The following is a 57,671-nucleotide window of genomic DNA, read 5'->3' as shown; positions in this document are numbered from 1 at the left end:
GGATCAATCGACACCTTCTCCGAAGCCCTGACCTCATCCATCCAGGCATACAGATCCTCATGACTTCTGCCGCAACCGGCCAGCGCCAGGCAGACCAGAGTCAACAGCGCACTACGGCCCCCGCTCAAGGTTTGTCCTCGTCCTGGTATTGGTAAGTCTTGGCCATGCCCTTCATGACCAACAAATTCGAATCCTTGCCAACCGGCGTCAAGCTGAGGTCATGCAGGGTCACAATCCGCGGGAAACCGGCGACATCACTCGCGAACTCCGCCAGCTGATGATAGGTACCCGTCACCTCGATGCTGATGGGCAATTCCGCATAGAATCCGACCGGACGTGCCTCGCCGGGCTGGAACAGCTTGAACTCGAGACCGCGCCCCAGCCCGGCCTGGGTAATCTCGACCAACAGGTTTGCAATCTCGTTGCTGTCCGGCAACTGCCGGCGCATGGTCTCGAAGCTCTCCTTGAGCTGGACCAGCTGCTCGCGGTACGCGTCCAGATTGACTGCCTGTCGGTACTTGACGACAAACTGTTGCCGCAGCTGCTGCTCGGCCTGGCGCCGCGACTCGAGATCTTCCAGCGTTTTGCTGATGACGAAATAGTAGCCGGCAATCAGTATCAGCAAACCCACCAGCGCGATGGCAAACATCTTGCCCGCCGGCGGCCATTCCCCGGCCGCCCGCACATCGATGTCACGCACGTCCAGACTGCGAAGATCGAACTTGCGAAGATCATCCAGAGTCATTGCGCTGGCTCGTCCTTGGCTACGTGTTGCGGCACCCGAAGCTCGAACTGACTCGCGTGCATGCCGCGGTACTCGCCAGCGCGCGCAACAAGCAACGTCGAAGGATCGAACTGCTCGGAGTCGTCCAGTTGATGCATGTAGGTGGACACGCGTGCATTCGACTGGGCCCAACCCTGCAAGCTGAGGGTCGAATCGCGCTGCACGAAGTTGGTAAGAAATGCACCTTCCGGCGTGCTGCGCGCCAAGGCATCGAAAAGGCGTACCGACATCGGGCGCTTGACCTGCAATTCCTGGATCACGTCCATCCTTGCCTGCAGCTTTGCCTTTTGTGCCTGCAGATCCTTAATCTCACGGATTTTTATGTCCAAGAGAGCAATCTCGCCACGCAAGATGTTGTTCCTGTCTTCCTGCCGGCCAACCGCCGCCAACGCGATCAATTGCCACACCACCACCATTACGACAGCGGCAAGCGCTCCGGCCCCGAGCATCGCCAGAAATTCGTTCTGCCGGCGCTGCCTGCGCACGCGCCGCCATGGCAGCAGGTTAACGCGAGACATCGGTCGTGCTCCGCATGGCCAGACCCGCCGCGATCATCCAGGCATGACCGTGTTCGCGCAAGCGGGCAGCGTCAATGCCCGGCGCAAACTCCACCCCCAGAAACGGATTACCGACTCTGGTATCCAGCCCGAGATAGCGACCCACGATTCCAGCTGCTCCGGCCAACCCGGCACAGCCGCCGCTGAGCACGATGTGATCCAATGAAGACTGCCCGGTGGCGGAAAAAAACACCTGCAACAAACGTCCGACCTGGTTGGCCAAGGAGTCCAGAAATGGCTCGATGATGGTGCTGCGCCATTCTTCGGGGAAACTGCCTTCCAGCAGGGCCGCGCTGGCCTCGGGATAGGCCAGACCATAGCGCTCCTGGATTTGCTGCAGCAGCTGCTCGCCACCGAAGGACTGTTCACGCGTGAACAGCGTGACACCACCCTGCAAGACGTTCAGTGTCGTGGTTGAAGCACCGACATCCACCATTGCGGTAACACCGGTGCGCGCCGTGGGTGGCATCTGCGGCGCAATCAGGGGAAAGGCCGATTCCAGCGCATACGCTTCGACGTCTACGACCGCGGCAGCAAGTCCTGCTGCCGAGAGCGGCTCGAGCCGTTTGTCAACCACCTCGTTTCGGGCAACGATCAGCAGCACATCCGCCGTCTGCGGGTTGCGAGCATTTGGACCCAGGACCACGAAATCGAAATAGACATCGTCCAGTGGGTATGGAATGTACTGATCCGACTCCAAAGTGATCTGTTGTTCGATATCAGCGTCCGAGAAATCCACCGGCATGGCGATCTGGCGACTGATGATCTGCGATCCCGAAACCGCCAGGGCAACGCGACGACGTTTGCTGCCGGCCCGGGTCAACGCTTCGCCGACGGCCCGCGCAACGGCCTCTGCATCCGCCACTGACCCTTCGGCGACCGCTCCGTGCGGCAACCGAACCTGCGCGCAGGACTCCACCCGGAACCCCCTGGAGGTGCTGTCGAGGGCCAGGAGCCGCACCGCCGACGTGCTAATATCGAGCCCCAGCAACGGCGGAATTCTTTGTTTAAAGATATTGTGAATCAAGTGATTACCCGAACCTTGGGTGTCCCCCGCCCGATCGCCCCAGCGACCCCCCGCTGCCACAGCTATCGACCCTTGCGCTCAAGGCTTGAGCGTTTATATCACAGGGTGCTGAGGAAAACGCCAGCCGTTGTGCAACCGCCCGGCGCCCCGGCCCGGCGCATCACAATTCGCCTGGCCCGCCGTTTGCCAACGCAACAACCGGACCAGAAATTCAATAGGCGCCGGGCGGCATCGGCATACCCCCCGCCCGGACTGCTCCATTTAGTGTGCCGCCTGTGCCACGGAACCAGGGTGCCGGGTAACCGCCCTGGGGCTGCGTCACTCCGGCGACTTGTCGGGACCCCAGCACCATTATGAAGCGTTGGTCGCCTGTGGTCGCGGCGGCTATCGCGAACCTCGCTTTACTGCTTTCGCTGGTGGCCGTCGGCGGATACCTCCTGCTCGAACGGGAGCTGCCGGCGGTCGATCAGCTGGCCCAGTCCCGGCTTGCACAGCCGCTGCGGATTTACTCCCTGGACGGGCAACGCATTGCCGAGTTCGGCGACCAGCGGCGCGTGCCACTCGATGGCGGCGCCCTGCCCGAGCATCTGGTGCAGGCAATCCTGGCGGCAGAAGATGCCAATTTTTTCGAACATCCCGGATTTGACACCGGCGGCCTGGCAAGGGCGGCCTGGCAACTGCTGCGCACAGGAAAAATGCGCCAGGGCGGCAGCACCATCACGATGCAAGTCGCCCGCAATTTTTATCTGAGCCGGGAAAAATCGTTTCGTCGCAAAGCGCTCGAAATTCTGCTGGCGATCCGTATTGAGCAAAACTTGAGCAAGGACCAGATTCTGGGCCTTTACGTGAACAAGATATTCCTCGGCAACCGGGCCTATGGCTTCGGCGCGGCTGCCGAGCTTTATTACGGACGACCGGTCGACCAACTCGACGTGGCTGAGATGGCGCTGCTGGCAGGGCTGCCTAAGGCGCCCTCGCGTGACAACCCGCTGGTAAATCGCCAACGCGCACTCGAACGACGCGACTATGTGCTCGGACGCATGCATGCCCTGGGCTACCTGGACGCGGACGGCTACCGCCGTGCGCTGGCGCATGTGGACACGGCCGGTCACCACGGCTTCGCGCCGCAACTCGAAGCCGACCATGTCGCCGAAATGGCGCGCGCCTGGATGCTGGAACGCTATGGCGACGCCGCGTACGAGAACGGCTACCAGGTCATCACCACGATCCTCGGCACACAGCAGCGGGCCGCCAATCAGGCGCTTCGGTCGGGTTTGCGAGCCTACGACCGCCGACGCGGTTTCCGTGGGCCGATCGGCCGCCTGCCGGACACCGAACTGGGCGATCAGGCACAGCTGCAGGCCCGCCTGCGTGCCTTGCCCACGGCCGCAGATCTGCTGCCAGCCGTGCGCCTGTCGAGCGGCCAATACCTGTCGGCTGCCGGCCCCATCAATCTGGGCGACCGGAGCGCCGATCGCTTTGGCGCCCGCTGGCAGCCGCGCAGCGGCGACGTCGTTTACCTGTCGCAGGGGGCCGACGGATGGCGCCTTGCCCAGCTGCCGCAGGTGGAGGGGGCATTCGTGGCCCTGCGGCCTGGCACCGGCGCAATCACCGCCCTGGTCGGCGGTTACGACTTCAACCGCAGCCGCTTCAACCGGGTGCTACAGGCGCAGCGCCAGCCCGGATCCACGTTCAAGCCGTTCATTTATGCAGCGGCCCTGGCCACCGGCTATACGGCGGCATCGATCATCAATGACGCACCGGTGGCCTTCCCGGCCGAAACCCCCGACGGGTATTGGCGACCGGAGAACTACACCGGCCGCTTTTACGGGCCGACGCGCCTGCGTGAGGCCTTGGCGCAGTCCCGCAATCTGGTTTCCGTGCGCCTGCTGAACGCGGTCGGCGTCGATTTCACGCGCCGCTACTGCCTCAGGTTCGGTTTCGCGGCCGAGCGCTTGCCGGCCAACCTATCGCTGGCGCTTGGCACGGCCTCCGTCACGCCGCTGGAGCTTGCCGCCGGCTACGCGGTGATCGCCAACGGCGGCTTTCGCGTCGACCCCTACGTGGTCGAGCGCGTGCTGGATTCGCAGGGTCGGGTGCTGTGGCAGGCCCCGCAGGTGGTGTCCTGCGAGGCTGATTGCGCAGTCGACCCCGCAGCAACCGATGCGGTGACACACGCGCCCCGCGTGCTGCCCGCCACCGATGCCTATATCCTCAATTCCATGCTGCGGGATGTGATCGACCACGGCACCGCCGTACGCGCCAAGAGCCTGGGACGCGCCGACCTGGCCGGCAAGACCGGCACCACCAACGATGAGCGGGACGCCTGGTTTGCCGGTTTCAACAGCCACCTGCTGGCCACGGCATGGGTCGGCTTCGATCAACCGCAATCGCTTGGCAAGGGCGAAACCGGCGCCCGCGCAGCGCTCCCCATCTGGATGGATTTCATGTCGGCAATACTGCCGGAGCTCCCGGTCGGCTACCCGCCGGCACCCGCCGGCCTGGTCGCGCTGCGAATCGACCGTCACAGCGGCCAGCGAACAGTCGACAGCGGACCGGACACGCTGTTCGAGTGGTTCAGTGCCGATCGGCTGCCTGCCATCCTGGCGACCCAAACCTCGGCGCCGGACGACACGCCGACACCGGCGCAGGAATCAAATCTGTTCTAGGAATCGAAGCCACCTGGCGGCCGCCCCTTTGTGGAGCATGCGTGATATGCATGCACCAACTTGGTGAATGCTGAAGCGGTATTTTCGGTGGATAATGCCGGCCATGTGCGGATACTGGCTTGGCACATCTGCTGCTTTCCAGCCTTCGTCCTCATATTGGCCCGAAAGTCGATGTCCGACCGGACATCCGCCCGGGCTGTTTTCCCGTTCGCCTAGTCAGCAATCCGCCCTAAGGAGCGTACCTACATGTCAGCGTCTGATGTGCTCAAGAAGATCGGTGAGCAGAACGTCAAGTTCCTCGACCTTCGCTTCACCGACACGCGCGGCAAGGAGCAACACCTCACCATCCCCACCGCGCGCATCGATGGCGACTTCTTCGAGCGCGGCATGATGTTCGACGGCTCGTCCATCGCCGGCTGGAAGGGCATCAACGAATCCGACATGGTGCTCATGCCCGACACGCAGACCGCGGTCATGGACCCGTTCACCGACGAGGCCACGATCAACATCACCTGCGACGTGCTGGAACCCCACACCATGCAGGGCTACGAACGCGACCCGCGCTCCGTGGCGCGCCGCGCCGAGGCTTACCTGAAATCGACCGGCATCGCCGACACGGCGTTTTTCGGCCCGGAGCCGGAATTCTTCATTTTTGACGACGTGCGCTGGGGTGCCGGCCTGAGCGGCAGCTTCGTCGAAATCGATTCCGAGGAAGCCCACTGGCGCTCTGGCACCGCGTTTGATGTTGGCAACAAGGGCCATCGGCCGGGCGTGAAAGGTGGCTACTTTCCGGTGCCCCCGGTCGACTCCCTGCACAACATCCGCACCGCAATGGTGCTGGCGATGGAGGAGATGGGCCTGGAAGTGGAAGTGCATCACCATGAGGTCGCCACTGCCGGTCAGTGTGAAATCGGCGTCAAGTTCAACACCCTGGTGCGCAAGGCCGACGAGGTCCAGGTGCTCAAGTACGTGGTGCTGAACGTCGCCCACAACTACGGCAAAACGGCCACCTTCATGCCCAAGCCGCTGGTCGGCGACAACGGCAGCGGCATGCACGTACACCAGTCGCTGTCCAAGGGCGGTGTGAACCTGTTTGCCGGCGACAAGTACGGCGGCCTGTCGGAACTGGCGCTGTACTACATCGGCGGCATCTTCAAGCACGCCAAGGCGCTGAACGCCCTCACCAACCCGGGCACCAACAGCTACAAGCGCCTGGTGCCCGGCTTCGAGGCACCGGTGATGCTGGCCTACTCGGCCCGCAACCGCTCGGCCTCGGTGCGCATCCCGTGGGTGTCCAGCCCCAAGGCTCGGCGTATCGAGGTGCGCTTCCCGGACCCGACCGCCAACCCCTACCTCGCCTTTGCCGCCATGCTGATGGCGGGCCTCGACGGTATCAAGAACAAGATCCATCCGGGCGAGGCGATGGACAAGGATCTGTACGATTTGCCGGCCGAGGAAGCCAAGGCCATCCCGCAGGTGTGCCATTCGCTGGATATGGCGCTGGACGCGCTGGACGCGGATCGTGACTTCCTGACCGCAGGCGGCGTGTTCACCGACGACATGATCGACGGCTACATCGAGCTGAAGATGCAGGACGTCACGCGCGTGCGCATGACGACCCATCCGGTCGAGTTCGACATGTACTACAGTTGCTGACCCATCCCGTGGGGGCTTCGCGAGAAGCCCCCACGGGATATTTCAGCCGTCGGCATATCGATTGGGCGTCAGCATGATTTCTTTCCGCCCGGTAGTGTTCTGTCTCGTTGTTTTGACCCTGCCCCTGCCGGGTCTGGCGACGCGGGTTTATCAGTCGAAGGGACCGGACGGCTCGACGGTGTTCTCGGACCAGCCCAGCCCGGGCGCACGCGAGATCGATATCGACCTGCCGGCCGCCAGTGAGCCCGCGGCGACGGCAGTACCAAAGCCAGCCGCTGCCACCGCGTCGCCCACTGAGGCCGACAAGACCGAGGCTTACACCACCTTGCTGATCACCGAACCGGCCAACGATTCCGTGCACTGGTTCGCGCAAGGACCGGTGAGGGTGCAGGCACGGATCGTCCCGCCGCTTGCCGAGGGACATGTACTGGTCCCGCTGCTGGACGGCGTGGCGCAAGGCGATGGCGTCCCTGCCAGCGGCTTTGCCCTGACGGATCTCGACCCCGGCACGTACGAGCTGTCGGTCGTCATTCGCGACGCGCAGGGCAAGGACCTGAAGCAAAGCCCTGCCATCCGCTTTCATTTCAAACGCCAGTCCTTGAACCTTCCGGCCCGCAAACCACCACCCCGCAGCGGCAGCTGATACATCCTTCAGCGGCATCTGCTCTTGCCGCGATCTGCCCATGCAAATCCCCCTGGACCACGATGTCGCCAGCACCGACCACGCCGGGCGTGCGGTACTGGACAACCTGCAAACGGCCGTGCTGGTCATCGATGACCAGCAGCGCGTGGCCTACCTGAACCAGGCGGGCGAGATCTTGCTGGGCGCAAGTGCCCGCCAGTTGCGCGGCCAGCCGCTTGGGCACCTGCTGCATGATCCGGCCCTGCCCGCCCTGGTTGCGGAAACCCTCGAGCGTCAGCAACCGGTGCTGCGGCACGACCTCAATTTCGAGCTGCCCGGCAACCCCGCCAAACGCTTCAACTGCTGGCTGACGCCGCTCGACGGGCCAGATGCCAAAGGACTCATCCTTGAAATTGCAGCCACCGGCCCGCTTGGCGATACCCAGCGCGAGAGCCAGCTGCTGGCCCAGCAGGAAGCCAACCGGCTGATGCTGCGCGGCCTGGCACACGAGATCAAAAACCCGCTCGGTGGCCTGCGCGGTGCCGCTCAGCTGCTGGAGCGGGAACTGGCCGACCCAGAGCTTGCCGAGTACACGCAGATCATCATCGGCGAAGCCGATCGCCTGAAGAAACTCATCGATCGCATGCTCAGCCCAGAACTGGCACCCGAGATGGCCCGCGTCAGCGTGCACGAGGTGCTGGAACGGGTCCGCGCGCTGGTGGCCGCCGACCTGCCGCCGCAACTGAGCATCGAGTACGACTACGACCCCAGCCTGCCGGACCTGTGGGCCGACCGCGAACAGCTGATACAGGCGTTTCTGAACCTGGTCCGCAATGCCGTCCAGTCGGTGGACGAAGCCGATTGCCGCCCCGGCCGGGTAGTGCTGCGCACCCGGGTACGCCGCCGCATGACCATCGCCGGCCGGCACCACCGCCTGCTGGTACAGGTGGACGTGATCGACAACGGCCCGGGCGTGCCGGAGCACCTGCGCGAACAGATTTTCCATCCGCTGATCACCGGTCGCAGCACCGGCACCGGGCTTGGCCTGTCGATTGCTCAGTCCCTGGTCAGTCGGCACGAAGGCTGCATCAACTTCCACAGCGCGCCGGGGAACACCGTGTTTTCCGTGCTGCTGCCGATTGCCGGAGAACGCCGATGAATCGCCAGGGACGCGTATGGGTGGTCGATGACGACCGTTCGATACGCTGGGTACTGTGCCGCGCGCTGCAAAGTGCGGGCTTCCAGGCCATTGAGTTCGAAGACGCCGAACGTGCCAGCGCGGCCCTGGCCGGTGACGAGCCCGATGCGATCGTTTCCGACGTGCGCATGCCCGGTCGCAGCGGCTTCGATCTGCTGGCCGAGCTGCGCGAGCGCGCGCCCAAGGTACCGGTGATCATCACCACCGCCTACCCAGATCTGGACAGCGCGGTGTCGGCCTTCCAGGGTGGCGCCTTCGAGCACCTGCCAAAGCCGTTCGACATCGACGATGCGGTTGACCTGGTCAGCCGGGCCATCGCGCAGCGGCGCGAGAACACGACCACCGCAGAGCAGCCGCAACCGGCCGCGCCGTCTGACATGATCGGTTCCGCGCCGGCCATGCAGGAGGTGTTTCGGGCCATCGGGCGCCTGTCGCGGTCCAGCATCAACGTGCTGATCACCGGCGAGTCGGGTACTGGCAAGGAGCTGATCGCGCGCGCCCTGCACCGCCACAGCCCGCGCAGCAGCGGGCCGTTCATCGCGCTGAATATGGCCGCCATCAACCGCGAACTGCTCGAATCCGAGCTGTTCGGCCACGAGCGCGGGGCCTTCACCGGCGCCCAGGCGCTGCGCCGCGGACGCTTCGAACAGGCGCATGGCGGCACGCTGTTTCTGGACGAGATCGGCGACATGCCGGCCGAACTGCAAACCCGACTGCTGCGCGTGCTGCAGGAAGGCGAGTTCTACCGGGTCGGCGCCCACGCGCCGCTGCAGGTGGACGTGCGGGTGATCGCGGCCACCCACCAGAATCTCGAACTGCAGGTACAGGCCGGCAAGTTCCGCGAGGATCTGCTGCACCGCCTCAATGTGGTGCGCGTCCGCGTGCCGCCGCTGCGCGAACGGCGCGAGGACATCCCGGGCCTGGTGCTGCACTTCCTGACCCGCGCCGCGAAGGAATTGCAGGTCGACTGCAAGACCGTCGCCCCGCAGGTGCTGGAGCGGCTCAGCCATTTCGACTGGCCCGGCAACGTGCGCCAACTCGAAAACGTCTGCCGCTGGCTGACCGTCATGACACCCACGCAGGTGGTACGGATCGACGACCTGCCGACCGAGGTGGTCGGCGCGCCGGCGACGCTGGACGAGGATTGGCAAAGCGCGCTGCGCCGCTGGGCCGCCGGACGCCTGGCCTGCGGCGAGCGTGGCGTCATGAACGACCTGACGCCGGCCTTCGAGCGGCTGATGATCGGCGTTGCGCTCGAGCGCACCGGCGGGCGTCGCCAGGACGCGGCCCTGCTGCTCGGCTGGGGTCGCAACACGCTGACCCGCAAGATCAAGGAACTGGGGATCGCCGACGACTGACCGCCGCTCCCGCGCCTGCCGCAGCAGCTCGCCGTCCGGTCAGGCCAGCGCGGCGGCGTCCAGTTCCAGCAACACCGGCGCGTGATCCGACGGCCGCTCGGCACGGCGCAGGTCAAGCTCCACCCGGCAGGCGCGGCACGCGCCCAATAGCGGCGTACTGGCCAGAATGTGGTCGATGCGCAGCCCATGGTCGCGCCGGAATGCGGCGGCACGATAATCCCACCAGGTGAACGCCCGCAGGTCCGGATTCAGATGCCGGAACGTGTCGTGCAGACCCAGCGCCATGATCCCGGCCAGGGCTGCCCGCTCGGGGTCGCTGACCAGCACCTGACCCTGCCAGGCAACCGGATCGTGCACATCGATATCGGCCGGGGCGATGTTGAAATCGCCCATCACCAGCACCTTGGGTGACTCGCGCAGCAGCGCCTGCAGGTAGCGCCGCAAGTCCTCCAGCCAACCGAGCTTGTACGCGTACTTGTCGGAACCGACCTCACTGCCGTTTGGCACGTAAGCGCACACCACGTCCAACGCGCCGAAACGGGCGGCGACGAAGCGCTTCTGCTCGTCCTGAAGCCGCCCAGGCAGCGCCATCAGCGGGGTGCCCGGCGGCTCGCGACTGAGCAAGGCCACGCCGTTGTACGTACGCTGACCGACAAACACCGCTCGGTAGCCCGCCGCCGCCAGCTGCGCTACCGGAAACTCCTCGTCGGCGACTTTCGTTTCCTGCAGCCCGACGATGTCGGGCGCCGCCCGCTCCAGCCAGTCGAGCAATTGCGGCAGACGCACGCGCAGCGAATTGACGTTCCAGGTCGCGACTTTCAAGACACCCTGCTGGTGATTGGCGGACCCGATGGGCACCCGGTCCGAAGCGCCCGGCATTCTAGGCGGTCCCGCGAGGTATGTGTTGCCGCCGGCTGGGCGCAGTGGCCGCGTCGCGACTGGGCGGCGGCGTCAGCCCGGCAGCTTTTTCATGAGGTAATGCACCGCGCCATTGAGGCTGGCCAGGCGCGGGTAGTCCAGTTCCGGAATCGGCACGCCGAGCTGCTTGTGCACGGCGGTGACGAAGTTCAGGAAGTCCATCGAGTCGATGTCGAGCTGGTCGCGAAAGCTCTGCTCGGGGTCGATGTCGATCTCGCGCGCCTCGGGCGCGATGGCGCCCAGGATGGCGAGCAGGCGCTCGCGCAGTTCGGCTTCGGTCATAGCTCCTCCGGTTTTTGCAGCAGGCGGTCGAGCGCCGCCAGGAACAGCGCGCCGCGGTGGCCGTCGCTGACACGGTGATCGCCGGCCAGGGTGAGGGTGATGACGCGGCGCACGGCCAGCCCCTCGCCGACCACCCACGGCCGGCGCACCACGGAGCCCGCACCCACCACTGCCACCTGCGGCGGGGTGATGATGGGATACAGCGTCTCGACGCCGTTGTCGCCAAGGCTGGACAGGGTGATGGTGGGGTCGGTCAGTTCGGAGCTGCGCAGCCCGCCGGCGCGGGCGCGCTGCACCAGGTCCTTCAGCTCCGTCATCAGCGTATCCAGATCCTTGTCCGCCACGTCGTGCAGGGCGGGCGCGATCAGCCCGCGCCGGCGCAGCGCCACGGCCACGCCGACATGTGCAGCGGCTGATGGCTCGAAGCGCTCCTGGCGCCAGAAGCCGTTCAGTTCCGGCACTTCCTTGAGCGCCCGCGCCAGCGCCTTGATCAGCAGCACGGCGTACAGCAGGCGCTGTTCGGGATCGCGCTGCGCATTGACGCGCTCGACGAAGCGCAGCGCCGGCTCGAAGTCGACCGTGGTGGCCAGGTAGTAGTGCGGGATTTCGCGCTTGGAGCGGGCCATGGCGGCGGCGATGGCGCGACGCATGGCGTCGGGCTCGAACGGCGCGGCGGATGGTCGGGCGGGCGCCGCCGGCTTCGCACTGGCCGCGGCGCGCTCCAGGTCCGCCACGGTGATCGCCCCCTTGGCGCCGCTGCCGGTGACCTGCGCCAGATCGATCCCCAGTTCCAGCGCCCGCTGGCGCACCGACGGGCTGGCACGGGGCTCCCGTACCGGCTGCTTTGCAGGTGCCGCCTCGACGTCGGCCAGCGTGATGGCGCCGCCGGGGCCGCTGCCGGTGAGCGTGGCCAGGTCGATGCCCAGCGCGGCGGCGCGCTGGCGGGCTGCCGGCGAGGCACGCAGCCGTTCGCGCGGGGACGGTTCGCCGCTTGGGATGGCAGGCGCCGGGGCCGGCGCAGCCGGTGGTGCAGGAGCGGCGGCTGGTGCAGGCGGATGCATTGGTGCGGCGGCTGTGGCGGGTGGCTCTGGCGCCGTCTCGCCGTCGCTGCGCACGGTGGCCAGCACGGTGCCGACCGGCACTTCGGCGCCCGGTGGCACCACCAGCGATTCGACCACGCCGCTGTCGAAGATCTCGACGTCGATGGCGCCCTTCTGCGTCTCCACCACCGCCACGATGTCGCCGCGCCGGACCCGGTCCCCCGGCTTGATGCGCCACTCGATCAGCTTGCCGCTTTCCATGTCGCTGCCCAGCGACGGCATGACGAAATCAGCCACGCCCGAGTACCCCGCGCGCGGCGGCGACGATGCCATTCACCTGCGGCAGGGCGGCATCCTCCAGGTGCTTGGCGTACGGAATCGGCACCTCGGCGCTGCACACGCGCGCCGGCGGCGCGTCCAGGTCGTAGAAGGCCTGCTCGACGATGCGGGCGCTGATTTCCGCCGCCAGGCTGCCGCTGCGCCAGCCCTCGTCCACGATCACCGCCCGCCGCGTCCGGCGCACCGAGGCCATGATCGTGGCGTCGTCCAGCGGGCGCAGGCAGCGCAGGTCGATGACCTCCGCCTCGATGCCGTCGCCGGCCATCTGCTCGGCCGCGGTCAGCGTCTTGGGCAGGCTGCCGCCGTAGCTGATGAGCGTCACGTCCCGGCCGGGCCGGCGCACGGCGGCGCCGGTCAGCGGCACCGAATCGACCGCGTCCAGCGGGCCCTCGGCGTTGTAGAGCATGACGTGCTCGAACACGATCACCGGGTCCGGATCGGCCAGCGCGGCGGCCAGCATGTGGCGGGCATCGGTGACGGTGGCCGGGGCGACGATCTTCAACCCCGGGATGTGGGCGTACCAGCCCTCCAGGCTGTGCGAGTGCTGCGCCGCCAGTTGCCGGCCGGCGCCGGTGGCCATGCGGATCACCAACGGTACCGACACCTGGCCGCCGGACATGTGGCGCAGCGTGGCGGCGTTGTTCAGTATCTGGTCCAGTGCCAGCAGGCTGAAGTTGACGGTCATGATCTCGACGATCGGCCGCATACCGCCCAGCGCCGCGCCGATGCCGGCGCCGGTGAAGGCCGATTCCGACAGCGGCGTGTCGCGGATGCGCTCCTCGCCGAATTCCTCCAGCAGGCCCTTGCTGACGGCGTAGCAGCCGCCGTAGCGGCCGACGTCCTCGCCCATCAGGAACACCCGCGGGTCGCTCGCCAGTGCCTGGCGCAGCGCCTGGCGCATCGCCTCGCGGTAGGTCAGGGTGGCGGCGTTCATGCCGGTTGGTCCGTGTAGACGTCGCGCGTCAGCCGGTCTACCGGTTCGAGTGTGCCGGCCTCGGCAAAGGCCACCGCCGCCGCCACTTCGGCGTCCACTTCGGCCTGCAGCGCGGCGCGTGCGTCGTCCGCGAGCAGGCCAAGGTTGCGCGCCTCGCGCTCGAACAGGTCGATCGGGTCACGGGCGCGCCAGCGCTCGACCTCTGCCTTGTCGCGGTACAGCTGGCTGTCGAACATGGAGTGCGCCCGAAAGCGGAACGTGTGGCATTCGAGCAGGTACGGACCGTGGCCGCCGCGCACGTAGGCGATGGCGGTTTGCGCCGCCTCGCACACGGCGAGCAGATCCATGCCGTCCACGGCCGCCGAGGCAAGGCCGTAGCTGCGGGCCTTCAGGTGAATGTCGGTCTCGGCCTCGGAACGGGCCAGCGCCGTGCCCATGGCGTACTGGTTGTTCTCGCACACGAACAGCGCCGGCAGGCGCCACAGGGCAGCCAGGTTCAGCGACTCATGAAACTCGCCCTCGGCCGCCGCGCCCTCGCCGAAGAAGCACACGCTGACCTGCGGGCGCTGCTGCATGGCGTCGGCCAGCGCCAGTCCGACCGTCAGCGGCAGGCCGCCGGCGACGATGGCATTGCCGCCGTACAGGCGCGCGGCGGCGTCGAACAGGTGCATGGAGCCGCCGCGGCCGTGGCTGCAGCCCTCCTGCTTGCCGAACATCTCGGCCATCACGGCGCCCATGTCGACGCCGCGCACCAGCGCGTGGCCGTGTTCGCGGTAGGTGGCGACGATGGCGTCGGCCGCGTCCAGCAGCGGGATGATGCCGGCGGCGATGGCTTCCTCGCCGTTGTACAGGTGCAGGAAGCCGCGAATCCGGGTGGCGCTGTACTGCTCGGCGCAGGCGTCCTCGAAGGCACGGATGCGCAGCATGTGCCGCAGCAGGGCGTGTGCGGTATCGGCGTCCGGCAGGGCCATCAGGCGTTCTCCAGGGTCGAGGTATCGCCCTCGGGCAGGCCCAGTTCGCGCGCCTTCAGCAGCCGGCGCATGATCTTGCCGCTGCGCGTCTTGGGCAGGCTGGGCGCGAATTCGATTTCCTTGGGCGCCACCACGGCGCCCAAGCGCTTGCGGGCGTGCGCCAGCAGCGCGTCGTGCAGTGCCGCATCCGGCTCGAAGCCCGGTTTCAGGGCCACGAAGGCCTTGATGATCTCGCCGGCCACCGGATCCGGCTTGCCGATGACGCCGCATTCGGCCACCGCCGGGTGCTGCATGAACACGTCCTCGACCTCGAATGGGCCGATCAGGTGGCCGGAGGTCTTGATCACGTCGTCGGCGCGGCCGACGAACCAGTAGTAGCCGTCCGCGTCGCGGCGGGCCAGATCGCCGGACAGGTACCAGTCGCCGACGAAGCACTTGCGGTAGCGCTCTTCCTCGCCCAGATAACCGCGGAACATGGACGGCCAGCCGGCCTTCAATACCAGCTGTCCTTGCTCGCCGGGGCGCTCGACGAACTCCAGGCGGCCGTCCTTGGCGACATTGGCGATGGCCGCCTCGATGCCCGGCAGCGGCTTGCCCATGGAGCCGGGCTTGATGTCCATGGCGGCGAAGTTGGCGATCATGATGCCGCCGGTCTCGGTCTGCCACCAGTTGTCGTGAAACGGCTGGCCGAGCGCGCGCTGGCTCCAGATCACCGCTTCGGAGTTCAGCGGCTCGCCGACGCTGGCCATGAAGCGCAGCCGCGACAGGTCGAAGCGCGCCGGCAGCTCGTCGCCCAGGCGCATCAGCATGCGGATGGCGGTCGGCGCCGTGTACCAGACGTCGACCTTCTGCTCCTGCAGGATGCCGTACCAGCGCTGGGCGTCGAATTCCTCGGCATCCACCACCAGCGTGGCGCCGATCACCAGCGGCGCGATGATGCCGTACGAGGTGCCGGTCACCCAGCCGGGGTCGGCGGTGCACCAGAACACGTCACCCGGGTGCAGATCCAGCGCCAGCCGACCGGTAACGTAGTGCTGCAACACCGCCGCGTGCACGTGCACGGCGCCCTTGGGCCGGCCGGTGGTGCCGGAGGTGAAGTGCAGCAGGGCCATGTCCTCGCCGCCGGTGGGTGGAATGTCGAAGCTGTCGTCGGCATTGGCCATGAGCGTCGCAAGGCTTTGCGTGTCGCTGCCGGCGCTGGCGGCGTCGCCCACCAGCAGCACGTGTTGCAACTGCGGCAATTGATCGCGCAGGGCCGCCACCTTGCGCTGGTACAGCTGTGGCGTGGTCACCAGCACGCGGGCGCCGCCCAGCTCCAGCCGGGCGCGGATCGGCTCCGGGCCGAAAGCCGAAAACATCGGACAGAACACGGCGCCGGCCTTGAGCGCACCCAGCGCCGTCACATACAGCTGCGGGACGCGCCCCAGCAGGCTGAACACCCGCTCGCCCCTGCCCACCCCGAGCGCGGCCAGCACATTGGCGAAGCGGTTGGCTTCGGCCGCCAGCCCGGCGTAGGTGAACTCGCGCGCCACGCCGTCACGCGACAGGCAACGCAAGGCCACCTGCCCGCCACGGCCGTTTTGCACGTGCCGGTCGAGCGCCTCGAAGGCGATGTTGATGCCGCCGCCCGGCAGACCGCGCAGGGCCAGGCGCTCCACGCCCCAATTGAAGCTGGCACACGTGGCGGAGTAATCGGCCAGGTTAGGCAATGCGAGGCTGCCCCGGGCGGCCTTTCGGATCAGCGTGTCGGCCATGACGGGCTCCGGTCCGGTGCAGCGGCACACAGCAGTGTAGGAACCACGTACGCGCGGGGCACTGATCGGGGTCATGCCGGACGCCCGGTAGCCAAATGCGAAGTTCCAGGCGAACCGCCGGGCGCGACGCAAGCCGAGCGCCGCGATCGATCCTGACTTCGTCTGCTCCTCGGGGCCAGTTCAATTTCCAATATGGGAATCGAAGCCGCGTCCGTCCAATGGCTCAGGCAGATGGTTTGGCGGCCGCTTCATTTTCGGCGGCGGGGTCGGTGAGCCGCCGAATCGTCAGGGCGCAGCGCTGTTCGATCAAGGCAATGATTCGCCCGACCACCGCATTTCCGGCAAAGCGGTGTCCACTGGCGGATTGGAGTTCGTGCGCGGTGGGTGGCAGTGACTTTGCCAACTCCAGGATGCGCCGTTTGGCTTGAGCCTTGGTAAAGCCTACGCCTTCGGCGAACTGGTCCCAGTGCCGCGCCTGGACTTCGCTGAACGTCTGTTTTCTGCCGATCTTCATCGCCATCTTCGGCGTCAGTGTGGGATAGACCGCGGTCGAGAGCGCGTCGTAGAGCGGCGCCAGAACGGGTGCCTTGCCTGAATACAGCAGTGAAAAATTCTTGGCATGCGCATCATGATTGCCGATCAGCGCATTGAAGATCACGTAGTCGAGCAGACGCAGGACCTGCGGCGCACTGGGGCGCGTCGCACGGCGCACCAGATCAAAGCATTGGGCCAGATCGGGGCCACCTTCATTCTGGTATTTCATTTCAGGCACCACGCCAAGCGCCTGGCAGAAATCCTCCTGATGAAGGCGTTGCCGGCGCCCCTGGGCATCGATCATTCGGTCGTAGCGCTCAACCAACAGGAACGAGCGATCCAACACAAGGTGAACTTTTGACTTTGCCGGTTTGAGCTGCATGGCCTCAGCCAGTGCCATGCAAAATCCTTCGTTGACCACACTGTCCTCAATGGCGTGGATAGCGGGCTTCAGGATATGGGAGCTCGGCGTGCCATTGAGGGGCAATCCGATGCGTACACCATCGAAAACCACCGGCAGTTTGTCCTGGGCACCCGCCAAGGAAAGCCGCAAGCCATCCTTGCCTGCCAGCATGGGGCGACGCGGCAATTCATCCAGGATGACAACCACTTCCTCGTCGCTCAGCCATTGAATGTCTTCACCGTGGGCGGGCGCGGGCAACGCCTGTCCGGCTTCCAGGAGCGTCACGGCCCCGGCGCATTCGCCACCGATGTGATCCAACAGCGCAAAGTCGTTCCGGTCCGAAACTTGGAACTGCTGCGCAATCAGACGGCGCATCTGCCCCTCTGGGAGCAGACCGGCAAAGAAGGGGCGCGTTTTGCGATCGTCGAACGGCTCCGCTTGCAAAGGCAGCGAGGCGGACAAGGCAACGGCGTCTGGCCGCGACAGCCAGCCGGGCGCATAGCAAAAGCTCAGTCGTCCATCGACCAGCGCCAGGGTGCCGACACGATCGGCGAAAAGCCAGACTTCCAGCTCAGGCGCCATGGTCGCTGCCCTCACTTCGATCGTCGGCCGCAACGCAGGGCAATCCGCTCAACTGGATCTCCCCACCCAGGGCATCGATGACCCGCAGCACGTTTTCCAGTCGCAAGGTGGGCTTGCCAGCTTCAAGGTCGACGATGAAGCGCACACCAACCCCTGCCGCCAGGGCCAACTGGGGCTGAGTCAACCCGAGCTGCTTGCGAGCGACACGAACTGCGTCGCCGAGTTGTTGAGGTGATCGAATGGATGTCATGGCTTTTCAAGTTTCCCGTTCGGGAAATTATCAACCACAACCGGCCTCTGGGCAATCGATATTTACCGATCGGGAATGTTGCGTGTGCGTAGGCCGTGGCTTGGCAATATATTTCCCGATCGGGAAATATAAGGTGGGGCTCGCCTCCAAACAGGCACCCATTTACACCCATTCCGGGGCAAGACAGCCCGTGGTGCGGCGAATGGCGCCCTCTATCACCGCACAACATGCGGCGAATAACTTGCGCATGCGGGGATTGCGGCCCACAATCTCCGCATGAATAGCGGAGATTACAAGTACATCTGGCAGGCGAGCGACTGGCCGAACTGGCACTTCGACCTGGCAGCGCTGGCCGGCCCAATGGCCGAGGTCAGTCGCGCCCAGGGGCTCTTGATGGGCCGTCTGGCCGACGTGGGCATGGCGCTGCGCGATCAGGCCAGCCTGGCCGCGCTCACCGAGGACGTGGTCAAGACCAGCGAGATCGAGGGCGAGCAGCTCAACGTCGAATCGGTGCGTTCGAGCATCGCGCGCCGATTGGGCGTGGACATCGGCGCCCTGGCCCCGGTGGATCGGCACGTCGAGGGCGTGGTCGAGATGGTGCTCGATGCCACCACCAACTGTCATGCACCGGTGTCGCGGGAGCGGCTGTTCGGCTGGCATGCCGCGCTGTTTCCCACCGGCTACTCCGGCCTTGCCAAGATCAAGGTTGGCGCCTGGCGCGACGATGCCAGCGGCCCTATGCAGGTGGTGTCTGGCCCCATCGGCCGCCAGAAGGTGCATTTCGAGGCACCGCCGGCCGATCGCCTTGAAGCCGAAACAAGCCGATTCCTCGACTGGGTCAATGGCGTATCGAACGCCCCGCCGCTGCTCAAGGCCGGGCTTGGCCACCTGTGGTTCGTCACCTTGCACCCGTTCGACGACGGCAATGGCCGTATCGCCCGTGCCATCGGCGATCTGCTACTGGCACGCGCCGACGGCAGCCCGCAACGCTTCTACAGCCTGTCGGCGCAGATCCAGCGCGAACGCAAGGCCTACTACGACATCCTGGAGCGGACCCAAAAAAGGTCGATGGACGTCACCGAGTGGCTTGCCTGGTTCCTCGACACGCTCCATCGCGCCGTCGATCAGGCACAGCACACGCTCGACGCCGTACTGACCAAGGCGCGGTTCTGGCAGCGCTGGGCGACCACACCACTGAACGAGCGACAGGTGAAGTTGCTGAACCAGCTGCTCGACGGCTTCGAAGGCAAACTCACCAGCAGCAAGTGGGCGGCCATTGCCAAGTGCTCGCCGGACACGGCGCTGCGCGACATCAACGACCTGCTTGCGCGGGGCGTGCTGCGGAAATCGAATGCGGGCGGGCGCAGCACCAGCTATAAACTGAACGATCTGCCGGAGTAGCCGCGTCTGGGTTCACCCCGTTTTCACGGACACTTACGAGAAGGCCGATCGAGGCCATGAGGAGTGTTCATGTCGAAGCGAAGGAAGTTCAGTGCGGAGTTCAAGCGCGGTGCAGTTGAGCAGGCGAGCCAGCCGGGCGTCAGTTGTGCCCAGGTGGCCCGGGAGCTTGGGATCCGGGACACCCTGCTGACCCGCTGGAGGCGGGAGGCCCAGAGTCAGGGCAAGGTCGCCTTCGGCGGTACCGGAACGCCCCGGGACGAGGAACTGGCCCGGGTGAAGAAGGAGCGGGATTTTTTGCCAGAAGCGGCGACGTTCTTTGCCAAGGGATCATCCTGAGGTATCAGGTGATCGAACGTTGCCGCGATGAGTTTCCGGTTCGACTGATGTGCCGTTGCCTGCGGGTATCGGCCAGCGGTTACTACGACTGGAGCAAGCGCCTGCCCAGTGCCCGACAGCTCGACAACCAGCGCTTGCTCGGCCGGATCCGTGAGCTGCACGAGGACAGCCGGGGCACGCTGGGCGCGGGTCGCATGCAGGAAGATCTTGCCGAGGAAGGCGAGTCAGCGAGCCCGAACCGGGTAGCGCGCTTGATGGCGGCCGATGGCCTGCAGGGCTGGCCTCGGCCGAAGCGGCGCGGTCAGCGCAGCCAGCCGGCGCTGACGCCGCCGGGCGTGCGCAACCTGCTGGAGCGGGACTTCACTGCATTGGAGCCGCAGACCAAGTGGGTCACCGACATCACCCAGATCAAGACCCACCAGGGCAAGCTGTACCTGTGCATCGTGCTGGACCTGTTCGACCAACGGATCGTGGGGTGGTCGATGCACCACCGCCAGGACCGGCAGAGGGTGATCCGGGCCGTGCAGATGGCTGTCTGGAAGCGCCAAAACAGCCACCCAACGATCCTGCACTCCGATCGGGGCAGCCAGTTCCAAAGCGGCGACTACCAGCGTTACGTGGCGGCCAACGGGCTGGTGTGCTCGATGAGCGCGGTGGGCCACTGCGGGGACAACGCAGCATGCGAAGGCTTCTTTGGCATGCTCAACCACCGCATGACGTACCCGACGCTCGATGCCGCACGGGCTGATGTGTTCGAATACATCGAGCGGTTCCACAACCCGAGGATGCGGCGAAGGGTCGCCAGGCAGGATCAGAAGTTCTCAACCCTTTCACAACCGTCCGTGATTTCGGGGTAGAACCCGGCCCGAGTAACCAGTTCGTCGCTTTGCGCAGCACAATTTGAAGAAGGAAGAAGGAAGAAGATGGCACGCATCGAAAACCACCAATACAGCATCGGGGAAGCATTCCGGGAGTGCTTCTACATCGTTCCGGACTACCAGCGCGAGTACGTCTGGACCGACAAGGAAGTGCATCAGCTGCTGGAGGACATCGGCGAGCAGATCGATGCTGGCACGGCGCGGCAGTATTTCATCGGCACCGTTCTGGTATCACCCACCGAGCAGAAGACCCATTACGAGGTGATCGACGGCCAGCAACGCCTGACCACTTTCTTCCTGCTGTTGTGTGCGCTGAAGCATTTATTCCAGGGCGAGCCGCAGCAACGGCAGATGATTTCCGGGTTGATCTCGACCAGCTATGTGGACAGCGACGGCGAGGTGCACACCAACCTGAAGCTGGAGCCACGTTACGAAAGCGCGGGCGAAGTGATGGCCAAGCTGGTGGAACTGGACTCTGACCCGCAGGCCGTGCGCGCGGGCATTCAAGCCGCAGGTATCACGAGCTTCGGGTCGCTTGAAAATCTGGTCAACGCCTACAGCACCCTATACAGCTACTTGAAGGACAACTACGACGACGCATCCAAGCTGAAGAAATACTGGGGCTATCTGGCCAACTACGTGGTGTTCATCCAGATCTCCACCGACGTCAGCAGCGCCCTGAAGATTTTCGAGACCATCAACGAGCGTGGCGTAGGTCTGAATCCGATGGACTTGCTCAAGAACCTGCTGTTCACGCAGGTCAAGCAGGCTCAGTTCACTCAGCTCAAAGACGAGTGGAAGAAGATCACCAAGCCGCTGGAGAAGGAGAAGGAAAAGCCGCTGCGCTTCCTGCGCTACTTCCTGATGGCCAACTACATCATCAAGAACGAGCGCGGCGACGCGGTGGTACGCGAGGACGAGATCTACGACTGGTTCATCGCCAAGGACAACGCGGCGCTGTGCGACTACGCAGGCAAACCCTTCGAGTTCGTCCGCAAGGTGATCCGCAACGTCGAGCACTACCTGGCCTTTGCCAACGGGCTGGGTAATGACGGCAAGCCCAGTCTGGCAATGGACAGTCTCAAGCGGTTGGCCGGCGGCGCGTTCAGCTTGCACTACGTCTTGCTGCTGGCAGCGGCGAACTTTCCGAAGCCGTTGTTCGACCACTTCGTGGCGCAGCTGGAGAGCTTCCTCTTCTACTACATCTTCACCAAGACGCCGACCAAGGATCTGGAACGCAGCTTCTCTCAATGGGCCGACGAGCTCCGCGCGATTGCGGAGACGACTGATCCGGTGAAGCAAAAGGTTCAGCTCAACGCCTTCGTCGCCGACCGCTTCGAGAAGAATATGGAAAGCAAGTCGCAAGAACTCGCCGACGCCCTCAAGCGCTTCACGCTGTATTCAATGCAGCAGTACCGCACACGTTACTTGCTGGCACGGCTGACCCAGCACGTCGAGATGGCGTTCAGCGGCCTCAAGACCGCGGGCAGTCTGGAGCCCTTCACCAAGCTGGAGATCGAGCACATCCTGCCCGACAACCCGAAGGCGGAACTGCGTGCAACGTGGGCGGCAGAAAACCCGAATGCGGTCTACGACGACTACAAGAATCGCCTCGGCAATCTGACCTTGCTGGAAAAGCCCATCAACATCGTCGCGGGCAATGACTTCTACAAGGCTAAGCAGGCCGAGTACGGAAAGAGCGGTAACTACCTGACCCGCAGTCTGGTGGCGCTGACCGACGTCGGGCAAAACACGTCCATCTCGCGGATCAACGCCAAGCTGGAAGCCTTCCCCAACTGGAATGCGGTGTCCATCGAGAAGCGCCACGCAATGCTCATTGCCTTGGCGCAGGATGTTTGGAAGACGACGCCAATTGACGTTTGATGTGTGAGCGCAATCACCATGGCTGATACGAGACCACCCGCGCCGATGTGCGCTGACTGCAATGCCCTGGTATGTGCAGCGCGAAGCACCAAGCCTCATGCCAATCTCGAATACAAGGACGACAGAAGGGTCTCGTCGATGATGGGCGCTGCCGATGAAGTTTACTACCGCGGCAAGGTGTGCGGCCACGAATGGCTGCACGAGACCGGATCGTGTGGCATGGGTTGGGTTGCATAGCGGTGGGGATTCGCGTGGCGAAATCAACCCACAATGACGACTTGTGAAAATTATGGGCAGAGTTGATATTCAGGCTTGGTCCTCGGTCAGCGCAGAAAGTTAGAGCACCCTCCTTCTGGGCAACGGCGCGAGCATCGCCATCCACAAGGAGTATGCATATCCAACACTCCACAGCGTTGCTGACGCAAAAGGGTTGCTCGCAACCACCGCGCCAACATTCGCCAAGCTCGGGACGACCGACTTCAAGCATGTTCTGCTTGCATGCTGGCATGCCGAAAACGTCAACGTGGCCTTGGGGACACCGTCGGCCGACATCTCCGAGGAACCCCCGACAACACGCGGGAGCCGGCGCGATCGGGCAAGAAAAAACCCCAACCGCGAACGGTTGGGGTTTTTGAGATGGTGGAGGCGGCGGGAATCGAACCCGCGTCCGCAAGTCCTCTGCCGTTGGCTCTACATGCTTATCCCAGTCTATTATTTTAGCCGGCTGCTACCCGACGGGCAGGGAAAACAGCCAGCGATCCTGAAAGGTTTTAGCGGGTCGGCCCCAGGCCTGCCTTGCCGCGAGCTTGTGTGTGTCGACGCCTGAACCCCGAACGCACAAGCACATCCGGTCAGACGGCACCCTACTGGGTTTTAAGCAGCGAGTGCGTAGTTGTCGTCGTTGGCAACTAAAGTTTTGCAGAGTGATTTACGAGGTCACTGCACCTCGGCATGCACCTCAGGTTTCGCAACCCACGTCGAAGCCAGGTCGCCCCCATGTGATCGGTGTGTAAGACATAGTACGCCTGGTTGCGGTTCCCGGCCAGACAAAACATTTTCCGCGCCCAGGAAACGCGCCATCATCGCCCGGCACAGCCGGGCTCCCACAGTGCTCCGACGACATCCCCCTATCGCTTGGACGATTTCAATATCCGCCCCCGCTCGCGCTGCCAGTCGCGGTCGCGCTCGCTGTCGCGCTTGTCGTGCGCCTGCTTGCCCTTGGCCAGGCCGATTTCCACCTTGCACTTGCCGCGCTTCCAGTACATGGCCAACGCCACCAGGGTATAGCCCTTGCGCTCGACGGCGCCGATCAGCTTGTTCAGCTCCTCGCGGTGCAGCAGCAGCTTGCGGGTGCGCCGCGGCTCGGGCACGTAGTGGGTGGACACGGTGGCCAGCGGCGTGATGATGGCGCCCAGCAGGAAGGCCTCGCCGTTCTTGATGATCACGTAGCTGTCGACCAGCTGCACGCGCCCGGCGCGCAGACTCTTGACCTCCCAGCCTTCGAGTGCGATGCCGGCCTCGAAGCGGTCTTCAAGGTGGTAGTCGAAGCGCGCCTTCTTGTTGACGATGATGGTGGCGGAAGGTGCGCTGGACATGGGCGGATCGCGGACAGGAGCGGGCGGGCATTGTAGGGGATGGCCGATCGACGCCGCGCCGGGGCCGGCCGGACCGGTCCGCTATCATGCGCTGGTGGCATGGTCGCCACGCAACGAGGGTACGAGGGCGGATGGCGGCGGTTCGGGAAATACGCAAGTCGGTGGTGGTGGCGCATCGGGCCGAGGAAATGTTCGGCCTGGTGAACGATGTCGAGTCGTACCCGCAATTCCTGCCCTGGTGTGCCTCGGCGCGGGTGCTGGAGCAGGACGAAACCACCATGCTGGCCAGCCTCGACATGGCGATGGCCGGCCTGCACAAGCGCCTGACCACGCGAAATCTGCTTCAGCCGCATCGGCGCGTGGAGTTGCGCCTGGTGGAGGGGCCGTTCAGCCGCTTTCACGCCGTGTGGACCTTCGATGAACTGGGTGAAGCCGCGGCACGGCCGCAGACGCGGGTCGGCTTTCACATCGCCTACGCACTGGCCGGCCGGCTGCTGGGCATGGCGCTGGGCCCGGTGCTGGGCGTGGTAGCGGATGGGCTGGTCGATTCGTTCTGTCGCCGCGCGGATGCGCTGCATGGCCGCCGCTGAGCGGATCCGGATCGAGGTTGCCTGCCCGGACGGGGCCGACTACCGGATCATTCAAGCTGAATTGCCGGTCGGCGCCACGGCCCGCGATGCGCTTGCGGCCTTCGATCTGGCGCTGAGCGAAGGCCGGACGCTGGGCCTGTTCGGACGGGCCGTCAGCGCGGACACGCCGCTCGCCGACGGCGACCGGCTGGAGCTGTACCTGCCGCTGCAGGTGGACCCGAAAACGGCGCGACGGCAACGCGCGGCGGCCAACGCAAAAAAGCCTGACCGCAGGTGAAACTTTCCGGTGCCAGCCCCGGTCTTAACCAACGAGACCTCTGCGAGGTATCACCCGCTTCCCCTCCCTGAGCGGGTTTATCCCTTCTAACCCCGGCCACTCGTGACCGGGGTTTTTTTTGCCTGCGATCGGCGTGCGCATGTCCGACATCGAGCCTACCCACGCGCCGTGGCGGCCGTCGAAAACAATTCTGGTCGACCGTGAAACTTTCCGGTATCAGCCCCGGTCTTAACAAGCGAGACCTCTGCGAGGTATCGCCCGCTTCCCCTCCCTGAGCGGGTTTATCCCATCAAACCCGGCCACCCCTGGCCGGGTTTTTTTTGCCTGCGATTGGGCGTCGGCCCGTCTCAGAGCGCGTGCCAGTCGGCCAGCAGGATGCGCAGCGCCGCCACGAAGGCCAGCGGCTGGTCCACGAACAGGTGGTGGTAGGCCTCCGGGATGGCCGACACCGGGCCGCGACGGTCCACCAGCTGGTGCACGTACTGGCGCACTTCGGGCGGAAACAGGGCACTTTTCTCGCCGTACAGGATGCCGATGCGACAGCGCAGCTGGCGCAGCTCCTCCGCCTGTTCGCCGACCTTGATGTGGGCCAGGCCGCGGTCGTCGAACTTCCAGGTCCAGAAGCCATCGGGCGTTTCGATGATCGAATGCCGACCGATGTAGTCCAGGATGTAGGCGTTGTCGCAGGGCTGCTCCGGAATCAACCGAAAGCGCGCCAGGGCGCTGTCGAAGTCCGGGTAGTCGCGGCGCGGCTGGCGCAGCGGGTTGCGGGCGGTGCCGGGGAACTGGAAGCCCGGCGGGCGGATCGGCGAGTCGGCCATCACCAGGCCGCCTACGCGCTCTGGCTGGCTGGCGGCGGCGCGCAGGCACACCGCCCCGCCCAGGCTGTGACCGACCAGGGTCACGTCCGGGCCGAAGCCGGCGGCCTCGCACACGCCGATCGCCTCGGCGGCGAAATCGTCCAGCGAGTACTGCTCGCGCCGGCCGCTCTCGCCCATGCCGGACAGGTCCATGGCCGCCACGCGGTGATCGGCAGCCAGCCACGGCGCGATGAAGTCCCACCAGTGGCTGTGCGCACCGCCGCCATGCACCAGCAGCAGCGGCGGGCCGGACTCACCCCAGCGGCGATAGTGGATGCTGCAGCCGGCGACCGGCACCCAGTGGGCGTCGGCCGGGGTACCGACCGCCTCGCAGAACCAGTCGGGAGCGTCCGGTTGGGTCATTTTTTGTGGAACTTGCGAAACTCGGCCGGGCGCTTTTCGTTGAAGGCGCGCACGCCTTCCTTCGACTCGTCGGTCTCGTAGTACAGCGCCAGCGCCTGCAGGCCCATGGCGGCCTGCCCGCGAATGTGCTCGCTGTCGGCGTTGAAGGAGCGCTTGGCGATGGCCAGCGCGGTCGGGCTCTTGGCCATGATCTCGGCGCACCAGGCGGCGACTTCGGCGTCCAGTTCCTGGTGCGGCACCACCTTGTTGACCAGGCCCATGCGCTCGGCCTCGTCGGCCTTGTAGCGGCGGCACAGGTACCAGATTTCGCGCGCCTTCTTCTCGCCGACGGCGCGCGCCAGATAGGCGGTGCCGTAGCCCGGATCGACCGAGCCCATCTTGGGGCCGACCTGGCCGAACTGAGCCCTGTCCGAGGCGATGGTCAGGTCGCACAGCAGCGCCAGCACGTTGCCGCCGCCGATGGCGTAGCCCTGCACGCGGGCGATCACCGGCTTGGGCACGTCGCGGATGACGGTGTGCAGCTCCTCCACCGGCAGGCCGATGGTGCCGCGGCCGCCATAGCTGCCGGCGTGGGATTTCTGGTCGCCGCCGGTGCAGAACGCCTTGTCGCCGGCACCGGTCAGCACGATGACGCCGATGTCCGGGTTCCAACCGGCGCGCTGGAAGGCGTGGATGAGTTCTTCCACGGTCTGGGCGCGAAAGGCGTTGTAGACCTCCGGCCGGTTGATGGTGATGGTGGCGACGCCGTCCTGTTCGACGTAAAGAAGGTCCTGGTAGTCCACGAGCGGGTTCCTTGCAGTTGCGGTGAGTGAATGAATCAGCGGCCGGCGGCGCGCAGTTGCGTACCGGTGCCGACCAGGCGCTTGAGGATGTCCGGCGGCGCGTAACGCGACCCGACGCTGGCAGCAAGCGCCTCGCACTCGGCCACGAAGCGGTCCACGCCAATGGTGTCGACGTACGACAGCACGCCGCCGGCCCAGGCCGGATAGCCCCAGCCCAGCAGGGACGCCACGTCGGCATCGGTCGTGTTCTCGATCACGCCTTCGGCCAGACAGCGCGCGGCCTCCACGGACTGGATGTGCAGCAGGCGGCGCTTGACGCTGTCGACGTCCGGCTGCCGGGCGGCGCGCGGGAAGTGTTCGGCCAGACCCGGCCACAGCCGCCGCTGACCGTCCGCGTAGTCGTAAAAGCCCTTGCCGGCCTTCTTGCCAACCCGGCCGAGTTTTTCCACGAACAGCTCGATCACCGGCGCCGACGGCGGCGCGGTGTAGGCGGCGCCAAGGTCGGCGCGCGTCTGCAGGATGATCTTGTGCACCAGGTCCAGCGCCACCTCGTCGGCCACCGCCAGCGGGCCGAGCGGCATGCCGGTCTGGCGGCCGGCGTTTTCGATCAGCGCCGGGTTCACGCCCTCGGCCAGCAGGGCCATGCCTTCCTCGAAGTAGGTCGCAAACACCCGGCTGGTGAAAAAGCCGCGGCTGTCGTTGACCACCACCGGCGTCTTGCCGATGCGCGCCACGAAATCGAGCGCCTGCGCCAGGCAGGTTTCGGAGGTCTGGCGGCCACGGATGACCTCCACCAGCGCCATGCGGTGCACCGGCGAGAAGAAATGCAGGCCGATGAAGTTGTCCGGCCGTGGCCAGTGCTCGGCCAGACCCGAGATCGGCAGCGTGGAGGTATTGGACGCGAACAGGATGTCGGGGCCGGTCGCCTCGGCCGTGCGGCGCGTGGCCTCGGCCTTGACCTCGCGCTGTTCGAACACCGCCTCGATGACGATGTCGCAGCCGGCGAGCGCCGCGTAATCGGTGGTCGGCGTGATGCGGGTGAGCACCGCCGCGCGGCCGGCGGCGTCCAGGCGTCCGCGCTCCACTTCGCGGCCGAGGAGTTTTTCGGCGTGCGCCTTGCCGCGCTCGGCCAGTGCCGGCTCGCGGTCCAGCAGCACGGTGTCGAGCCCGGCCGTGGCGCAGGCGTGGGCGATGCCGCTGCCCATCAGACCGGCGCCCAGCACGCCGACCTTGCGGTATTCGGCCTTGGGTACGCTGGCCGGGCGGCGCTTGAGCTTGCGGGCGTCGTTCAGGGCCAGGAAGCCGCTGCGGATCAGGTTTTCCGCCTGCACCGTGGCGGCCGTCACGCCGAAATAGCGGCTCTCGATGTCCGTGCCGACCTCGATCGGCGAGGACACGCCCTCATACACGCACGACAGGATGTTGATCGGCGCTGGGTAGTTGCCGGCGGTGCGCTCGTGCACCTTGGCAATGACGACCGACAGGAATTCCTGCACGCCCGGATCGCTTGCGTTGCCGCCGGGCACCCGAAAGCCCTTGCGATCCCAGGGCTGCTCGGCCTTGCCGCCGGCCAGAATCCAGGCCTTGGCCTTGTCCAGCAACTCAGCGGCCGGCACCACGGCATGGACGATTCCGAGCTTGAGGGCCTCTGCCACCGGCAGGCGCGTGCCTTCCACCAGCAGCGGCACCGCCGCGCGCACGCCGATCAGCCGCGGCAGGCGCTGAGTGCCGCCGGCGCCCGGCAATATGCCCAGCGTGACTTCCGGCAGGCCGATGCGGGTCTTGGGGTTGTCGGCGGCGATGCGGTAGTGGCAGGCCAGCGCCAGTTCCAGTCCGCCGCCCAGCGCCGTGCCGTTGATGGCCGCGACCATCGGTTTGCCGGCCGTCTCCAGGCGCCGGAACACGCGGTTGATGGCATGGCTGCCGGCTTCGAGGCCCGCCACGCTGCGGTCGGCCAGGAAGTCATGGATGTCGGCGCCGGCGATGAAGTCGCTCTTGGCGCTGGTGACGACGATGCCCTTGACGGCCGGATCGGCCAGCGCCTTGTCCACGGCCGCCACATAGGCGGTCGTGGCGGCGTCGCTCAAGGTGTTCACCGGCGAACCGGGAACGTTCCAGGTGACGATGGCGATGCCGTCGCCGTCCACGCGGTAGTCGATCATCGCGTCCTCCTCACAGCCGTTCGATGATGGTGGCGGTGCCCATGCCGGCGCCGATGCACAGCGTCACCAGACCCGTGCCCAGATTGCGCCGTTCGAGCTCGTCGAGCACGGTGGCGATCAGGATGGCGCCGGTGGCGCCCAGCGGGTGGCCGAGTGCAATGGCGCCGCCGTTGACGTTGATCTTGTCCATCGGCACGCCGACCACGTCGGCAAAGCGCAGCACCACGGCGGCGAAGGCCTCGTTGACCTCGTACAGGTCGATGTCGGCCGGGCTCATGCCGGCGCGCTTGAGCGCCTTTTGCGTGGCCGGCGCCGGGCCGGTCAGCATGATGGTCGGCTCGCTGCCGATGGAGGCGAAGCCACGGATGCGCGCGCGCGGCTTCAGGCCCAGTCGCTGGCCGATCTCCTTGCTGCCGACCAGCACCGCCGCGGCGCCGTCGACGATGCCGGACGAGTTGCCGGCGTGGTGTACGTGCTCGATGCGTTCGAGCTGCGGGTAGCGCTGCAGCGCCACGGCGTCGAAGCCGTACTCGGCGCCGAGCTTCTCGAACGAGGCCGGCAGCTTGGCCAGGCTCTCGAGCGTGGTGCCGGGGCGGCGGTGCTCGTCGTGATCCAGCAGCATCTGCCCGTCCACCGCATACACCGGCGTCACCGAGCGGGCGAAGCGCCGTTCTTCCCAGGCCTGCGCGGCGCGCGTCTGCGACTGCACGGCAAAGCGGTCCACGTCGGCGCGCGAGTAGCCGTAGAGGCTGGCGATCAGGTCGGCCGAGATGCCCTGCGGCACGTAATGGCTGTGGAAGGCCACCTGCGGATCGGCAAACCAGGCGCCGCCGGCCGACGACATCGGAATGCGCGACATGGACTCGACACCGCCGCCGACCACCAGGTCCGACTGGCCGGCCATGACCTGCCCGGCGGCCATGTTGACCGCTTCCAGACCCGAGGCGCAGAAGCGGTTGACCTGCACGCCGGCCACCGTTTCCGCATAACCGGCGTCGATGGCCGCCACGCGGGCGATGTTCGAGCCCTGCTCGCCGACCGGGCTGACCACGCCCAGGATCACGTCGTCGATGTTGGCGGTGTCCAGCTGCAGGCGCGCGCGCAGGGCGTTCAGCACCGTGGTGGCGAGGCGGATCGGCGGCACCTGGTGCAGCGCACCGTCGGGTTTGCCGCGCCCGCGCGGCGTGCGCACGGCGTCGTAGATGAAGGCTTCCGGCATGGCAGGTCTCCTCGCGGGGCGATAGGGGTGGCGCCGAACAAATCCATTCTGGATCTTCCAGCGCCTGCCAGCGGAAAAAACCTTGTAGGTGCGCAGCTTCGCTGCGCGATCATCGCCCGGCACAGCCGGGCTCCCAGGGTTCTCCGGTGGCTCACACAACCGATGGCGGCAGACCATCGATTGCAGCAGTACCTGCCCGGGCCGGGGCAGGACTGGCGACAAATGGTCTCACGAACCGCCGCATGACCGGTCACTCGTTAAGGTCGGGCCGGCGGCGGCGCAGCTTGGCGGTGCCCTGGTGCTGCTTGCTTTCCAGGCGTCGTTCGCGCTGGGCGCGCGACGGCTTCGTCGACCGCCGCGGCTTGGGCGCCGTTGCAGCCGCATCCAGCAGCGCCGCCAACCGCGCCAGCGCATCGGCGCGGTTGCGCTCCTGGGTGCGAAAGCGCTGGGCTTCGAGAATCAGCACCCCGTCGGCCGTCAGCCGCCGCCCGGCCAGGCGCGTCAGGCGCTCGCGCACGGCATCCGGCAGCTCGGTAAAGCCGCGCGTGTTGAAGCGCAGCTGCACGGCGCTGGACACCTTGTTCACGTTCTGGCCGCCGGGACCGCTGGCGCGGATGAACTGGAATTCGAGGTCGCGCGGGTCGGGCGTGAGGTCCATTGGAAGGCTCGGTCGGCAAGGCAGGGGCCATTCTGCCTTGCCGGCGCAGTGCGTCGGCGCCGGTGATTCGGTTTAGCATCGGCGCATCAGGTCATCGCCCCGGTCCCCCAATGAATCAGCCAGAGTCACCTTCCGCCGCGACCACGCAGCCGGTTTCGGACCGCATCCGCCAGCGTCTGGAGCGCGCGCGGGTGCGTTTTCACGCCAACGACAACATCGCCGCGTACATCGAGCCGGGCGAGCTGCCGCTGCTGCAGGCCGAGGTCGAGGACAAGCTCACGCAGGTGCTGCACAGCCTGGTGATCGACACCGACAGCGACCACAACACGCGCGAGACCGCCCGCCGGGTGGCCAAGATGTACCTGAACGAGGTGTTCAGCGGCCGCTACCGGCCGGCGCCGGACGTGACCGAGTTCCCGAACGTGGAGCGCCTGAACGAGCTGATGATCGTCGGGCCGATCACCATCCGCAGCGCCTGCTCGCATCATCTTTGCCCGATCCTGGGCAAGGTGTGGATCGGCGTCATGCCGAACGAACACTCCAATTTGATCGGCCTGTCCAAGTACGTGCGCCTGGCCGACTGGCTGATGAGCCGGCCGCAGATCCAGGAAGAGGCCGTCACGCGCCTGGCCGACCTGCTGCAGGAGCGCATGCAGCCGGACGGGCTGGCCATCGTCATGGAGGCGGATCATTTCTGCATGCAGTGGCGCGGCGTCAAGGACAGCGACTCGAAGATGATCAACAGCGTCATGCGTGGGGTATTCCTGACCGACGCCAGCCTGCGGCGCGAGTTCCTGGCCCTGCTGCGCCGCAACGGCTCCTGACTGGAGGTTCGCCATGCTCGTTCGACTGCTCTACGCCAGCCGCGCCAGCGGCCCGGTGACCCAGGACACCCTGGACGGCATCCTGGCCGAATCCCGCCGCAACAACCCGGCCCTGGGCATCACCGGCATCCTGTGCCACGGTGGGGACGTCTACATGCAGGTGCTCGAGGGCGGCCGGGAGGCCGTGAACGCGCTCTACAACCGCATCGTGCGCGACGCCCGCCACGACCCGGTTACCCTGCTCCACTACCAGGAAATCACCGAGCGTCGCTTCGCCGGCTGGACCATGGGCCAGGTCAACCTGCACAAGGTCAACCCGTCGATCCTGCTCAAGTACTCCGAGAAGCCGCAGCTGGACCCGTTCGTCACGCCCGGCTGCGCGGCCATGGCGCTGCTGGAGGAACTGATGGCCACGGCACAGATCGTCGGGCGGACGGGCTGAGGAGCGGCGTCCGGTACATCGTCAGCTCCGGCGCGCGTCAGTCACTGCCCGGACCGTCGCGGAGCCCGCCGCGGTCGGCGGTCACTCCGCCGTCACAACGTACGGATGCTCGGTCTTGCCGTAACGACCGATGATGCCGGCCACATAGTGGCGCGTTTCGGCATACGGCGGCAGGCCGCCATGGCGGGCGACGGCACCCTCGCCGGCGTTGTAGCCGGCCAGGGCCAGGCGCACGTCGCCGCGGAACTGCCCCAGCAGCCAGCTCAGGTAGGCCATGCCGCCACGCAAGTTCTGTTCGGCATCCCAGGGGTCTTGCACGCCAAAGCGCCGCGCGGTGGCCGGGATCAGCTGCATGAGGCCCTGCGCGTTCTTGGGCGAGCGGGCATCGGTGCGAAAGGCCGACTCGGCGGCCACCACCTGCTTGACCAGCGCCGGATCGAGCGCGTATTGCGGCGCCAGGCGATCGATGAGTTGCTCCACCGCCTGCCGGCCGGGGCCGATCAGGGTCGGCCGACCGGCCACGGTCGGAACGATCAGCGTCGGTGCCACGTACTTGCGCGGACCGCGCCGGGCGGCGTAATTGGCCGCCGCATAGCCGGGCGTGGTCAACACCCGGTCGCTGAACACCGTGTGTCCGCCCGGCGTGCGATACATGAACAGCTCGGCGCGCGGCACCTGGCAGGCGCACAGCCCGAGCATGAGCATCCACAAGCGCCACATAAGACCTGCCGCCGCCTCCCGCTGGACGAAACCGCAACCACGCGCGACCCGGTCAAGGATAACCGTGCTGCGCCGATAATGCGGCAAACGTACTATCGTCCGGCAGTGCCATACAGTTGAGCCAACGGCCATGACCGAGCCCGTGCAGCCCGAAGCCGACGACCCGCGCGCCGTCCTGCGCCCGCAAGGCGCAGCCGAGTGCACCCTGGTGGCACAGCGCCTGATGGCAGCAGCGCGCGAGCGCGTACGCATCCTGCCGCAGCGCGCCGACCTGCGCTATCTGACCGACGACGCGGTGATCGGCGCCCTGCGCGCATTGTTGCTGCGCAACCGGCGCGCACGCCTGGAAATCCTGGTGCCGGCGGATGTGGCACGCGATGACCAGGGACGCCCCCTGTGGAACCTGGCGCAGCGCCTGACCAGCTCGGTCGCCCTGCACCGACTGGCCGACGAGGATGCCCAAGTGAGCGAAGCCTGGTTCACCGTCGACGAGCGTGGCTACCTGTACCGCCCGCAACCGGAGCGCCTGGCGGCCCAGGCGAGCCTGGAGCAACCGGCGCGGGCCAGGGACCTGAACCTGCGCTTCGCCGCCCTGTGGCTGAACAGCGAGCCGGACCCGGACCTGCGCCGGCTGAGCCTGTGAGGCGGCTGCGCGCCCTGCTGCCGCTGATTGCCGTCGCGCTGCTGCCGGCCGGCGCACCGGCCCGCCCGCAACTGGCGACGATTGCGTTGCAGCAGCGCCCGGCGGCCGAGATGGCGCAAGTGCTGCAACCCCTGCTCGGGCCGCAGGAAAGCGTCACCGGCGACGGCTACACGCTGATCCTGAACGTGGAGCCGGCGCGCCTGGAGCAGCTGCGCGCCACCGTGGCCGAGCTGGACCGCGCGCCGCGCCAGCTGCGCATCACCGTGCGCCAACAACTGTATGCCGAGGACCGCATGAACGCGGCCGGCGTCAGCGCCGAGCTTGGCGACCCGCACGCGCGGGTCATCGTCAGCCCGCCGGATGCCGGCAGCGGCGCGCAGGCGCGCTACCGCGGCATCGGCGTGTACGGCACCGATCCGCAGGGCCGCCAGTACGAATCCGGCGAGCAGACCGTGCTGGCGCAAGAAGGCCGCCCGGCGCGCATCGCGGTCGGCCTGATCGCCCCCTTCGACAGCGTCTGCGAGGACAGTTACGGCGGCCGCCGCATGTGCACCGAATACCGCGAGGTGAGCACCGGCTTCGAGGTGCTGGCCCGGCTCGGCGCCGGCGGCGTGACGCTCGATATATCGCCGCAGTCGCAGCAACTGGCCGAAGCCGGCGTGGTGGCGTTCCAGATCGCCCAGACGCAGCTGCACGGGCCGCTCGGGCAGTGGCTGGAGCTGGGCGGCGAGGTCGCCACCTCGGGCGAAGGCGAACGCGGCGTGCTAGCGTCTACGGCCCGAACCGGCCGCAGCGCGCGGCGCATCGCCATCAAAGTGGAGCTCGCCCCGTGACCCGCCGTATCCGCCCTGGCCGGCTCCTGCCGCTGTTCCTGTTGCTGCTTGGCAGCGCCGCTCAGGCCGGCGACATCTACCGCTGGACCGACGCCCAGGGCCGCACGCATTACGGCGACCGGCCGCCGGCCAGCGGCGCGGAAAAAATCGTCGAGCCACCGCCGCCCAGCGATCTGTCGCCGGACGAGGCCAAGGCCAAACTCGAAGCCATCCGCGCCGAGCGCGAAAAGGCCGCCGAGGAACGCGCCCTGGCCAAGGAAGCGCAAGCCAAGGCCGCGGCCGAGCAAAAACAGCGCGCCGCCGAGTGCGCCGCCGCGCGCCGGCAGCAGGATGCCCTGCAGGCGGCGCGGCGCATCCGCGACGCCGATGGCCACTGGTACACCGGCGAGGAGCGGCTGAAAAAAATGCAGGACCTGGAAGCCGCCATCCGCACGCATTGCGGCGGCACGCCGGCGCAATGAGTTCGCCCTGGCGGGCGCTGGCCGAGCTGGTGGGGGATCTGCTGCGCCTGCGGCGCGGGCCGCAGGATGTGCCCTACTCGCCCACCCTGCTGCTGCTGGCGCTGATTCCCTACGCGCTGCTGGGCAGCACGCTGGCGGCGTTTGCCATGCCGGCGTCGCGAGCCTTGCTTTACGGCCCCACCGAGGCCGCCCTGCTGGCCGTATTGGTGTATGTGTCGGTCGCCGTCCGCCGCCGGCCGGCCCGCTACGTGCAGACGCTGACCGCGCTGCTGCTGGTCGGGGTGGTGTTCAACGCCCTGTCGCTGCCGCTGACGGCGCTCGCCCGGCCGGAAAACGGCCTCGGCCTGCTGATTCTGGCGCTGGTGGCGTGGAGCTTTGCGGTGTCGGTGCACATCCTGCGCCTGGCGCTCGACCTCCCGGTGCCCGGCAGCGTGCTGGTCAATCTGGGTTTCTTTTTCGCCGCCTATTTCGGGCTCGGTTATCTGTTCGGACTGCTTTCCTGATGCACCTGCACATTCTTGGTATCGGCGGCACCTTCATGGGCGGCCTGGCGCAGCTGGCCAAGGCGCTGGGCCACCGCGTCAGCGGCTGCGACGCGGGCGTCTACTCGCCGATGCGCGAGCAGCTGGGCGCCGCCGGCATCGACTGGCAGGAAGGTTATGACCCCGCGCAGCTCACGCCCCGGCCGGACCTGTGCGTGATCGGCAACGCCCTGTCGCGCGGCAACCCGCTGGTCGAACACATCCTGAACACCGACCTGCCCTACATCTCCGGCCCGCAGTGGCTGGGCGAGCAGGTGCTGGCCGGCCGGCACGTGCTGGCCGTGGCCGGCACCCACGGCAAGACCACCACCGCCAGCCTGCTGGCGTGGATTCTGGACCAGGCCGGCCTCGCGCCGGGCTTTTTGATCGGCGGCGTGCCGCAGAACTTCGGCGTCTCGGCGCGCCTTGGCAGCGGGCCGTTCGTGGTCGAGGCGGACGAGTACGACACGGCGTTTTTCGACAAGCGCGCCAAGTTCCTGCACTACCGGCCGCGCACCGCGATCCTGAACAACCTCGAATTCGACCACGCGGACATCTACCCGGACCTGGCCGCCATCGAGTGGCAGTTCCACCAGCTGCTGCGCGGCGTACCGGGCAACGGGCGGCTGATCGTGAACGCCGCCGACGCCAACCTGGCGCGGCTTCTGGAGCGCGGCTGCTGGACACCGGTGACGCGCTTCGGGCCCGGCGGCGACTGGCAGGCCACGCCGCTCACACCGGACGCCAGCCGCTTCGAGCTGACGGTGGCCGGCGAGCGCATCGGCAGCGGCGAATGGTCGCTGGCCGGCGTGCACAACCTGCACAACGCGCTGGCGGCGCTGGCGGCGGCGGCCGAAGTGGGCGTGAGCCCGGCCCAGGGCCTGGCGGCGCTCGGCAGCTTCAGGAACGTGCGCCGGCGACTGGAGATCGTGGCCGAGGCCGGCGGCGTCACCGTCTACGACGATTTCGCCCATCACCCGACGGCGATTGCTGCCACGCTGGCGGCGCTGCGCGGCCGGGTTGGCGCCGCGCGCATCCTGGCGGTGGTCGACCTGCGCTCGAACTCCATGCGCTCCGGCGCCCACCGGGCCGGTCTGGCCGCGGCGCTGGCGGATGCCGATCTGGCGCTGCTGCACTGCGCGCAGCCGCTGGCCTGGGACATTGACGAGGTGCTGCGCGACCTTCCCCGCGGCGGCGGCTTTTTCCGTACCGGCGAGGCACTGGTCGATGCGCTTGCGCAGGCCGCCCGGCCGGGCGATCACGTGCTGCTGATGAGCAATGGCGCCTTCGGCGGCGTGCATGCCACACTCGCGGCGCGGCTCAAAAACTCAGCCAGCGGGGAATCCTGACGTGCCAGAACTGCAAACCTTCACCCTGCCGGTGTTTCCGCTGGGCAGCGTGCTGTACCCGGGCGGCCTGCTGCCGCTGCGCATCTTCGAGCCACGCTATCTGGGCATGGTGCGCGAGTGCCTTCGCGAGCAGCGCGGCTTTGCCGTGTGCCTGATCAGCGAGGGTCGCGAAACCGGCCAGGCGGCGCGCTTTCATCCCATCGGCACGCTGGCCCGCATCGAGGATCACGACCAGGACGCAGCCGGCATGCTGCACATCACGGTGCGCGGCGACCAACGCGTGCAGGTGCTCACGAGCACCGTGCGCCCCGACCAGCTGGTCATCGGCCAGGCCCTGCACCTGGAGGCGGAACCGGTCACCGGCATCGCCGAGCGGCACCGGCCGCTGCTGGACCTGCTGCGCCAGGCGATGGAGGAGTACGACCCCGACTTTGGCCGCGCCGAGGAACTGCTGGACGCCAGCTGGGTCGGGTTTCGGCTGGCCGAACTGCTGCCGCTGCCGCCGGCGCGGCGCCAGTGGTTACTGGAACTGACCAACCCCACGCTGCGCCTGGAAGCGCTGGCGCAGTTCATCGAGGAACTGCGCGCCGGCGACGAAATACAGCGCTGAGCGGCGCCCGACCGAGGCCGGCGGCATCACTCGACCGGCACCTGCAGCGTGCCGAGCATCAGCTCATCGACGCGTACCGGCATCGCGGCAGCCAAGCGCTCGACGTATTCGGCGCGCCGCCGGCGCTGTTCCTGCGCCCGCAGCGCGGTGACGATGTCGGCGCGCGCCTCGTCCAGCGACAGATCGCGCGCCGCCTGACGCTCGGTCAGTTTCAGGATGTGCCAGCCGTCGGCGACCGGCACCGGATCGCTGATCGCCCCCACCGCCATGGCGGTCACCGTCTCGCGGAATTCCGGACGCAGCATCGGCTCGCTCACCCAACCGACCTCGCCGCCGCGGGCGGCGCTTTCGGCGTGGCGCGAATGCTCGCGTGCCAGGTCGGCGAAGTCGGCCTTGGCCAGGCGGGCTTCCTGCGCCAGCTCACGCGCCCGACGCGCCGCGTCGGCGTCGTCCGGCCGTCCGGCCACAAAGATCTGCGACAGGCGATAGCGCGGCGCGGCCCGAAACCGCTCGCGGTTGGCCTCGTAAGTGGCGACGATCAGCTCCTGCGGCGGGTAATCGTCGGCAACGACACTCATGGCATCCAGGTGCGCCTGCACCAGCTCCAGGTCGGCCGCCTGACGCATGCGCGCCCGCACCGCCGGCTCTGCGGCCTGCGGCGAGCGCCTGGCGGTTTCCACCAGCGCCCGCCACTGCACCTCGCGCCGTATGGCATCGGCAAGCGCCTGCGGCTGTTCGGCCAGCTGTTTGCGGGTCGCCGCCGGCAGGGCCGCCAGCAGGCTCTGCGCTTCGGCCTGCGTCAGCCGGGCATCGCCAGCCTGCGCCAGGACCGCCGAGCTGCCCGTCAGGGCACGCGCCACGAATCCGGCCACCAGCAACAAGGCCACCGCACCCGCCAGCGTCGGCAGGCTTCGTCTGTCACGCGTCATGAGGAAATCCGAAAAAGCTTCACCACAAATGCCAGGCACCCTGCGTCAGCACCCAGGCCGCCAGCAGCGCATTGGTCAGCGCATGCGCCAGCACCGGGGTCCACAGGCTGCCGGTATACCGATACAGCCAGCCGTAGATCAGTCCGGCCGCGAATCCGGCCACGATGAGCTGATGCATGCTGGCGAACAGCGCCGCCTGGATCAGAAACGCCCGCCGATCCACGGCGCGCGGATCGACTGCCGCAAAGTCCGGCCGCACCAGCCAGCGCATGAGAAAACTGCGAAAGAACAGCTCCTCGGCCAGCGGCGCCACGATCACGGCGCCGGCGATGCGCGCGGCAAACTGCCACAAGGCCGTGTCCTCGGCCGCGAAGGGCGACACCTGCGGCGCGCCAAGGCTCGCCCAGTCCTGATCCAGCGCCAGCCACAGCGCCAGCACCAGCCCACCGGCGGCGACGCCCAGCGCCACACCGCGCCGGTCCGGCAGCCGATGCAGGTCGGCACAGCGCCGCCACATCACGGCGAGAACCAGCAGCGTCACGCCGGTGCGAACGGCGTACCAGTCGCGCGGGTCGACACCCGCGTACTGAGCCAGCGGCGCTACCGCCAGCAGCCCGACGAACACCGCGAACGGCAACACCCACGGCAGCAGCCGCAGCCAGGGCGGCCCCACGACCGACGCCACCGTCACTGCGCCGCTGGTGCGGCGACGCGCTGGTCGTCCAGCGCGAAACGGTAGTCCTGCACGATGTTCTCGAGCTCCACGCGCTTGAGGCCAGTGAACGGCTCGGCGGCCTTGAGCGCCGACCACACACCCTTGCGCTCGTAACGGTCCAGCAGCTCGTTGCCGATCTCGAACAGACGCAGGTTGTGCCCGACCAGTTCGTCCACGCGCGCCCGGCACTGCGCCAGATCGCCATCCAGCGCCTCGCCCCGGGCGCGTGCCTGCGCCAGCGCCGCGCTGGTGGCCGACTGTTCGTCGCGCAACCCGCCGATGGCCGTCTGCGCTTCCCCAAGACGGGCGCGCAGGGCCTCGTTCTGCGCCTGGAAGGCCGCCAGTGCCTCGCGCAGTCGAGCCGCCTCCTGCTCGGCGCCGTCCGCCTTTGCCTGCGCGGCGTCACGCTCCTGCTGGGCTTTTTCCAGATCGGCCTTCATGCGCGCGGCATCGGCCTTCAGGGCATCGCGCTCGGCCGATATCTGTTGCAGCAGCGCCTGCACCTGGGCGCCGGCCGCCCCGCTGGCCGGGCGGCGCACCGCCTCCGCCTGCGCCGGCAGGCTGGCCGCCAGCAGCAGGGTCGTCACCACCAGCCCACATCGCCGGATCATGCGCATGTCCTCCGCTGCCGGCGCGTCAGAAGCGCGTGTTCAGGTCGAGCTGCAGCACGTCGATGCCCAGCGGCGGGCCATCGATCTCGTCCGCGCTCAGGTAGCGCATCGTCAGCCAGGTGTTGCGCGCCAGGCCGTAGTCGCCGCCCAGCAGCCAGCCCTTGGCGTCGGTGCCGCCCAGATGGAAATCCGAATCGGTGAAGGCATCCAGCACCGCGTCGCGTTCCAGGTGCTTGTAGCCGCCGAACACGCGCCAGCGGCCGGCCGCCGTCACTTCCGGCCAACCGACGCTGGCCATGAACTGATAGCCGTTGATCTTGGCCTCGATGGGCCCGCCGATGCGCGCCGCGACCTCGTCCTTGTCGAAACCGACATTGCGCACGAAATCGCCGGTCAGGATCACGTGGTAGGGCGCGAAGCGCGCCAGGTCATACTGCACCGTGAGGTCGGCGAGGTTGTAGTCCGCCGCCAGCGCGAACAACTGCGACTGCGGGTCAGCGTCGTTGCGGATGTCGTACAGCGTGTTGCCCTTCTGCAGGTAGTCCGGCGCGGTGAAGTCGTACTCGACGCCGTCGAGCGCGTTGCGCCGGCCGACCACGTTGCTGAAGCTGTAGTAGGCCAGCCCCGCCTTCAGGCGCGACTGGTCGGCAAATGCAACATCGAAGCCGATCTGCCCGCCGAACAGCCACTTGTCCTTCGAGGACAGCTCCTCCTCCTGCAGCGGGAAACCGCCCGCGGTCAGGAACAGCGTGCGCGACGGGCGGCCCGCGCCGGCGAAGTCGTGGCGCAGGGTGGCCGCCGCGCCCTCGAAGCCAAGATCGGCATCCCACACCAGGTCGGTCGACAGCCAGGGATTCTCGAAACGCCCGCCGAGCGCGGTCAGCCACGGCGTGGCGCCCGGCGCCTCGTACTTCAGGAATGCCTGGTCGAGCACCGTGTCGTAACGGTTGCCATAGTTGCCGAGGCTTTGATTGGTGGAAACCGGATCGCGCGTGTTGCCGGTGCTCAGCCGAAAACCCGCCAGCAGCGAATCGGTGATGCGCGCATCCAGTCCCAGGCGCACCCGGGCGCGGAAACGGTCGCGGTCCTCGGCGGTATTCAGCAGTCCATCGACACCCGCATCGGCCAGGCCGCCGGCATCGTTGATGGCCAGGAAATCGAAATAGGCGAACTGCGCGTTGCCGTCGGCGAAGCGGTCGCTCTGTTCACGCAGGCGCAGGTCACCCTTGAACTTCAGGCGCGCCACCCAGTCCGGCAGCGCCGCCGGCACACCCCATTGCTCCTGACGGGCGCGGTCGATCACGTCCTGCGCCACCTCCTGGCGCAGTTCGTCGCGCACCTGGGCGCGAATCTCGTCCTTCACGAACTGCGGCACGTAGGTCACGCGCACCTCGCCGGGCCTGGCCGGCGGGGCCTGCTCCGCCTGCGCCGCGACGGTGCGCGCGGCGTCGGCTTCGGCCTTCTTGATCATGCCCTCGGCCGCCTCGCGACTGAGCACGCCCTGATCGACCAGCGCACCGATCAGGCCGGTGACCGTCGCGCGCAGCTTTTCAAGGTCGGCGCGCTCGTCCGCCGCCGCGACACCCGTCAAGGCCAGCAGCGCGATCCCCGTCGCCAATCGCCGTGCACGCAAGATATGCGTCGGCCGCATCGAATTCATGTGTCCTCCGGAAATTGAACCCAGCGCCGGCCGGGCATGTGCCCGGCGCAGACGGCAAATCACACCGACCCGACGCGCAGGCGCACCACGCGGCGCACACCGGGCGGCAAGGGGTCCGACAGGCGCACGCTGCCCAGGCGACTCTCCAGCAGCCGATCGACCTCGCGATCGCCCGTGCTGCTCAACAACTCCACCCGCAGCACCGACCCATCCGGCGCCATCTCGATGCGCACCGGCACCCGAAAGCGCTTGCGCCGCAGTGTCTCGTCGTTGCTCAGCGCGGCCGTCAGCACCCGATCCAGCTCACCGCGCAGCCAGGCCTCGCCATCACCGCCGCCGCTTTGCAGCAGATCCCGTCCGCCCTTGCGGGCGGCCAGACCGAAGCCATCGCCGCCGGCGCCGCCCTCGGCATCCAAACCCAACGCCTCACCCGGCGGTGGCTCGTTGGCCGCCTCCGGAACCTCTTCCGGCACCGCTTCCGGTTCCGGGATGTCCACCTCTTCCTTCACTTCCGGCGGGGGTGGTTGTTCCTTGGGCGGCGGCGGCGGAGGCGGCGGCTTGATCAGCGTCACCTCCTGCGGCCGGCGCAGATCGGGGGCCGGCGCCTGCGACAGCAGACTGCGCACGATCAGCCCCAGACCGACGATCACCGCCAGCGCCACGGCAAGCGGCACCGCCTTTCGCAGCACGGATTTCATGCCGAACGCATCATCGTGTCGCCGACGGACACGCCGACCGCAGGCGGCGCCCCGGTGGGAGCGGCGCCCGCGCCGCGAATCCTCGACTCAAACATTCGGTCCGAGGCGGGCCACCCACAGCGCCACGGCGCCCGACACGAGGACAAGCCACCAGCCACGCCTACTTGACCAGGCGCTGCGTCACCAGGCCGAGCTGGGTGATTTCCAGCCGCCCCAGCAGGTCCAGCACGTCCACCACCTGCTGGTACTGGATGCTGGCATCGGCCTTGACCACCACCGGCAGCGCCGGGTTGGCCGCCTTGTAGCCGCGCAGGGTGGTTTCCAGCTCGGCCAGCGTGACCGGATAGGTGTCCAGATAGATCGTTCCGTCGGCAGTGATCGAGATGGCCTTGGTCTGGTTCTGGCCCAGGCTCGGCGTGGCGCTGGCCTTGGGCAGGTTGACCTGGATGCCCTGCACCGCCGCCGTGGTCATGATGATGAAGATGATGAGCAGCACATACGTGAGGTCGAGCATCGGCACGATGTTGATGTCGTCGTAGGGCTTGCCTTCTTCCTGGACCTGCATGGCGGATCTCCGTTATGCCGCGTGCCGCTCGGCGATGCCCGCCACCAGCTCGTCCACGAACACGCGCAGGTCCGTGGTCGTGTCGCGGATCAGGGTGCCGAGGTAGTTGTAGCCAAACAGGGCCGGGATGGCGACCACCAGGCCGGCTACCGTCGCCACCAGGGCGGCGGCGATGCCGGGCGCGATCGAGTTGACGTTCACCTCGCCCGACGCGGCGATGGCGGCGAAGGTGATCATCACACCCACCACCGTACCGAGCAGACCCAGGAAAGGCCCGCCGGAAATGGCAATGGTCAGCAGCACCATGCCGGCGTTCAGACGCTGCTGCTCGCGCACTGCGGACGCGTCGATGCGCGTGCGCAGCGCCTCCAGGGCCTGCGGCGACAGACCCGTCGCCTGCGCACCGGCACTGCGGTGCAGGCGCCCGGTCAGCTCCTGCACGCCGGCCGCGCAAACCCGGTGCAGGGGCGAGCCGGCGAACTCGGTGCGCGCCGCCAGAGCCGTCAGATCGCCGTCGCCGATGCTGCGAAAGGCTTCCAGGAACTTGGCATTGGTCCGCCGCACGGTGCTCAGAAAGCGCGCCTTGCTGGCCATGACCACCCAGGAGATTGCCGACATCACGCTGAGCAGACCGATGATGATCCAGCCATCCAGCGTCACGTTCTGCAACACCACGCCGATGTACGAGCCATGCCCACCGGCGGCTTCGCCGGACTCGTCCTCGCCGTAACTGATCAGACTCGCCGCGGTGCCCTGCGTGAGGGCCAGCAGGCGCAGATAACCCGCGCCACGCGCCACCCGGGCGAGGCCGAACTCGTCGATGTCCATCGCCAGGCCGGCAAGGCCCGCCGCCTGCGCCAGCGGACCGGCACCGAGCACCAGGTCGCCGGCGATTGGCTTGAGCTGCACCGCCGCGCTACTCACCGGCGCGCCATCGACGTACAACGTTGCCGTGCCGGCATCCACGGTCAGCGCCAGGTGGTGCCACTCGCCGGCCGGCAGCGGCGCGGCGGCGCGCGCCTCGACCGTGCCGATCCGCGCCAGCGGCACGCCGTCGGCCAGGCTCAGCAGCAACGGCTGCTCGGCGCTGCCCATTTCCAGCACGGCGCCGCTGGCGACCGTCTCGGGCCTGATCCACAGGCTGACCGTCAGCCCCTTGGCCGGGTCGATCGCCAACGAGGCCGAACCGGGCACGCGCAGCGTCTCGGTACCGGTGAACCGCAGGCCGCCGCCGATCAGACTGGCGGCCGCCGCCTGCGCGCCCGACTCGGCCGCGTGATTGGCGTTGGCGGTGCTGTCGCGCGGCGCGCCCTGCGCCTCGCCGAAATGAAACACCAGCGCCTGTTCGGCATCGTAAGTGCCGGCCGCGTCATCACCGGCGGGCGCCGCCGCGTTGCCGTAATAAAGAAAGGCGCTGGCCGGCGCACCGGTCGCCAGCTGCGGCATGCGCACCCACAGCAGACCCATGCCGGTGACCGGGTCATAGCGTTCGATGTGGTACTTCAGCGGCGTCGTATCGTCGCCGGCCATCAGGCGCAGGTCCGCGCCGTCCGGCTTGGTGTCGGCAAAGAATCCGAAATTGCCGGCGTGCAGACGCAGCAGCACCGGCAGGTCGCTGGCCGCAAGGCCGGCTTCCTCGGCCGGCGGCTGCACCGTCAGCGGCTTTCGAAACTGCCAGTCCGGCTGCCACCAGGCATGGGCCAGCGGCGGCACCAGCAGCGCCACGGTCAGCAACAAACGGGCGTAAGAAAGACGCAACATGGGCAGACAGTCCGTGACAGGCGACCGGAAAAACAGGGGCTATCGTTCGCGGCGAGGGCGCCGCTCCCACAGCAAACGGGAAGGCCATCGTTCGCGCCGCTCCCACAGCGGCTGTGGGAAGCCCGCCCTTGGGCCGAATCGCCAGAGCCGAGACTGTGGGAGGCCCGCCCTCGGGCCGAATGAACCCGCGGCTTCATGTTCGACGCGCCCAATCCGGCGAATTCTCCGCCGGCTCTGTTACAGCGCCTTGACACGCGCCCCGCCCGGGTGACAGTCATTCTCTTCCCCTTCAAAACAGAGCACTTCCACCATCACCGTGCCCAGGGAATCGCCGGCCGCAGTGGGCGGCAGCATTTTGGTCGGATCGGCGCCGGCTTCGATGGCGGCCTTGGTGGCGGAGCTGCCGGTAGCAGCGGCACCGGCCACGCTGCCGGACACGCCGGTACTGGTCACCGGCACACCGCTCGACACACCGCCGACCTGGATGTTGTCGGCGCCGACCACGCGCGGCGCGGCGATGGTCAGGTTGCCGGCCGAGCGGATGCCGGCGTCGCCGGCGTTGACCTCGCCGTTGGGCGCGATCAGGTCCACGTCGCCCGGCACGATGTCCGGGCTCGACAGCAGCACACCGATGCCCGAGCCGCTGATCGAGCGCGAGGTATCCAACACGAACTGGTCGCCCCGCAGCACCAGCTGCGGCGGCGGTGTGGCACCGGCACTCTTGGCGCCACGGCCGGCATCGATGTTGCCGCGCGAGGACCACAGCAGGATGTCGCCGCCGCCGAGCGTGAACACGCGCGACTGGTTGACCAGGAAATCACCATCGGTAAGGGCCCGCACGCTTCCGCCGCGCACCGTGACGATGCCCAGCTCGCTGGCGCTCTTGCTGAAACCGGTCACGCTGGCCAGGCCAGCGTTCACCTGGCCGCCCGGCGCGATCAGGTCGATGCCGCCGTTCTGTTCGGTGCGAATCTGGCTGAAGAACAGGTTGATGTCGCCGCGGTACGGCGACTGCTCGCCGCCGGCACCCGGAAACAGCGCCGCGATGGCGTCGAAACCGCGCCGGTAGCGCGCCGGGTCGTCACCGCCTTCGGCCACCGCCTGACGCCCGGCGGCGCGCAATTCGCCAAACAGCACGTCGTGCAGCAAGGGTGCCTGGCGCTCGACCGGCAGTGCGGCGAAGCGGGCGAAAGCGTCCTGCGCATCGGCCGGCTCGATGCCCAGAGCCCGCAGATACACGAGCAGCGCGTCTTGGTATGGCGCCGCCAGCGCACTGGCCGGGTCCAGGTACAGGGCGGCGAACTCGCCGTACGCCGGCGACTGGCCAAGACCTGCCATCACCAGCGCCGCGGCGCCCTCATCGGGCAGGAACGGATTGTTCAGATTGCCGCGCGTGACGATGCCGCCGCCGGAGCCAAGATCCACGTCGCCGCCGGCCAGCACCTCCAGCCGACCGAGGCCGCCCAGCTCCAGGTAGTTGCTGCCGCTGCCCAGGGCACCCTGTGCACTGCGCGGCGTGTCGTAGCGAATCTGGCCGCCGGCCACCACGCGCGTCACGTCGGTGGCCACCAGGTGCTGGCCGAAAAGCCACAGGTTGGCAATGTCTTCCCCCGCCTCCAGCAGCGCCGCCTTGGGCAGCACCAGACTCACGGTGCCAGGCTGGCCGCGCAACGCGCCGCCGGCCGCCAGACGCACCGGCTCCGCGTCGCCGGCATGCAGGGGCGGATTGCCGTGGGCCAGCACGCCCGACGAGGCCGCCGACAGGCGATTGACCGGATCGGACACATTCACCGGCAACGCTACCGACGGCAGGCTCGCCGGCAACAGGTCCGACATGGCGAGCGTGCCCAGCAGGCTCAGGTCCGCTGCTGCCTGCAGAATCAGCGAGCCGGCCGGGGCCGGATACAGGACGGCATTGCCGAGCAGGTCGATCGAGCCGCCGAACGCCGCCACGGCCAGGTTCGGCGGCAACATGCCCAGCGCCCGCTGGTCACTGGACGCGATGCCGTGCTGGGGATAGCCCTGCAAGACGGCCAGGAGGTTTTGCGTGAAGCGCACATCGCCGGTCAGCGCCTGGGCATCCACACCGGCCTGCTCGCCGTAGGTGAAGAAATAGTTCCTCCTGGTGCTGGACACACCGCTGGTATTGGCACTGACCTGGGTCAGCACGGTGGGATTGGCCACCGCGTCCAGCGCCACCTCACCGCCGGCGGTCAGCGCCAGACGCGCGTCACCGAGCAAGGCCAACGCGTTGATCGCCTGCCCGCCCGACGTACGCGCGGAGGCAATGTCGCCCCCGGCGCGCACCCGGCCGGAACCGGCGCCCAGGAACAGCAACGCGCTGCCGATGTCGCCACCGGCGCGCAGGTCCAGATCGCCGCCGCCCTGCAACACCAGCTGAGCGGCATCCTGCGCGCTGCCGGCCGCCGACGGCAGACGCGCGTTGGTCGGCAGCGACACGCCCAGGTTGCGCACATCGCCGCCGGCGCGGATGTCCACGTCGCCGCCGCCGAGCGCGCCGACACCCTGCTTGAAGTCGCCATAGCGCAGCCACCAGGCGGTGCGGTTGGCCGCCGCTATCGCGCTGCCGTCGGCATTCACGCGGCCCTGCCGGAACAGCCAGGCGGTCGGCAACTGGCGGGCAGGTGCCGCGTCGATATCGCGCCCGACGGCGATACGCAGGTCGCCGCCGGCGGTCGGGAACTGCGCCAGCACGCCGCCGATGGTCGGTGCCGTGAAGTCGTCAACCACCGGACCCACCTGACCGGCGGTGTAGATCACCGAGCTGTCGGCGTTCAGCTTCAGATTGCGGGCGGCGGCCAGCGCGATAGCACCGGTGCCGGTGCGCACCATCTTGTTGGCGGCAAGGCTAATGTCGCCGATGTCGTCGCCGGACGGCCGAACTGCCAGCGGGTCGGCAGCGCCCAGGTCCGCCCCGGCGACCAGCCGGTACGACCACGACTCGCCGGCCTGCAGCACGCCGGCCGTCGTCGCCGTGCTGAAGCCGTCGGACAGCGAACCGTTCAGCAGCACGTTACCGGCCGCACGCAAGGTCAGCACACCCGGCTCGCCGCCGGCACGCAGCGGCTGCAGCTGCCAGTCGCTGGCCAGGGTCAGGTTGCCGTTGCTGCGCACCTCCACGCCCGGGCGCAGGTGGAACAGCGGATTGCCGCTCTGGCCCAGGCGGCTGGCGATGCTCGCCGCGCCGGCCATGAAGGCGGCGTTGTCAGCGGACAGGGTGGCCAGACTCAGCGCGCCGGCACCACCGGTGGTGTTCAGCATGCCGATGCCCTCGTAGCGGCGCACCGCTTCCACCACCACCTCGCGGGCGCCGAAAATGGCGCTGCCGAGGCTGCCGATTGCCACGTCGGTCGTCCCGACCCGCGGCGCGCGCAGCAGCACCTGGCCACCCTGCGCGGCATGCGCCCCGGCACCAGCCGACACGTCGATCACCGAACCTGCCGCCAGATCGAGCCGGCTGTCGCTGCCCAGTTCCACCTGCCCGCCGCGACCGGCGCTGCCCGCGCCCGCCGCGTCGGTGGCGAAGGCGTCGATGACCGCGCTGTCGGCCAGCACCAGGCTGTCATGTGCGTACAGCACCACCCGGCCGCCCTTGCCACCGCGCGCATCGAGATGGCCGGCCACGGTCAGGCCGCCGCCGTCCACGGCCAGGCCGAAGCGCTGCGTGGTGACGGTATCGCCGGCGCCGACCAGCACGTCGCCGGTGCGCACCCGCAGCTGCCGCTCAGCGCTGAAGCCGCCGTTTTCCAGCACCTGATTCAGTGCCGAAAAATCGCTCAAGCTGGCGACGTCCAGGCTCACCTCGCCGCCCTGCCCGCGTCGACCGGCGCCGTCCGCCGCGGCGCTGGCGAGCAGCTCGCCAGTCAGCGTCACCGTGCCGGTCGGAGCGGACAACTCCAGTCGACCGGCATCGGCGCCGTCGCGGCCGCGCAGGTCGACCTGCGCGCCGGCCAGCACCGTCACGTCGCCGGCATCGGCGCGCAGCACGACGCTGCCGGCCGGGCTGGCCCGCCCGCTGGAACCGAAGGCCTGCCACACCGAGGCCGCATCCAGCACGCTGCCGGCCTGCAAGCTCACATCGCCGGCGGTGGCCGCCAGCGTGACCTGTCCCGACGGCAGCCGCAGCCGCCCGCCGTGCTGCACGCTGGCGCCGGTGAGGCCGAGCCGCGCACCGACGCCACCGGTCGGCGCGTCGGTCGGCGCCGTCAGCGCAGCCGTGGTCAACGCGCCGGTGGCCGTCACGCCGTGGTCGGCGGCACCGGCCGCGGTCATCACGCCCGCAGTAATGGCCAGATCGCCGGCCACGTCGAGCCGGCCGCGGCCGGTGAACTCGAGACGCTCGTTGGCGACCAGTTCCAGACGCTGCACGCCGGACACCTGCGTGCCGACCACCGTGCCATCGCCGGCCCGGCCACCGTCGGCCAGGATCAGCTGGTCGGCCAGCAGGCGCAGCGTGCCGTTCGACGCGACCGCTACATCACCGCTGCCGGCGCTGGGGTTGCCCAGCGTGAGGCGGCGCGCCTGCAGTTGCGCCAGTTCGCCAGCACCCAGAAAACCACGCAGGCTGCCGGTTTCCAGCGTCAGGCTTGCCAGCCCGGAGCCGCCCAGGTTCACCGCGCCGTAGACATCGAGCGTGCTGTAACTGCGCAGGGCGAGCGCGCCGGCACCGGCCAAGCCGGCCAGGCGGGCTGCATCCAGCAGCAGCCCCGGCGTGCCGACGGGCGCGGCGCCCAGACTCAGGCTACCGGCGGCGACCGCCAGCTCGCCACCGGCCGCCAGCCGCAGGTCACCGCCGAGCGTGGTGTTACGCGTGGCGTCCAGTTCTATCGAGCCGTTCGCCGCCAGCAACGCGCCGGCTTCGATGACCAGGTCGCCTCGATCACGGTCCACGTTGACACGTACAGTGCGCGCCGTCGGCTGAGCGGCCAGGCGCAGCAGGGCACCGTCGCCATCGCCGTCGGCGCCGATTTCGAGCGCACGTGCCGGCGCTGTGCCGGCCCCGGCCTGCAGCTGGCTGCCGCTGCGCACGGTCACCTGCTGCCGGGCGGCGACGATCATATCCGGCGCACTCAACACCGCCCCGCCGGTATCGACCACCACGTCCTGCGCCACCACGGTCAGCGCATCGACGGCGCCGCCCTGTCGGCGCGTGCCGCCCAGCAGCAGGCTGGACACACCCAGCGACGAGAGGTGCCCGGCATCCAGCGTCACGTAATCGGCGCCCGGTGCCAGCGCGCCGCCGCCGAGCACGGCCAGGCGCGGCGCGGCGATGTCCAGCGCGCCCCCGCGACCACCGGCCGCGGCGGCCGTGAGCAGATTGCCGGCCAGGATCAAGTCCTCACGGGCGGCGATGGACACGCGACCGGCATCGGCCACCTGCCCGCCCCCGCTCTGGGCAAAGAACTCACTGGCACGCAACGGCGCATATTCGGCGCGGCGGGCCAGCACGGCCCCCGACTGCACGTTATAGATGCCGCTGCGCGGAGCCGCCAGCGGGCCGCTGGCGAGCGCGCGGGCCTCGCGCCCGGCCACCAGATAGTCGCCCAATGGCAGGCCAAGCTGGAACGTGTCCGACACATCCGCCACGGCGGTGGTCGGCGTGACCAGGAACGCCCCCGGCAGCAGCGCGTAACGGGCCGGCAGCTTGCTGTAGAAACCGGCCTCAAGACCCGGTACGCCGCCCAGCCACACCAGCTCGCCCGGCGCGAACTGGCCCTCGCCGGCGATCTGGTGATCGAACGGCGCCGTGCCGGCACCAAGACCCGGCAGCACGGCAAAGCCGCCAGCCACGTTGGCAGGCGCCAGGACGTCGCGCGAGCCACCCGGCCCGGGCAGGAACTCGTGCGCCAGCAGGTCGCCGCCGCCACGCACGTCGAGCCGGGCGCCGGCGGCGATGTCGACGGTGCTGCCGTCAAGGCTGATGGCCTTGTCCGGTAGCGTGTCGAACAGCAGCAGATTGGCATCGCCGGCCAGGGCATAGGCCCAGTCGCGGCCGCTCAGCTCGGTGCGCCCGAACGGCACCAGCAAGCCGGCGCCGGACACGCTGCTGAGGCTGCCATCGCGCAGGTGAATGTCATCACCGACCAGGGACAGCGTGCCGAATGGCGCCCGCAGCGTGCCCGCCTGATCGATGCGCGGCGCCGCCAGCGTCAGTTCGCCGGCCGCGGACAGCGGCAGCGTGGCCGATCCCGGCGCTGCTGCGATCGAAATCTGCCGGTCGGCCTCGATGCGGAAGCGGCTGAGCGTGGTCGGATAAACCTGCGCCGCCCGCACCGACACCTCGCCCGCACCGTGCAGGCGGCCGTTCAGCTCCCGGCTGCTGGAGCCGGCCAGCACACCGCGCAGGCGCAGGTCGCCGGCACTGTCCAGACGCAGCGTGTCGATGCCCTGCAGGGCGACCTCGCCGGCCAGGTCGATCAGGTCGGCGCGCAGTTCGAGGCCGGCATCGCCGGACGCGGCTGCCCGCGGCGCCTGCAGGCTGCCAGGATTCGCCACCTGGATGGACTGGCCGGCCAGCAAAACCTGCGTGCCGGCGGCGGCACCCAACTCCGGCGCCGACAGCGTCAGCCGACCGGACAGGCGCAGGTCCAGATCGGTGGTGAAGTCGATGCGGTCGCGGCTGGCCAGCGCGAGGTCGGCAAAGCCGCCGGCCACCACCTGCGCCGCGCCCAGGTGCAGCACGCCGTTGTCCGGAACATCCTCGCCAGGAGCGAGCCCGGCCGGCAGTTCCGGCACGGCGCTGCCCAGTTCCAGGCGCACCGGGCCGGTGGGGAAGCCGGGGTTGCTGACCGGCGGACGCTCCAGTACCACCGTCAGGCTGCCGCCCGCCGCGCCGGGCGCAGCGGCGCCGCGCAGCTGGCCGGCCAGGATGCCGCCCTCGCGGGCGGTGATGGTGATCCGGCCGCCGCCGCTGGCGATGACCGTCGGCACCACGGCCGCGTCATCGGCCGCCGTCGAGCCGGGCACCTTGACGTCACGCGTGCGATCGGCAAGCTGGATGTCCAGCACGGCGCTGGTGCCGGACACGTCGATCAGCGAACCGGCCTCGGCGATCACATATCCCTTGCCGGCGTCCAGGCTGACGCTGCCGCCCGGCAGGACCCGGCCACGGCGCAGGCCCTGGGCATCCGGCAGCAGCTCGGCGTAGCCGGTGGCGCGCAGCGCCGCGGCGGCGCCGAGCCAGATGGATTGGCCGAACACATAGGCGTCGTCCGGACCGCCACCGGGCTGGGTGGACAGTGCGATGCTGCCGGCCGGCGCGTTGATCTGCCCCAGCACCGTCAACTGCCGGCCGGCGCTCAGAGCAACCGCCGCGCCGGGGTCGGCGTCGATCACGCTGCCGGCGCCCAGACGCAGGTCGCCAAACGCGAGGCTGCCGGCCGAAAGGGTCAGGCTCGCCGCCGGGCGCTGCGGCAGGTCTTCCAGCAGCGGCCTGGTCAGGCCCGCCAGGGACTGCCCGCTGGGCAAGAGGGCCAGTTCGCCAAACGGGCGCAAGGTCTGTGTACGCGGCGCGATGCGCGTACCGTCGGCCACATCCAGGCCGTCCTGACCGTTTACCTGGTAGGCGCCGAAGCCACCGCGCTGGAAAAATTCCGGCAGCAGGTGCAACACGCGCCGTTCGCCCGGCGCCGCGCCGCCGATCTGCACCCTGGAGGCCGACACCTGCAGCCGCCCGCCACCGGCCAGTCCGTAACCCAGCAACTCGCCGTCCAGGAGCATGCTGCTGGTCTGCGGATCGTTATCACTCAGGTCGAAGCGGCCCACCGACAGCGTGATGTTGCCGCCACGGCCGCCGCGCAGCGCGCCGTCGCGGTTCAGTTCGCCGCCGCCGCTCACGTCCACCACACTGCCGGCGTGCAGGCGCAGATCGGCGACCGAATCGAGCGTGACGGAGCCGGCGTCGGCGGCCAGCAGGTCGGCCGGCGCGCCCAGTCGATCGTTGCTCCATAGCCCGGCCGCCGACAGGCGCACGTTGCCTGCCACCTCCAGCGCGTGATCGGCGGCGGTCAAGTCGGTGGAAGCGGCAGTGCGCCGCGTCCGCAAGCTGATCGTGCCGGCCGGCACGCTGATGTCGGCCGCCACCTGCAGGCTGCGGCCGGTCAGGCGCAGTGACCCGCCGGGCGCCAGCGACACCGGCGCGGCCACCTCGATGCTGCCGTTCACGTAGGCTTCGAGCGTGCCGAAACCGCCCGCCGCCAGACGCTGCGGATCCAGTACCAGCCGCTGCGCGGCGCCGGCTGGCAGCGGCATCAGGGCCTCAGGCAAACCGAAGGTGAAGCCGTCATCCAGCGCCGGTGGCGCGGCCAGCAGCGCCAGGTCCGGCAACATGAAATCGGGGCTCGCGCCGCCGGCGGCGGCATTGCCCAGAATCAGCCGGCCTGCGGCCGGCCGCTCGGCCATGGCCCGCTGGTGCGGCCCCAGCATCACCTGGCCGCGCAGCTCGCCGTCCAGCACCGCGCGATGCGCCAGCACGCTGATCGACCCGGCCGGCCGGCCCTGCGCATAGGCCGCCTCGTAGCGACCGGACAGCGTGTTGAACTCGCGTATCACGCCCCATTTGGGGTCGGTCACCGCGTAGCGGCCGGCGATCGCCAGGTAGCGCCGATCCGGGCTGGCAACGCTGATGTCGTAGAGGCGGCCATCCTCGCCCACCAGCAGCGTGGTGCTGATGAAGCCGCCCTGCCAGGTCACCGAGCCGCCGGACACGTCCAGCACCGCGCCGCTGCGCACGATCACGTCGCCCTCGGAACGCAGCGTGATGTCACCGCCGGAGGTGCTGCGCTCGGCTATGCCGCGTTCGATGCCGCCCACTGCGCCGGACACGTCGGCCAGCGGCGTGCCCTCGCGCGCATCGACGAACACGGTCTTGTTGCGCAGCATGCCGTCGCGCTGCAGGGGCGAGTCCTTCAGTTCGTCGCCGCGCAGCTCGACGCCGACCACGTTGCGCTCCACCGGCACCGGCACCTCGCGCAGGCCGGACACGTCCACCCGCGCACCGGGGTCGATCTGGATGCGCACGTCCTCGCGCACCGCGCCATCGGCCACGAACTGCGCGCCGCGCTGGGCGCTGATGCTCACGTTGCCGCCCGGCGCCAGCACCTGCGCGCCGCCTTGCAGATGCACGCTGCGGCCGGTCAGTTCGATGCTGGACGCAGCGAACGGTGCATCGTCGCGCGCAGTGGCCGAGTCGTCGACAGGGGTGACGGCGGTGACGCTGCCACTGCCCAGCGTGAGCGCACCGCCATTGTTGGCCACCAGCGTGTCGCCGCTGGCCGTTGCACCGTCGCGCGCCAACAGGCGCACCGAGCCGTTCAGTCCCACAGCGCTGGTCGCGCTGGCCTCGCCGTCCTGACGCACCGTGGAACCGACCAACGTCACATTGCCGCGCTCGGCGTGCACGCGCGCGCCCAGAGCGTTGACCACGCTGCCGCCGCCAGCAGAGGCGTGCGGGTCCACCTCCACCAGGAAACCGCGCAGTTGCGAGGACTGCGGCAGCGCCAGATACACCTTGTCGCCGCCGGCCAGTACCGCCTGCCCCTGTGGCGTGCTGATGCTGCCGGCGTTGCGCACCCGCGGCGCCAGCAGCATCACCCGGCCACCGTTGGCGGCGCTGATCTGCGCACCAGGCTCGACCGCCACCTCGCTGCTGGCGAAGGCCTCAGCGTCACCGCCGAAGGAAAACGCCGCCTGACCGACCGGCACACTGAGCAGGCCGGCATTGAAAGCGTCCTGGGAAATACCCAGCGCCGACGCCACCAGCCCGCCAACGTTCACCCGCGCGCCCTGGTCGAACAGGATGCCGTTGGCGTTGATCAGGTACACCTCGCCGTTGGCGGTCAGCTGGCCCTGGATGACCGACGGGTTGGCGTCGTGGATGCGATTGAGCGCCGCCGCGGTGGCATTGGGCTGATCGAAGCGCACCTTGGCATCGGCCGAGACATTGAACGACTGCCAGTCCAGCACCGCCCGCTGCGACTGCTGGGTGATGGTCAGGTTGGCGCCGCTGACCGCGCGGCTGGCCGCGCCGCTGGCCACCCAGGCGGCGGCCGGCACCGGCAGCGTGCCGGCCGGCAGCGCTGGCGCCGCCCACAGCAGGCTGTGCTGCAGGGTGCCGACAATCGCCAGTGCGGTGGCCAGCAGCCGCCGTGGAGCCGGATATTCACTCTGGGATGGGGTCGTCCGAAGCTTCGGCCCTGTGGGAGGCCCGCCCTCGGGCCGAATGGTTGCCTGAAGATTCGCGGCGAGGGCGCCGCTCCCACAGCAGATGTGGGAGGCCCGCCCCCGGGCCGAATCGCCACCCTGTGGGAGGCCCGCCCCCGGGCCGAATGATTGGCTGGAAGATTCGCTACTCTGAGGGAGGCCCGCCCCCGGGCCGAATGGGTCGCCACGACGATTCGCGGCGAGGGCGCCGCTCCCACAGGGGGCACTGCTCCCACAGGAAGTTTTCTTTGTGGGAGGCCCGCCCTCGGGCCGAATCCGCGACTTCGATATGCGCTCAGTCATGGCCCACCTCAGAACGCGTAGTCAACGGCAAACAGCCAGCGCCAGTCGCCGGCCTGCGTGGTGGAGGCATCGGTCAGCGGCAGGGCGAAATCCACCGCCGTGCTCAGCTGCTTGCGCACTGTCAGGCGCAGTCCGGCGCCGACGCTGGCCAGTTGCAGACGGGCGTCCTGTCCGGGCAGCGCGTCCACCAGCCACAGGCGGGCGCCCTCGACGAAACTCAGGGCGATCAGCTCATCCACCCCCGGCACCCCCCCGACCGGTCTGGACAGCACGATGCCGCCGCGCACGCCGCGGTCGCCCAGTTCCTCGGCCTCCACGTAACCGCGCACCGTGTCGGCACCGCCGGCGGCGTACTGTTCGTTGCTGATCAGCGGCGCGTCGACGAGCTGGCCGTCGACACTCAGGTTCAGGCCAAAGCCGCCCGGCAGGCGCCGCTGCCGCTCGATGCCGGCGTTCAGGTAAACGAAATTCGGCTTGGCGTTGTAGCGCTTTTCGGCAAATTCGGCCTCGTCGTTGCCCAGCAGGCCGCGCGGCGCGAAATGCAGCCCCAGGTTGCCCTGCCAGAAACCAGGCTCGTCGCGGCGGGTGGCGCTGTACTCGGCCGACAGCGGCGTGTAGCTGATCGGCGTCTTGAGCGCATCGGCGCCCAGCAGATTCAGCGTCTCGTCGAACTTCTTGTAATCCACGCCCAGCGTCAGCGTGTGCCAGAAACTGGCGTCCCCGCCCAGCGGCAGCACCCAGCGGGCGCCGAAAATGTCGCCGTTGCCGATCACGCCGACGCCACCCAGCGCCGCCACGTCGCTTTCCGAATGCACCCCGTACAGCGCCAGCACGCGCCGGTCCCCGCCGAAGGGCAGCCTGTAGGTGGCCGCGAACACGGTGGCATCTTTCGGGTTCTGCGGCGCGGTGATCCAGGTCAGGCCGACCCCGTGCTCGCGCTGCCACAGGTTGTCGTAGCGCAGGCTGACGGTGCTGCGCAGGCGCTCGGTGTTGGCCGAGTAGCGGTCGTTCAGCGACAAGGTGCCGTGCAGCGGCGATTGGTCCTTGACCTTGAGCTCAACCTCCACCTCGTCCTCGCGCCGGCCCTCGCGCAGCACCTGGAAGAACTCGCGGTCCGGATTGCCGCGCAGACGGTCCAGCTGCTGCTGCACGGTCGGGAAATGCGGCACCGTGCCTTCGGCCAGCGCCGGCACGGCGGCCTTCATGCGTTCCGGCGAAAAATAGCGCGCGCCGCTGACGCGCAAGCGGCCGACCGGCCGTTCCACCACCTCGATCTGCACCACGCCGCCGCGCACTTCCTGCTGCGGCAGATTGACCGCCACGGTGCGGTAGCCGGCCTCGGCGTAGGCCTGTTCCAGCGCGCCGCGCACGGCGTCCACGTCCTCGAAACTGCGGTCCGGACCCAGGAACGGGTACACCACCTTTTCGATGGTGGTCTGTGGCAGCAGCGAATTCCCGTTCACCCGGTACTCCCAGACGTCGAAGCGCGCCGGCGCCTCGGCGGCCCGGGCCAGCGCACAAACACCCAGCAGCGACGCGCCAAGAACACGTCGTATCGATTTGCTCGCCAAGGGGCCGTCCACAGGAAAAGGTCGGAAACACGACACCGCCGGCGCCATGCACGCCCTCGGGTTGCGGGAAGTCTGGCGACGAGGCGTTACAGCAACGTTGCAGTTTTGCGACAAACTCGATCCGGTGCCGGAGGCCCGCCATTGTTTTGTTTTTTTGTGGGAGGCCCGCCCCCGGGCCGAATGGCCAAGGCCGAGACTGTGGGAGGCCCGCCCTCGGGCCGAATGATTGGCTGGAAGATTCGCTATTTGTGGGAGGCCCGCCCCCGGGCCGAATTGGCTTTCTTGGTCCCTGACTGCACCACTGCCTGCGATCGGCATCTTGCGGAAGGACCTTTAAAGGACTATATGTGGTCCTTTCGAAATCCGGAGCACCACCATGCGCTACTCGTCTCAAGTCAAGCCGATCAGCTACCTCAAGGCCAACGCTGCCGAGGTCCTGAAGCGCCTCGCCGAACGGCGTGAGCCGCTGGTCATCACCCAGAACGGCGAGGCCAAGGCTGTACTGCAGGACGTGGTCTCGTTCGAGGAGACTCAGGAAACCCTGGCCCTGCTGAAAATCCTGGCGCTGGGCAATCAGGATGTGGCGGCCGGCAAGGTCAAATCCGTGGCCGAGGTCGTTGCCGGTCTGCGCGCCAGGCGAAGCACTGCCTGATGGCCGACTCATCAGCCAGATTCGAGGTCCTGCTGACCGACGGTGCGCAGCAGGACTTGCAGTCCATTCACGACCACATCTGCGAGTACGACTGTGCAGCCAACGCCAACCGCGTGCTGGATGAGTTGATGGATGTCGTGGAGAGTCTGTCGAAGCTTCCGCAGCGCGGCAGCTACCCGAAGGAACTGGTTGGCCTTGGCATCAAGGAGTACCGCCAGACCTTCTTCGGGCCATACCGTGTGATCTACCGAATCACGAACGGCCAGGTCATCATCTATCTGATTGCCGACGATCGCCGTGACATGCAGTCGATGCTGGCGAAAAGGCTGCTGGGCGCGTAGCCCGTCGATCGTGCCTTTTCCGTGGGAGGCCCGCCCCCGGGCCGAATCGCCAAGGCTGCACCTGTGGGAGGCCCGCCCTCGGGCCGAATGGCCAAGGCCGAGACTGTGGGAGGCCCGCCTCGGGCCGAATGATTGGCTGGAAGATTCGCTATTTGTGGGAGGCCCGCCCCCGGGCCGAATGATTGGCTGTCATGGTCAAGTTTCAGTGGACACCGGGATAGGGGATTTCAGGCGGTGGCTTTCTCGTAGTCGGCCGGGGAACGGTAGCCGAGGGTGGAGTGCAGCCGGTGGGTGTTGTAGAAGCCGACGATGTAGTGGGTGACGTCGGCGATGGCTTCGTTGGGATTGGCGTAGCGGC

Annotated in this window: 48 protein-coding genes, 1 other RNA gene and 2 pseudogenes (1 of these 51 running past the window's edge); 21 read left to right on the top strand and 30 right to left on the bottom strand. The window is 68.1% G+C overall.

Annotation, left to right across the window (positions count from 1 at the left end; translation table 11 throughout):
* The 4 genes in view from H5U26_RS09835 to pilM are tightly spaced (each overlapping or abutting the next) and all read right to left on the bottom strand, a layout consistent with a single transcriptional unit that may run on beyond the window.
* On the bottom strand, window positions 1-128 hold the 5' end (the start) of the coding sequence (locus tag H5U26_RS09835) for a pilus assembly protein PilP (RefSeq protein WP_290619156.1). Its footprint begins 400 nt before the window's first position; 128 of the gene's 528 nt are visible here — the first part of the coding sequence; its start codon is at window positions 126-128; its stop codon lies off the left edge, out of view.
* Window positions 125-745 (bottom strand): type 4a pilus biogenesis protein PilO, encoded by a 621-nt coding sequence (pilO, locus tag H5U26_RS09830; protein ID WP_290619153.1) that lies wholly within the window; start codon window positions 743-745, stop codon window positions 125-127. The genes H5U26_RS09835 and pilO overlap by 4 nt, the downstream gene beginning before the upstream one ends.
* A complete protein-coding gene (locus H5U26_RS09825) occupies window positions 742-1,302 on the bottom strand; it encodes a PilN domain-containing protein (protein ID WP_290619152.1) in 561 nt (186 codons plus the stop codon). Before H5U26_RS09825 ends, pilO begins: the two co-directional genes overlap by 4 nt.
* Window positions 1,289-2,368, bottom strand: a complete 1,080-nt coding sequence (gene pilM, locus H5U26_RS09820) for a type IV pilus assembly protein PilM (RefSeq protein WP_290619151.1) — start codon at window positions 2,366-2,368, stop codon at window positions 1,289-1,291. The genes H5U26_RS09825 and pilM overlap by 14 nt, the downstream gene beginning before the upstream one ends.
* A gap of 416 nt (window positions 2,369-2,784) precedes the next feature.
* On the opposite strand from pilM, the gene H5U26_RS09815 reads away from it, so the two are divergent.
* The 5 genes from H5U26_RS09815 to ntrC all read left to right on the top strand — a co-directional run bounded on the left by H5U26_RS09815 (window position 2,785) and on the right by ntrC (window position 9,871).
* Window positions 2,785-5,037, top strand: a complete 2,253-nt coding sequence (locus H5U26_RS09815; RefSeq protein WP_290619150.1) for a PBP1A family penicillin-binding protein — start codon at window positions 2,785-2,787, stop codon at window positions 5,035-5,037.
* A gap of 246 nt (window positions 5,038-5,283) precedes the next feature.
* Window positions 5,284-6,693, top strand: a complete 1,410-nt coding sequence (gene glnA / locus H5U26_RS09810) for a glutamate--ammonia ligase (RefSeq protein ID WP_290619148.1) — start codon at window positions 5,284-5,286, stop codon at window positions 6,691-6,693.
* Window positions 6,694-6,766: 73 nt separating this feature from the next.
* Window positions 6,767-7,336 carry a DUF4124 domain-containing protein gene (locus H5U26_RS09805; RefSeq protein WP_290619146.1) on the top strand — a complete coding sequence of 190 codons (570 nt, stop codon included), beginning with the start codon at window positions 6,767-6,769 and terminating at the stop codon, window positions 7,334-7,336.
* 40 nt (window positions 7,337-7,376) lie between these two features.
* The gene (gene glnL, locus H5U26_RS09800; protein ID WP_290619144.1) at window positions 7,377-8,474 is read left to right on the top strand and encodes a nitrogen regulation protein NR(II); all 1,098 of its coding nucleotides are present in this window, start codon (window positions 7,377-7,379) and stop codon (window positions 8,472-8,474) included.
* Window positions 8,471-9,871, top strand: coding sequence for a nitrogen regulation protein NR(I) (gene ntrC, locus H5U26_RS09795; RefSeq protein WP_290619142.1), 1,401 nt, complete (start codon window positions 8,471-8,473; stop codon window positions 9,869-9,871). Before glnL ends, ntrC begins: the two co-directional genes overlap by 4 nt.
* A 39-nt stretch (window positions 9,872-9,910) precedes the next feature.
* On the opposite strand, the gene xth is transcribed toward ntrC, so the two are convergent.
* The 8 genes from xth to H5U26_RS09755 all read right to left on the bottom strand — a co-directional run bounded on the left by xth (window position 9,911) and on the right by H5U26_RS09755 (window position 17,878).
* Entirely contained in the window at window positions 9,911-10,693 is a 783-nt protein-coding gene (gene xth, locus H5U26_RS09790) for an exodeoxyribonuclease III (protein ID WP_290619140.1), read from the bottom strand.
* A gap of 129 nt (window positions 10,694-10,822) precedes the next feature.
* Window positions 10,823-11,071, bottom strand: coding sequence for an acyl carrier protein (locus H5U26_RS09785; protein ID WP_290619137.1), 249 nt, complete (start codon window positions 11,069-11,071; stop codon window positions 10,823-10,825).
* On the bottom strand, window positions 11,068-12,408 hold the full coding sequence (locus H5U26_RS09780) for a dihydrolipoamide acetyltransferase family protein (protein ID WP_290619135.1): 1,341 nt from the start codon (window positions 12,406-12,408) through the stop codon (window positions 11,068-11,070). The genes H5U26_RS09785 and H5U26_RS09780 overlap by 4 nt, the downstream gene beginning before the upstream one ends.
* A complete protein-coding gene (locus H5U26_RS09775) occupies window positions 12,401-13,384 on the bottom strand; it encodes an alpha-ketoacid dehydrogenase subunit beta (protein ID WP_290619133.1) in 984 nt (327 codons plus the stop codon). Before H5U26_RS09775 ends, H5U26_RS09780 begins: the two co-directional genes overlap by 8 nt.
* Window positions 13,381-14,355, bottom strand: a complete 975-nt coding sequence (gene pdhA / locus H5U26_RS09770; RefSeq protein ID WP_290619132.1) for a pyruvate dehydrogenase (acetyl-transferring) E1 component subunit alpha — start codon at window positions 14,353-14,355, stop codon at window positions 13,381-13,383. The genes H5U26_RS09775 and pdhA overlap by 4 nt, the downstream gene beginning before the upstream one ends.
* Window positions 14,355-16,109: an acetate--CoA ligase gene (gene acsA / locus H5U26_RS09765; protein ID WP_290619131.1), complete on the bottom strand. Its 1,755-nt coding sequence runs from the start codon at window positions 16,107-16,109 to the stop codon at window positions 14,355-14,357. Before acsA ends, pdhA begins: the two co-directional genes overlap by 1 nt.
* A gap of 223 nt (window positions 16,110-16,332) precedes the next feature.
* Window positions 16,333-17,628, bottom strand: coding sequence for a type II toxin-antitoxin system HipA family toxin (locus H5U26_RS09760; protein WP_290619129.1), 1,296 nt, complete (start codon window positions 17,626-17,628; stop codon window positions 16,333-16,335).
* On the bottom strand, window positions 17,618-17,878 hold the full coding sequence (locus H5U26_RS09755) for a helix-turn-helix transcriptional regulator (protein ID WP_290619128.1): 261 nt from the start codon (window positions 17,876-17,878) through the stop codon (window positions 17,618-17,620). The genes H5U26_RS09760 and H5U26_RS09755 overlap by 11 nt, the downstream gene beginning before the upstream one ends.
* Before the next feature lie 276 nt (window positions 17,879-18,154).
* Between H5U26_RS09755 and H5U26_RS09750 the strand changes: the two genes are divergently transcribed.
* The 4 genes and pseudogenes from H5U26_RS09750 to H5U26_RS14935 all read left to right on the top strand — a co-directional run.
* Window positions 18,155-19,279 carry a Fic family protein gene (locus tag H5U26_RS09750; protein ID WP_290619126.1) on the top strand — a complete coding sequence of 375 codons (1,125 nt, stop codon included), beginning with the start codon at window positions 18,155-18,157 and terminating at the stop codon, window positions 19,277-19,279.
* Window positions 19,280-19,348: 69 nt separating this feature from the next.
* Window positions 19,349-20,472, top strand: a protein-coding gene (locus H5U26_RS09745; protein ID WP_290619124.1) for an IS3 family transposase whose coding sequence is annotated in 2 segments (ribosomal slippage) — window positions 19,349-19,568 and window positions 19,568-20,472 — 1,125 coding nt in all. Because the reading frame shifts where the segments join, the coding sequence is not laid out codon by codon here.
* 66 nt (window positions 20,473-20,538) lie between these two features.
* A complete protein-coding gene (locus H5U26_RS09740; protein ID WP_290619122.1) occupies window positions 20,539-22,377 on the top strand; it encodes a DUF262 domain-containing protein in 1,839 nt (612 codons plus the stop codon).
* A 352-nt stretch (window positions 22,378-22,729) separates the two neighbouring features.
* Window positions 22,730-22,921, top strand: a pseudogene (locus H5U26_RS14935) (DUF4917 family protein); the annotation flags it as partial.
* 93 nt (window positions 22,922-23,014) lie between these two features.
* On the opposite strand, the gene ssrA reads toward H5U26_RS14935, so the two are convergent.
* Window positions 23,015-23,373: a transfer-messenger RNA gene (gene ssrA, locus H5U26_RS09735) on the bottom strand.
* A gap of 131 nt (window positions 23,374-23,504) precedes the next feature.
* Window positions 23,505-23,972, bottom strand: coding sequence for an SsrA-binding protein SmpB (gene smpB, locus H5U26_RS09730; protein WP_290619120.1), 468 nt, complete (start codon window positions 23,970-23,972; stop codon window positions 23,505-23,507).
* A 131-nt stretch (window positions 23,973-24,103) separates the two neighbouring features.
* On the opposite strand from smpB, the gene H5U26_RS09725 reads away from it, so the two are divergent.
* Both H5U26_RS09725 and H5U26_RS09720 read left to right on the top strand, forming a co-directional pair.
* Window positions 24,104-24,562, top strand: coding sequence for a type II toxin-antitoxin system RatA family toxin (locus tag H5U26_RS09725; protein ID WP_290619118.1), 459 nt, complete (start codon window positions 24,104-24,106; stop codon window positions 24,560-24,562).
* Window positions 24,549-24,839: an RnfH family protein gene (locus H5U26_RS09720; protein ID WP_290619116.1), complete on the top strand. Its 291-nt coding sequence runs from the start codon at window positions 24,549-24,551 to the stop codon at window positions 24,837-24,839. Before H5U26_RS09725 ends, H5U26_RS09720 begins: the two co-directional genes overlap by 14 nt.
* Before the next feature lie 347 nt (window positions 24,840-25,186).
* Here the strand turns inward: H5U26_RS09720 and H5U26_RS09715 are convergent, their stop codons facing one another.
* The 5 genes from H5U26_RS09715 to arfB all read right to left on the bottom strand — a co-directional run bounded on the left by H5U26_RS09715 (window position 25,187) and on the right by arfB (window position 30,883).
* On the bottom strand, window positions 25,187-26,062 hold the full coding sequence (locus H5U26_RS09715) for an alpha/beta hydrolase (protein WP_290619114.1): 876 nt from the start codon (window positions 26,060-26,062) through the stop codon (window positions 25,187-25,189).
* Entirely contained in the window at window positions 26,059-26,844 is a 786-nt protein-coding gene (locus H5U26_RS09710) for an enoyl-CoA hydratase-related protein (protein WP_290619113.1), read from the bottom strand. The genes H5U26_RS09715 and H5U26_RS09710 overlap by 4 nt, the downstream gene beginning before the upstream one ends.
* 35 nt (window positions 26,845-26,879) lie before the next feature.
* On the bottom strand, window positions 26,880-29,006 hold the full coding sequence (locus H5U26_RS09705; protein ID WP_290619111.1) for a 3-hydroxyacyl-CoA dehydrogenase NAD-binding domain-containing protein: 2,127 nt from the start codon (window positions 29,004-29,006) through the stop codon (window positions 26,880-26,882).
* 10 nt (window positions 29,007-29,016) lie between these two features.
* Entirely contained in the window at window positions 29,017-30,225 is a 1,209-nt protein-coding gene (locus tag H5U26_RS09700) for an acetyl-CoA C-acetyltransferase (protein WP_290619110.1), read from the bottom strand.
* A gap of 250 nt (window positions 30,226-30,475) precedes the next feature.
* Window positions 30,476-30,883: an alternative ribosome rescue aminoacyl-tRNA hydrolase ArfB gene (arfB, locus tag H5U26_RS09695; RefSeq protein ID WP_290619108.1), complete on the bottom strand. Its 408-nt coding sequence runs from the start codon at window positions 30,881-30,883 to the stop codon at window positions 30,476-30,478.
* Window positions 30,884-30,993: 110 nt separating this feature from the next.
* On the opposite strand from arfB, the gene folE reads away from it, so the two are divergent.
* Window positions 30,994-31,707, top strand: coding sequence for a GTP cyclohydrolase I (folE, locus tag H5U26_RS09690; protein WP_290619106.1), 714 nt, complete (start codon window positions 30,994-30,996; stop codon window positions 31,705-31,707).
* A 13-nt stretch (window positions 31,708-31,720) separates the two neighbouring features.
* Complete coding sequence (locus H5U26_RS09685) at window positions 31,721-32,149, top strand: BLUF domain-containing protein (RefSeq protein WP_290619104.1); 429 nt, start codon at window positions 31,721-31,723, stop codon at window positions 32,147-32,149.
* 81 nt (window positions 32,150-32,230) lie between these two features.
* Here H5U26_RS09685 and H5U26_RS14930 read toward each other — a convergent pair.
* Window positions 32,231-32,629, bottom strand: a pseudogene (locus H5U26_RS14930) (lytic transglycosylase domain-containing protein); the annotation flags it as partial.
* A gap of 370 nt (window positions 32,630-32,999) precedes the next feature.
* Between H5U26_RS14930 and H5U26_RS09675 the strand changes: the two are divergent.
* The 6 genes from H5U26_RS09675 to H5U26_RS09650 are packed head-to-tail and all read left to right on the top strand — an operon-like array spanning window position 33,000 to window position 37,286.
* Window positions 33,000-33,512: a hypothetical protein gene (locus H5U26_RS09675; protein WP_290619100.1), complete on the top strand. Its 513-nt coding sequence runs from the start codon at window positions 33,000-33,002 to the stop codon at window positions 33,510-33,512.
* Window positions 33,509-34,345 carry a secretin N-terminal domain-containing protein gene (locus H5U26_RS09670; RefSeq protein WP_290619098.1) on the top strand — a complete coding sequence of 279 codons (837 nt, stop codon included), beginning with the start codon at window positions 33,509-33,511 and terminating at the stop codon, window positions 34,343-34,345. The genes H5U26_RS09675 and H5U26_RS09670 overlap by 4 nt, the downstream gene beginning before the upstream one ends.
* Entirely contained in the window at window positions 34,342-34,806 is a 465-nt protein-coding gene (locus H5U26_RS09665) for a DUF4124 domain-containing protein (RefSeq protein ID WP_290619096.1), read from the top strand. The genes H5U26_RS09670 and H5U26_RS09665 overlap by 4 nt, the downstream gene beginning before the upstream one ends.
* Window positions 34,803-35,309: a hypothetical protein gene (locus H5U26_RS09660; RefSeq protein WP_290619094.1), complete on the top strand. Its 507-nt coding sequence runs from the start codon at window positions 34,803-34,805 to the stop codon at window positions 35,307-35,309. Before H5U26_RS09665 ends, H5U26_RS09660 begins: the two co-directional genes overlap by 4 nt.
* Window positions 35,309-36,676 (top strand): UDP-N-acetylmuramate:L-alanyl-gamma-D-glutamyl-meso-diaminopimelate ligase, encoded by a 1,368-nt coding sequence (gene mpl / locus H5U26_RS09655; RefSeq protein ID WP_290619093.1) that lies wholly within the window; start codon window positions 35,309-35,311, stop codon window positions 36,674-36,676. The genes H5U26_RS09660 and mpl overlap by 1 nt, the downstream gene beginning before the upstream one ends.
* A gap of 1 nt (window position 36,677) precedes the next feature.
* Window positions 36,678-37,286 carry an LON peptidase substrate-binding domain-containing protein gene (locus tag H5U26_RS09650; protein ID WP_290619091.1) on the top strand — a complete coding sequence of 203 codons (609 nt, stop codon included), beginning with the start codon at window positions 36,678-36,680 and terminating at the stop codon, window positions 37,284-37,286.
* Window positions 37,287-37,312: 26 nt separating this feature from the next.
* On the opposite strand, the gene H5U26_RS09645 is transcribed toward H5U26_RS09650, so the two are convergent.
* From H5U26_RS09645 to H5U26_RS09605, 9 genes are all read right to left on the bottom strand, one after another.
* Window positions 37,313-38,215, bottom strand: coding sequence for a peptidylprolyl isomerase (locus H5U26_RS09645; protein WP_290619089.1), 903 nt, complete (start codon window positions 38,213-38,215; stop codon window positions 37,313-37,315).
* A 19-nt stretch (window positions 38,216-38,234) separates the two neighbouring features.
* Window positions 38,235-38,900, bottom strand: a complete 666-nt coding sequence (locus H5U26_RS09640; RefSeq protein WP_290619087.1) for a CAAX prenyl protease-related protein — start codon at window positions 38,898-38,900, stop codon at window positions 38,235-38,237.
* Between the two features lie 2 nt (window positions 38,901-38,902).
* The gene (locus H5U26_RS09635) at window positions 38,903-39,541 is read right to left on the bottom strand and encodes a hypothetical protein (protein ID WP_290619085.1); all 639 of its coding nucleotides are present in this window, start codon (window positions 39,539-39,541) and stop codon (window positions 38,903-38,905) included.
* Window positions 39,542-39,566: 25 nt separating this feature from the next.
* Window positions 39,567-41,159: a putative porin gene (locus H5U26_RS09630; protein WP_290619083.1), complete on the bottom strand. Its 1,593-nt coding sequence runs from the start codon at window positions 41,157-41,159 to the stop codon at window positions 39,567-39,569.
* A gap of 101 nt (window positions 41,160-41,260) precedes the next feature.
* Window positions 41,261-41,899: a hypothetical protein gene (locus H5U26_RS09625; protein ID WP_290619081.1), complete on the bottom strand. Its 639-nt coding sequence runs from the start codon at window positions 41,897-41,899 to the stop codon at window positions 41,261-41,263.
* Window positions 41,900-42,059: 160 nt separating this feature from the next.
* Entirely contained in the window at window positions 42,060-42,464 is a 405-nt protein-coding gene (locus tag H5U26_RS09620; protein WP_290619080.1) for a biopolymer transporter ExbD, read from the bottom strand.
* A gap of 12 nt (window positions 42,465-42,476) precedes the next feature.
* Window positions 42,477-44,225 (bottom strand): DUF2341 domain-containing protein, encoded by a 1,749-nt coding sequence (locus tag H5U26_RS09615; protein ID WP_290619078.1) that lies wholly within the window; start codon window positions 44,223-44,225, stop codon window positions 42,477-42,479.
* Between the two features lie 237 nt (window positions 44,226-44,462).
* Window positions 44,463-54,299: a filamentous haemagglutinin family protein gene (locus tag H5U26_RS09610; RefSeq protein WP_290619076.1), complete on the bottom strand. Its 9,837-nt coding sequence runs from the start codon at window positions 54,297-54,299 to the stop codon at window positions 44,463-44,465.
* A 458-nt stretch (window positions 54,300-54,757) separates the two neighbouring features.
* The gene (locus H5U26_RS09605) at window positions 54,758-56,320 is read right to left on the bottom strand and encodes a POTRA domain-containing protein (protein WP_290619074.1); all 1,563 of its coding nucleotides are present in this window, start codon (window positions 56,318-56,320) and stop codon (window positions 54,758-54,760) included.
* 376 nt (window positions 56,321-56,696) lie between these two features.
* On the opposite strand from H5U26_RS09605, the gene H5U26_RS09600 reads away from it, so the two are divergent.
* Window positions 56,697-56,972, top strand: coding sequence for a type II toxin-antitoxin system Phd/YefM family antitoxin (locus H5U26_RS09600; protein WP_290619072.1), 276 nt, complete (start codon window positions 56,697-56,699; stop codon window positions 56,970-56,972).
* Window positions 56,972-57,313, top strand: a complete 342-nt coding sequence (locus tag H5U26_RS09595; protein WP_290619071.1) for a type II toxin-antitoxin system RelE/ParE family toxin — start codon at window positions 56,972-56,974, stop codon at window positions 57,311-57,313. The genes H5U26_RS09600 and H5U26_RS09595 overlap by 1 nt, the downstream gene beginning before the upstream one ends.
* A 227-nt stretch (window positions 57,314-57,540) precedes the next feature.
* Here H5U26_RS09595 and H5U26_RS09590 read toward each other — a convergent pair.
* Window positions 57,541-57,671: IS3 family transposase (locus H5U26_RS09590; RefSeq protein ID WP_366055933.1), on the bottom strand; the 131-nt coding region annotated here is incomplete at its 5' end.

The sequence above is a fragment of the Immundisolibacter sp. genome (genome assembly GCF_014359565.1).
GTDB lineage: Bacteria > Pseudomonadota > Gammaproteobacteria > Immundisolibacterales > Immundisolibacteraceae > Immundisolibacter.
This window is presented reverse-complemented; position numbering and strand designations above follow the sequence as displayed.

Coding starts and splice junctions, on each gene's coding strand:
- H5U26_RS09740 (WP_290619122.1), top strand. CDS start 20,539: ATGGCACGCATCGAAAACCACCAATACAGCATCGGGGAAGCATTCCGG.
- H5U26_RS09600 (WP_290619072.1), top strand. CDS start 56,697: ATGCGCTACTCGTCTCAAGTCAAGCCGATCAGCTACCTCAAGGCCAAC.
- H5U26_RS09755 (WP_290619128.1), bottom strand. CDS start 17,878: ATGACATCCATTCGATCACCTCAACAACTCGGCGACGCAGTTCGTGTC.
- glnL (WP_290619144.1), top strand. CDS start 7,377: ATGCAAATCCCCCTGGACCACGATGTCGCCAGCACCGACCACGCCGGG.
- H5U26_RS09700 (WP_290619110.1), bottom strand. CDS start 30,225: ATGCCGGAAGCCTTCATCTACGACGCCGTGCGCACGCCGCGCGGGCGC.
- H5U26_RS09725 (WP_290619118.1), top strand. CDS start 24,104: ATGGCGGCGGTTCGGGAAATACGCAAGTCGGTGGTGGTGGCGCATCGG.
- H5U26_RS09715 (WP_290619114.1), bottom strand. CDS start 26,062: ATGACCCAACCGGACGCTCCCGACTGGTTCTGCGAGGCGGTCGGTACC.
- H5U26_RS09595 (WP_290619071.1), top strand. CDS start 56,972: ATGGCCGACTCATCAGCCAGATTCGAGGTCCTGCTGACCGACGGTGCG.
- H5U26_RS09625 (WP_290619081.1), bottom strand. CDS start 41,899: ATGAAATCCGTGCTGCGAAAGGCGGTGCCGCTTGCCGTGGCGCTGGCG.
- pdhA (WP_290619132.1), bottom strand. CDS start 14,355: ATGGCCCTGCCGGACGCCGATACCGCACACGCCCTGCTGCGGCACATG.
- H5U26_RS09660 (WP_290619094.1), top strand. CDS start 34,803: ATGAGTTCGCCCTGGCGGGCGCTGGCCGAGCTGGTGGGGGATCTGCTG.
- acsA (WP_290619131.1), bottom strand. CDS start 16,109: ATGGCCGACACGCTGATCCGAAAGGCCGCCCGGGGCAGCCTCGCATTG.
- H5U26_RS09615 (WP_290619078.1), bottom strand. CDS start 44,225: ATGTTGCGTCTTTCTTACGCCCGTTTGTTGCTGACCGTGGCGCTGCTG.
- ntrC (WP_290619142.1), top strand. CDS start 8,471: ATGAATCGCCAGGGACGCGTATGGGTGGTCGATGACGACCGTTCGATA.
- H5U26_RS09760 (WP_290619129.1), bottom strand. CDS start 17,628: ATGGCGCCTGAGCTGGAAGTCTGGCTTTTCGCCGATCGTGTCGGCACC.
- H5U26_RS09750 (WP_290619126.1), top strand. CDS start 18,155: ATGAATAGCGGAGATTACAAGTACATCTGGCAGGCGAGCGACTGGCCG.
- pilO (WP_290619153.1), bottom strand. CDS start 745: ATGACTCTGGATGATCTTCGCAAGTTCGATCTTCGCAGTCTGGACGTG.
- glnA (WP_290619148.1), top strand. CDS start 5,284: ATGTCAGCGTCTGATGTGCTCAAGAAGATCGGTGAGCAGAACGTCAAG.
- H5U26_RS09645 (WP_290619089.1), bottom strand. CDS start 38,215: ATGACGCGTGACAGACGAAGCCTGCCGACGCTGGCGGGTGCGGTGGCC.
- smpB (WP_290619120.1), bottom strand. CDS start 23,972: ATGTCCAGCGCACCTTCCGCCACCATCATCGTCAACAAGAAGGCGCGC.
- H5U26_RS09720 (WP_290619116.1), top strand. CDS start 24,549: ATGGCCGCCGCTGAGCGGATCCGGATCGAGGTTGCCTGCCCGGACGGG.
- H5U26_RS09675 (WP_290619100.1), top strand. CDS start 33,000: ATGACCGAGCCCGTGCAGCCCGAAGCCGACGACCCGCGCGCCGTCCTG.
- H5U26_RS09635 (WP_290619085.1), bottom strand. CDS start 39,541: ATGATCCGGCGATGTGGGCTGGTGGTGACGACCCTGCTGCTGGCGGCC.
- folE (WP_290619106.1), top strand. CDS start 30,994: ATGAATCAGCCAGAGTCACCTTCCGCCGCGACCACGCAGCCGGTTTCG.
- H5U26_RS09685 (WP_290619104.1), top strand. CDS start 31,721: ATGCTCGTTCGACTGCTCTACGCCAGCCGCGCCAGCGGCCCGGTGACC.
- H5U26_RS09805 (WP_290619146.1), top strand. CDS start 6,767: ATGATTTCTTTCCGCCCGGTAGTGTTCTGTCTCGTTGTTTTGACCCTG.
- arfB (WP_290619108.1), bottom strand. CDS start 30,883: ATGGACCTCACGCCCGACCCGCGCGACCTCGAATTCCAGTTCATCCGC.
- H5U26_RS09775 (WP_290619133.1), bottom strand. CDS start 13,384: ATGAACGCCGCCACCCTGACCTACCGCGAGGCGATGCGCCAGGCGCTG.
- H5U26_RS09785 (WP_290619137.1), bottom strand. CDS start 11,071: ATGACCGAAGCCGAACTGCGCGAGCGCCTGCTCGCCATCCTGGGCGCC.
- H5U26_RS09705 (WP_290619111.1), bottom strand. CDS start 29,006: ATGATCGACTACCGCGTGGACGGCGACGGCATCGCCATCGTCACCTGG.
- H5U26_RS09825 (WP_290619152.1), bottom strand. CDS start 1,302: ATGTCTCGCGTTAACCTGCTGCCATGGCGGCGCGTGCGCAGGCAGCGC.
- mpl (WP_290619093.1), top strand. CDS start 35,309: ATGCACCTGCACATTCTTGGTATCGGCGGCACCTTCATGGGCGGCCTG.
- H5U26_RS09620 (WP_290619080.1), bottom strand. CDS start 42,464: ATGCAGGTCCAGGAAGAAGGCAAGCCCTACGACGACATCAACATCGTG.